The sequence below is a fragment of the Streptomyces sp. NPDC048606 genome (assembly GCF_040650855.1).
GTDB lineage: Bacteria > Actinomycetota > Actinomycetes > Streptomycetales > Streptomycetaceae > Streptomyces.
The window spans coordinates 56,400-113,307 of record NZ_JBEZIB010000029.1 but is presented as its reverse complement, the minus strand read 5'-3'; the positions used below and the strand labels follow the sequence as shown (position 1 = coordinate 113,307).

Below are 56,908 nucleotides of genomic sequence, written 5' to 3'. Positions count from 1 at the left end.
GCCAGTACGGCTACCACCTGGCGGTCAGCCCCCTCGCCGCGCTCGCCGGCGCCGTCCTCGTCCTCCTGTGGGCCGGGGGAGCCGTCTGCGCCGGCGTGTACGCCTGGTCCTGGGCGCTGCCCCAGGACGGGAGCGCCGGCGACCCCGAGGCCTGGGCGGCGCGTGCCGACCTGCTGACGCTGATCGGAGTGTCGGCCCTGCTCCTCGCCCCCTGGACGGCGGCGGCCGCGGCCCGCCTCGACGCGGGCGCGGCGGCCGCCCTCCTGGGCCCCAACCGGTCGCGCGAACTGCTGCGGCGCGTCGAGGACCTGGCCGAGAGCCGGGCCGGCGTACTGGACGCCGCCGACCTCGAACGGCGCCGCATCGAACGGGACCTGCACGACGGGGCGCAACAACGCCTGGTCTCCCTCGCGATGAACCTCGGCATCGCGCGCGCCACCCTGACCGGGCTGCCGCCCGAGGCCAGGGCCGTCATCGACGAGGCCCACCGCGAGGCGAAGGAGGCCATCGAGGAACTGAACGACCTGGTGCGCGGGCTGCACCCGGCCGTCCTGGAGGACCGCGGGCTCGACGCCGCGCTCTCCGGCATCGCGGCCCGCGCCCCGCTGCCGGTCGAGCTGGTCGTCGACCTGCCCGCGCGGCCGGGGGCCACCGTGGAGGCCGTCGCCTACTTCGTGGTCTCCGAGGCCCTGGCCAACGTCGCCAAGCACGCCCGGGCCCGCCGGTGTTCGGTGCGCGTCACCCGCGTCGCCGCCGCCCGGGGGGACGTGTTGCGCGTCGAGGTCACCGACGACGGGGTCGGCGGCGCGGATCCGGCGGGCGGCACCGGCCTGATGGGCCTGCGCAAGCGCGTGGGGTCCGTCGACGGCACGATAATGATCGACAGCCCCCTCGGGGGACCCACCCTCGTCACCGTGGAGTTGCCGTGCGGGCTGTGATCGCCGAGGACTCGGTCCTGCTGCGCATAGGTCTGGTCAAGGTCCTCGAAATGGCCGGCTTCGAGGTGGCCGCCGAGACCGGGGACGCCGAGGGGCTGCTCGCCGCCGTCGAGGAACACCGGCCCGACCTCGCGCTGGTGGACGTCCGCATGCCGCCCGGCTTCACCGACGAGGGCGTGCGCGCCGCGCTCGTGATCCGCGGCCAGTACCCCGACACGGCGGTCCTGTTGCTCTCCCAGTACGTGGAGGAACGTTACGCCGCGGACCTGCTGTCGACGCGTTCCGGCGCCGGCATCGGCTACCTGCTGAAACAACGCGTGGCCGACGTGGAGGAGTTCATCGACGCCCTGCGGCGCGTCGCCGGCGGCGGTACGGCCCTCGACCCCCAGGTCGTCGCCCAGTTGCTGCTGCGCCGGGGCGGCGGCCTCGACCCGTTGGAGCGGCTCACGCCGCGCGAGCGCGAGGTCCTGGCCCTGATGGCGGAGGGCCGCTCCAACGCGGCCGTCGCCGCCGGACTCGTGGTGAGCGAGAGCGCCGTGGCCAAGCACATCAACAACATCTTCGCCAAGCTGGACCTGCCGCCGGCCGCCGAGGCCCACCGTCGCGTCCTCGCGGTGCTCCGTTTCCTGGACGGCACACCGTGACCGCGAGCGGCGCCGCCGGCCGGCTCGCCTGGCACTGCGCCGCGTGGCTGGGCGCCGCGCTCGTGATCGGCGCCGCGACCTGGTGGCTGGGGCCGCCGGGCGCCGTACGCGAGACGAGCCTGTACGGGGAGGCGTACGGGGACGGCGGCGGGCGGGCCGTCACGGCCCTGGAGGTCGTCGCCGGCTCGGCGGACGTGAGCCTGACCCCGCGCGGCGACGGCCCGGTCGGCTACCGGGCCGACTTCGCGTGGTCGCGCGGGGAGCCCGCCGTGGAGCGCAGCCGGCTGGGCGACACCCTGCGCCTGACCCCGCGCTGCGCCGGCCCCGCCGGGGCCTCGGCCGACCTCGGCTGTTCGATCCGGCTGACGGTGACCGTGCCCCCGGGGATCCCGGTGAAGGTGTCGGGGGGTTCGGGCCGGGTGTCCGTCACGGGACTGGAGGGTCCGCTCGACGCCGACGTGGACTCCGGCACGCTGACGCTGAGCGCGCTGCGGGGCCCCGTGCGGGCCCACGTCGGCACCGGGCGGCTGGTGGCCACCGGGTTGGCCTCCCCGCAGGCCGAGATCCGTGCCGACTCCGGTCGGGCGGACGCCACGTTCGAGGTCGCGCCCGAGCGGGTGACGGCCCGCGTGGGGGAGGGGCGGCTGGTGCTCAACCTGCCCGGGGAGGCGCGCTACCGGGTCCGGGACCGGGTGGGCGCCGGCCGCTGCGAGGTGGCGGACTCCCTGCGCGACCCCGCCTCGGCGCGGGTCCTGGACGTCGCCGCCGACGCCGGCCACGCCACCGTCGCCCACCGGGGCGCCCGGTCCTGACCCGTGGGGCCCGACCGGGTGGCGGGGCGGGCCCTGCGGGGCGGGGCCGACGGCGGCCGGTCGGGCGGTGCGCGAGGGGCCGTCGAGCGGTACTCCAGCCGCGCTCCGGAGAACTGGAGGACTCCTGGTGTCCGGGCGGACCGTAAAGGCGTCGAAAATGCGCCGGATCACGGCCCGCCCGGGAATGGAAAACCAAAGGAAAACGCTGCGGCAATTCCCGCCGCATTCGCTCAGACGATGTGGCGACCGCCGTCCACGGTGAGGACGTCCCCGGTCGTATAGGCCGCGTTGACGAGATACAGCGTCGCCTCCGCGACGTCCTCGGGCGTGCCCACCCGGCGCAGCGGGGTGTTCTGGGTGATCCAGTCGCGCGAGCTTTCCCAGACCTCCTCCGCGTCCTCGTACCAGGGGGTGTCGATCAGGCCCGGCGCGACGGCGTTGACGCGGATCGAGGGGCCGAGTTGGGAGGCCAGCAGCCGGGTCATGTGGTTGACCGCGGCCTTGCTGACGGCGTAGGGGATCGAGCTGCCCAGGGCCCGGGTCGCGGAGACCGACGAGATGTTGACGATGGAGCCGGATCCGGATTCCCGCAGGTGGGGAACGGCTGCGGTGATCATCTGCCAGGCCCCGACCAGGTTCACGTCGAGGATCTCCCGCCAGGCGCCGGCGTCGATCGCGTCCAGGTCGTCGAGCGGCACGAAGCGCGTGACGCCCGCGTTGTTGACGAGGACGTCGAGCCGGCCGTAGGTCTCGACGGCCGTCTCCACGATCCGCCGCGCGTCGGCGGCCTCCGAGACGTCGCCCCGGACGTAGACGGCCTCCGGGAGCGCGGCGGCCAATTCCTCTCCCGCCTTCACGCTGTGGGTCGAATTCACGACCACGCGCATTCCCTCGGCGGCCAGTCGCTGCGCGATCGAAGCGCCGATTCCCGAAGAAGAACCGGTGATCAGGGCGACTCGAGTCTCGCTCATCTTTCCTCCTGCTGATAATCCGGCGTATTCCGAAGAACGCCCGTTGACGAATTGGGCGTCCGGATCCTAACGTATCGCATGACGGAAGCAGATTTCCACTATGCGGAATTCCGGAATAAAGGGGGAGTCATGGGATCGGACGAGATCCATACCGCCGGCGCGGACGGCCCGAAGCGCGGCGTCCACCGCCTCGTCGCCGCCCGCGTGCGCCTCGCGCCCGACGCGGTGGCGACGCGGGAGGCCGTCGGCGGAACGGAACTGACCTACCGGCAGCTCTGGCGGCGCTCCGGAGCCCTCGCCGCCCGGCTCACCGCCCTCGGCATCGGCCCCGGAGACCTCGTCGCCCTCGAACTGAACCGGGGCAACGACCTCCTCGTGGCGCTCCTCGGCGTCACGCGCTCCGGAGCCGCCTACCTCCCGCTCGACAGCCACGCCCCCGCCGACCGCGTCGCACTCGTCCTCGACGACGCCGCCGTCCGCGCCGTCATCACCGGCACCGGCCCGAGCCGCCGCGAACGGCCCCTGCGCGCACCCGAGTCCGCCCTGCTCCTGACGCTCCCCACCGGCGCCGACGCCGAGACGGACCACTATGCCGACCCGGACCTCGACGACGAGAGCCCCTGCCACGTCGGCTACACCTCCGGCTCCACCGGAACCCCCAAGGGCGTGGTCGTCCCGCACCGCGCCGTCCTGGACCTCGTCACCGCGCCCGTGCACGGCGACATCACCGCCTCCGACCGGGTCGGCCAGCTCGCCAACCCGGCCTTCGACGCCTTCACCTGGGAGGTGTGGGGAGCGTGGACGGCGGGCGCCACCCTCGTCGTCCTGCCCTCCGTGGTCGAACTCGACCTCGAACGCTGGACCGCGCTCCTCGCCGAGGAGGGCGTCACCACCGCCCTGCTCACCACCTCGCTCTTCCACATGGTGGCCCGCGAGGCGCCCGGAGCCCTCGCCCCGCTGCGCGGCCTGCTCGTCGGCGGCGAGGCCCTGGACCTCGCCGCGACCCGCGCCGTCCTCGCCGCCGGCGGACCGGGCCGACTGACCAACATCTACGGCCCCACCGAGACCACCGTGCTGGTCACCTGGTTCGACTGCACCGAGGAATCCCTGCGCGGCCGCACCCGCGTCCCCATCGGACACCCCGTGCGCGGGGCCGAACTGCACGTCGTCGACGCCGACCTGAACCCCGTGGCTCCCGGCGAGTCCGGCGAACTCCTCGTCGCCGGGGCCTCGGTGACCTCCGGCTACCTGGGCCGCCCCGAACGCACCGCCGCCGCCTTCCTCCCGCACCCCGACGGCCCCCGCTACCGCACCGGCGACCTCGTACGCCTGCTGCCCGACGGGACGTACGACATCCTCGGCCGCGTCGACCGGCAGGTGAAACTGCGCGGCTTCAGGATCGAGTTGGAGGAGGTGGAGCGCGCGGCCGCGGCCACCGGCCTCACTGGCGCCGCGTTCGTCGAGAAGAGCGGCGAAGGGCACACCGCCCTCCTCCTCGGAGCCTTCCTCGCCGACCCCGACCACCCCGGGGGCGCCGAGGCCCAGGGGTGGGAGCTGGCCGAGGCCCTCGCCCGCACCCTCCCCTCGTACATGCTCCCCGCCCGCTGGCTGCCCCTGCGCGAACTGCCCTACGGCACCACCGGCAAGGCCGACCGCGCCCACATCCGACGCCTGCTGGAGCAGCCGGCGACCCCGGACGGGGCCGGCGCCCGGTCGGCGGCCCCCGCACCGTCGGCGGCCCCCGCGCAGGAGGCCACGCCCGCACAGGAGGCCGCCCCCGCCCCGGACACCGGCGCGCGCCCCGCCGACCCGCTGGAGGCACGGATCGCGGAGGTCTGGGCCGAACTCCTCGGCGTGCGCGACATCGCCCCCGACGACGACTTCATCGGCCTCGGCGGCAACTCCATCCTCGCCACGCAGACCGCGTTCCGGCTCTCCGAACGCCTCGGCGTCCCCCTCACCCCCACCGACGTGCTGCTCGCCACGGACCTCGCCGACCTCGCCGGGCGCCTGCGCGAACGGTGATCCGCCCCGCCCGGGGCACGGGGCCGACACCCCGGTCCTCCTCGGGCCCCGCACCCCCAGGCCCCCTCCGCGCCGACGCGCGCCCGACGTGCCCGCCGCCGCGCGCACCGGACCCCGGCAGCCCTCGAAAGGCCACCCCCATGGCACCCTCACGCCCCGCCGCCCCCGAACGCAGGGGGGCCGCCACCGCCCCGCTCTCCCTCGCGCAGGAACGCCTCTGGTACATCCACCGGAGCGCTCCCGCCTCCGCCGTCTACAACGTGCCCCTGCTCACCCGTTGGCGCGAGCGCGTCGACCCGACCGCCCTGCGCGCCGCGCTGAGCGCCCTCGTCACCGCCCACGAGGTCCTGCGCACCACCTACGGCACCGTCGAGGGCCGGCCCGTCCAGTTCGTCGCCGCCCCCGGCCGGCCCGTCGCGCTGGAGGTGATCGACCGCCCCGCGCCCGAGGACGACGAACTCGCCGCCCGCGCCCGCGCCCCCTTCGACCTCACCGTCGACGCGCCCCTGCGCGCCACCCTGTGGCAGGACCCCGACCCGGCGGCCGGCCCCGGAACGCTCCTGATCACCGTCCACCACATCGCCGTGGACGGCTGGTCCCTGCCCGTCCTCTACGGAGCCCTCGCCGCGGCCTACGACCGGGCCCGCTCCGGACTGTCGCCCGCGCTGCCCGAACCCCCCGTCCAGTACGCCGACTTCGCCGTCTGGGACCGGGCCGGGGACCGGGATCCGGAGCCGGTGCGCAGGATCGGGGAACGCGCCGCCGCCCTGCTCGACGCGGCCGCCGCCGATCCCACGCTCGGCGTCGCGCCCCCGCGCGCCCGCGTCCCCGACGGGGACCGGCGCGGCGAGGAGGTCCGCCTCACCCTGCCCGCCCCGCTGGTCACGGCCGCCGAAACCCTGGCCCGCGAGCTGCGGGTCACCCCGTTCGTCGTGCTGTTCGCCGCCTTCCAGGCCCTCGTCCAACGCTGGAGCGGACAGGCGGAGTTCCTGCTCGGCACCGTCGCCGCCAACCGCCCGCACCCCGCCGTCGCCGACCTCGTCGGCTTCTTCGTCAACACCGTGCCGCTGCGCTGCGCCCCCGACCCCGACGGCACCTTCGAGGAGCTGTGCGCGGGCTCGCGGGCCGAGGCCTTCCGGGTCCTGGCCCACCAGGAACTGCCCTTCGACCGGCTGACGGCGGCCGTGGCGGAGGCCCGGCACACCGCGGCCGGCGGCACCGAGGCCGCCGGCTCCGCGACGGCCCGTCCGGCCGCCCTGGCCGAACTGGGCTTCGTCCTGCAGAACTCCCCGGCCCCCGACCCCGAGGGCCGCCACCCCTGGGAGCCGCCCACCCTGCTGCCCACCGGCACCGCCAAACAGGACCTCTCCCTGGTCCTGGAGCACACCCCCGACGGCGGCCTCCTCGCCACCGTCACCTACGACACCGGCCGCTACACCGAGAGCACCGCCCGCCACTTCACGACGGGATACCGGGCCCTGCTGGCTGCCGCCGTGGCCGCCCCCGCCACCCCCCTGCGGGAGCTGCCCGTCACCGAACGCCCTGCCCACGCGCACCCGTACGGGATCCTCACCGGCGACGCCCCGCACCCCGGACCCGCCACGGCCACCCAGGCCCTGGAGGAACGCCTCGCCGCGATCGGGACGACCGCCGACGCCGACCGCACGGCCGTCCGGAGCTCGCACGGCACCCTCACCCTGGGCGAACTCGACACCTGGACCCGCGCCATCGCCGAGCGGCTGCGCGCGGACGGCGTCGGACCGGGCCACCACGTCCCCGTCCTCGCCGCGCGCGGCCCCGCGCTCGTCGCGGGCTGGCTCGGCGTGCTGCGCGCCGGCGCCGCCCTCGTGCCCCTCGCCCTGGACACCCCCGCCGCCCGCGTCGAGTTCGTCCTCGCCGAGACCGGCGCCGACACGGCCCTGGTCTGCGCGGAGGGCGCCGCCCTGCTCGCCGGCCTCGACACCGCCGTCGAGCCCCTGTCCCTCGACGGACTCCGCGCCCGACCCGCGTCGCACGGCGGCGCCCCCGCCCCCTTCACCCCCGCCGCCGTCGGCCCCGAGGACGTCGCCGCGCTCCTCTACACCTCCGGCACCACCGGCCGCCCCAAGGGCGTGCGGATTCCCCAGCGCGGGCTGCTCAACACCGCCCTGTGGTGGGCCCGCGACTGCGCGCTCGGCCCCGAGGACCGGCTCCTGCTCACCGCCGGCACCGCCTTCGACCCGGCCCCGTACAACGTCCTGGAGGCCCTCCTGGCCGGCGCCGAACTCCTCGTCGCCGACGACCTCGAACGCCGCGACGCCCGCGCCCTGCTCGCTCTGGTCCGCGGCCCCCGGGGCGCCACCGTCGCCGGCTCGATCACCCCGAGCCTGCTGCACGCCATGCTGGAGGCCGACCGGGAACACCCCGGCGCCGACCACGACCGCGATCCCGACGCCGCGAGCAGCCTGCGCGCCGTCTACTCCGGCGGCGAAGCCCTCCCGCGCCGCCTCGCCGCGGACTGCGCCGCCCGCTGGGGCGCCCGGATCGTCAACGTCTACGGCCCCACCGAGGCCTCCTGCAACAGCACCCACGCGTCCGTCGACCCCGACGACGTCCGCCCGCCCGCCATCGGCGTCCCCCTGCCCGGCACGCGCGCGTACGTCCTCGGCCCCCGCCGCGAGGAACTGCCGCCCGGCGTCCCCGGCGAGCTGTACGTGGCGGGCGTCGGCGTCGCCCTCGGCTACCTCGACCGGCCCGAACAGACCGCGAGCGCCTTCCTGCCCGACCCGTGCGGGACACCGGGCTCCCTCATGTACCGCACCGGCGACCGGGTCCTGCTCCGCGAGGACGGCCGCCTCGTCCACCTCGGCCGGGCCGACGACCAGCTGAAGGTCCTCGGCATCCGCATCGAACCGGGCGAGGTCACCCGCCTGATCGAGGAACACCCCGCAGTCACCGCCGCCGCCGTCACCACCGCCGGGAACCCGCCCGCCCTCGTCGCCCACGTCGAACTGGGCGCGGAGCCCCCCACCCGCGAGGAGCTGCTGCGCCCGCTGCTGCGCTGGCTGCCCGCCGCGGTCCTGCCCGCCGAGGTGTACGTGGTGGACGCGCTGCCCCGCACCGCCAACGACAAGGTGGACCGCGCGGCCCTCGCCGGCGTACGGGGACGCCCCCTGCCCCACGAGAGCGCCCCCGACACCGCGCTCACCCCCGCCCAACGACCGGTGGCCGCGCTCATGGCCGCCCACCTGCGGGGCGTCGACCCCGAACGGCTCGCCCCCGGGGCCGACTTCTTCACCCTCGGCGGTCACTCCCTGCTCGCCGTCCGCATGCTCGCCGAGGCGGAGCGCCGCTGGGGGAGCGCGGTACCCCTGCGGGCCTTCCTCGCCGCACCCACCGTCGCGGGCTTCACCGAGGCCCTGGAGCACGCCGCCGCCTCGCGGGCCGACGGGTCCGCCACCGCCGTCCGGCCGATCGACCCCGCCGCCGCGCACCCGGGCAGCCCCGTACAGCAGCGGCTGTGGGTGATGGACCGGATCACGCACCTGCGCACGGCCTACCTCGCCCCCGGCGTGGTCGAGATCGACGGCCCCCTCGACCGCGAGGTGCTCCGCGAGGCCCTCGCCCGGGCCCTGGCCCGCCACCCCGGCCTGCGCTCCCGCTTCACCCTCGACCCCAGGGCCCGCAAGGTCTTCTACCGCACGGACGGCGAAGCGCCCGAGGCCGTCCTGATCGACGGCTCCGACTGGCCTCCCGCCCGGATCGAGGAGGAGGTCGCCGCCCTGTGCTGGACCCCCTTCGACCTCGCCCGCCAGGCGCCCGCCCGAGGGGCCGTGATCGCCCTCGGCGACGAGCGGACCCTCCTGGTGATCGGCGTCCACCACATCGTCTCGGACGGCTGGTCCCTGGACCTGCTGCTGCGCGACGTCGCCGCCCTGACCCGCCACCTCGCCGACGGGGCGCCGCTCGCCCTGCCCACCCCCGGCCACCCGGCCGCCGCGACGCCCGAACCGCAGGCCCCGGCCGGTGCCCCCGCCGCGTACCTCGACACCCTGCGCGGCGCCCCGACCGACATCGCCCTCCCGTACGACCGTCCCCGGGGCACCGCCCAGACCATCGAGGCCGACCGGTGCGAACTGACGCTGCCCGCCGACCTGTCACGCCGGCTCACCGAGCTGACCGCGCCGCTCGGCGTCACCCCGTTCATGCTGGCCGGCGCGCTGCTGGCGACCGTCCTCGCCCGCCGGGGCGGCGGCCGCGACTTCCTCTTCGCCTTCCCGTGGGCCGGCCGCGACGGCGCCGCCCACGCCGAGACCGTCGGCATGTTCGTCAACACCCTGCTCGTCCGCGCCGACCTCCGCGACGACCCCGGCCGGCGCCGGCTCCTGGAGCGGGTGCGGGAATCCGCCCTCACCGCCTACCGGTACGCCGACACCCCCTTCGACTCCCTCGCCGCCGCCCTGCACCCCGACCGCGACCTCGGCAGGCCCGCCGTCACCCCCGTCTACCTCGGCGCGGCGGACACCGCCCCGACCCCACCGGCGCCCACCGCCGCCACCCGCGCCCGGTACCTCGTACCGCCGCGCCTGAAGGCCAAGTACGAACTGGAGCTCACCGTCACCGGCGGCTCCCCGGGCACCCCGCTCGGCTTCTCGCTCACCCACCTCACCGCGCTCTTCGACGCGGCCACCGCCGAGGGCCTCCTCGCGGACCTGGCCCGCGCCGCCGAAGAGCTGCTCACCGACCCGGAGGCACCCGTGTTCACCGAGACCCCCCTCACCGAGACCACCACCACCGACCCGGCCCCGGCCGCCGCGGACGGTCCGCGGGACCTGACCGACACCGTCGCCGCCCTGTGGGCCGAGGTGCTCGACACCCCCGACGTCGAACACGACGTGAACTTCTTCGAGGCCGGCGGCGACTCCATGCTCCTCATGGTGCTGCTGGAGCGGATCGGCGAGCTGACGGGCCGCGAACCGGACGCCGCCGACCTCTTCGAGCACAGCACCGTCGAGGCGCAGGCCGCCTTCCTCGAAGGCCTCGCCCCCACCGGCGGCAGCCTCACCGGCTCCGGGGAGCACGCGGCATGAGCGGCCCCGAAGACCGCAGGATCGCCGTCGTCGGGGCGGGCTGCCGCCTCCCCGACGCCTGGAGCCCCGAGGAGTTCTGGCGCCGGCTCGCCGAGGGCCACGTCAGCGTCCGCGACCTCGACCGGGAGCGGTTGCTCGCCGCCGGACTGACCCCGGAGGTCCTCGACGCCCCGGACTACGTCGCACGGGCGGCCGGCATCCCGGCGGCCGGGGACTTCGCGGCCGCCTTCTTCGGCTACTCGCCGGCCGAGGCCGCCGCCACCGACCCGCAGCAGCGGATCTTCCTGGAGGCCTGCTGGCAGGCCCTGGAGTCCGCCGGGCACGCCCCGCGCGGCGGACGCCTCGTCACCGGGGTCTTCGCCGGGGGCAGCCCCAGCACCTACATGGCCGCCCTCCAGGCCTCCCGGGCGCTCGCCGACGGGGTCATGGGCGCCGTCGACGACGTGGCCCTCCACCTGGGCGGGCTCGGCGACTTCCTGCCGTCCCGCGTGGCCTACAAACTCGGCCTGCGCGGCCCCTCGATCGGCGTCCAGACCGCCTGCTCCTCCTCGCTGACGGCCGTCCACTACGCGGCGCTGTCCCTGCTGGCCGGGGAATGCGACCTGGCCCTCGCCGGCGGGGCCTCCGTCAACGAGCCCCTGCTCGGCTACCGCCACCGCCCCGGCGGACTCCAGTCCCACGACGGCTACTGCCGCCCCTTCGACGCCCGTTCCACCGGCACCTCCTTCAGCTCCGGCGTCGGCGTCGTCGCCCTGCGCCGGCTCGCCGACGCCCAGCGCGACGGGGACCCCGTCCTCGCCGTCCTGCACGGCACCGCCGTCGGCAACGACGGCTCCGCCCGCTCCGGCTTCACCGCGCCCAGCCCCGCCGGGCTCGCGGACGTGGTGGCCCGGGCCCTGGAGGTGGCGGGCGTACGCGGCGACCAACTGCGCTACGTCGAGGCGCACGGCTCCGGCACCCCGCTCGGCGACCGGATCGAACTGCGCGGGCTGACCGCCGGCCTGCGGGCCCGCGCCGCGTCCGACACCGACGCGCCGGACGCCGACGCGCCGGACACCATCGAGCCCCCGACCGGCTACTGCGGACTCGGCTCGGTCAAGGCCAACATCGGGCACGCCGGACCGGCCGCCGGCATCGCCGGACTGCTGGCCGCCGTGGCCGTCGCCCGGACCGGAGAACTGCCGCCGCACCCGATGTTCGAACGGCCCCGCGATCCGGGCGTCCTCGCCGAGAGCCCCTTCACGATCTCGGCCGCCCCCACGCGCACCGCCGACGCGCCCTACGTCCTGGTCAACTCCATGGGCCTGGGCGGCACCAACGCCACCGCCGTCCTCGGCCCGCCGCCCGCGCCCTCGCGCGTCCCCGCCCCGGAGCGGGAGACCGTACGCCTGGTCCTGTCCGCCCACGACCCCGCCACGCTCGCCGAGGCGGCGGACCGGCTCGCCGACGCCCTCACCGCACCGGACGCCCCCGCCCTCGGCGACGCCGCGCACACCCTGCGCGTCGGGCGGACCGCGCTGCCCCACCGCAGGGTCGTCACCGTCCCCGGCGCCGACCCGCGGGCCGCCGCCCGCGCCCTGCGCGCCCCCGCCGAGGCCCCGGCCCCGGGTGCCAGGCCCCTGCGCAAGGTGGTCCTCGTACCGCCCGCACCCGGCGGGGCGGCGGGGCTCGTGGCGCGGCTGACCGCAGCCCTGAAGGGGAAGGTGGAGGTCGACCCCGGGCCGGGCCGGCCCCGGCGCGCGGACCGCTTCACGCTCCACCTCGGACACGGCGTCAGCGGCCCGGGCCACCACGCGCTGGCCCTGGACGCCGCCGGCGACGCGGGGGACGAGGCCGTCGAGGAGGCCCTCACCGCCGCCTGGGCCCACGGGGCCGACGTGGACTGGGAGGCCCTCGCCGGGGACACCGGCCGGCGCGTCCGCCTGCCCACCCACCCCTTCCGCCGGGACACCCACTGGGCCCTCGACACCCTGCCGCCCCTCGCGGCCCCACCGGCGGCCCCGCCGGCCGCGACACCGGTGGGCGGGGACGCAGGCGCGGACGCCGGCGCGGACGGCGTCGCGGACGGTGTGGAGGGCGAACTCCTCGGCATCTGGCGCGGGGTGCTCGGTCACCCCGGGCTCGGCCCCGACGGCGCCTTCGGCCTGTACGACGGGGACTCCCTCGCCGCCCTGCGCATCGAGGCCGCCGTCCAGCGGGCCTTCGGCGTCGGCGTGGACGTCTACCGGGCGGGCGGGGCCCAGGCCACCGTCCGCCGGATGGCCGCCCTGGTCCGCACGGCCACCACTGCCCCGGCCGCCTCCGGTCCGGCCGCCCCGGGCCCGGCCGGTGTCGACGCCGGGGCGTCCGCGCCCACCGAGGCCGCCCTCGTCGACGCCGACCTCGACCTGGACCTCGGCGCGCCGGCGGCGGCCCGCACCGCCACCCCCCGCCCCCGCGCCGGCGACACCCTCGTCACCGGCACGGGAACCCTGCTCGACACCTTCGTCCTGCACGAACTGCTGCGCGCCGGCGACGGATTCGTCCACTGCGTGGTCCCGGCCGCCGACGAGGCCGCGGCCCGCGCCCTGCTGCGCGAACGCGCAGCCGCCTGCGCCCTGCCCGAGCCCGACCCGGCGCGGCTGCGCCCCCTGCCCCACCCCGCCGGCGGCCCGTACCCCTACGACGCCGACCTCGCCGCACGCGTCACCCGCGTCGTGCACAACGCCGTGCCGGACGCCACCGGCGACTACGCGGCGGTGCGCGAGCGGGCCGTACCCCCGTTCGCCGCCCTCCTCGCCTGGATGCGCGGTCACGGAGTCGAGGACCTCGTCCTGCTCTCCACCCTCGACGCCTGCGGCTCCGGCCTCGGCGCGGACACCCCGATCGAGGAGACCCGCGCACAACCGCTCACCCCCGGGGCACCGGGCCCGGCCGTCGCGGCCTGGGTCGGCGAACGCCTGGCGGAGCGCGCCGAGCGGGACGGACTGCGGGTACGGGTCTTCCGTACGGGCCTGCTGCTCGGCGCCGACGGAACGGGCGCCTGCGACCCCGACCAACCCCTGTGGCGGCTGCTCGCCGGCTCCCTCGCCACCGGCCTGCGGCCCGAGGGGGCGGACGACCGGCCCCTGCCGGTCGCCCCCGTGGACCTGGCCGCCCGCGCCGTCGTCGAGCTGGCCCCGCAACCGGCCTCCGAAGGCCGCGCCTACCACCTCGTGGGCGCGGAACCCGTCACCCGCCGGCGCCTGTTCGAGCTCCTCGACGCCGCCGGCCTGCCCACCGAACCCGTCTCCCGGCGGCGCTGGCAACGCGAGGTCGCGCTGCGCGCCCTCGCCCGGGAGAACACCGCCCTCGACCCGCTGGCCACCCGCGCCCTGGAACGCCACGCGCCGCCCGGCGGCGCCGTCGAGGCCCAGGCCTGGCGCCCCTGGCTGCGGCGCGGCGGCCACGACCCGGCCCCCACCGGCCTGGCCCTCCTCGCCGGCCTCGGCCACGCCGCCGCCCACCGCGCGACCTACGCCGAACTCCTCGCCCCGCACGCCCCCGCCCGCACCGCGTCGACCGGAACGGATCGCTGAGATGACCTTCACCGACACCACCCTGTACGGCTGGTTCGCCCGCTCCCTCGCCGACTACCCCGACGAGCCCGCCCTGGAGGTCCACGGCGACACGTGGACCTACCGCCGGCTCGACGAACGCGCCACCGCCGTGGCCGCCGCCGTGCTCCGCGCCAACGGCGGCGCCGCCCCCGCCCGCGTCGCCCTGCTCGCCTCCCGCACCCTGACCGCCTTCGCCGGCTACCTCGCCGCCCTGCGCCTGGGCGCCACCGTGACCCCGCTCAACCCCGGCTACCCCGTGGCCCGCAACCGCGCCGTGTGGGAACTGGCCGGCGCCGAGGTGCTGCTCGCCGACAGCGCGGGCGCCCCGCAACTCACCGCCCCGGAGCGGCGGATCGCCGTCCTGACCCTCACCGACGAGGAGACCGCCGCCCTGCCCGCGACCGACCCGCGCGCCCTCCCGCCGCGCACCACCGGTCCGGACGACGTCGCCTACGTCCTGTTCACCTCGGGCTCCACCGGCCGCCCCAAGGGGGTCCCGGTCCGCCACCGCAACCTCGCCCCGTACATCGAGCACAACATCGACCGCTTCGAGGTCGGCCCCGGCGCCCGCGTCTCGCACACCTTCGACCTCACCTTCGACCCCTCCGTCTTCGACCTGTTCGTCACCTGGGGCGGCGGCGCCACCCTCGTCGTCCCCCAGCGTGCCGAACTCCTGGAACCGGTGCGCTACGTCGTCGAACGCCGCATCACGCACTGGTTCTCGGTGCCGTCCGTGGTCTCGGTCTCCGCCCGCCTCGGCAAACTGCCCGCCGGACTCGCCCCCGACCTGCGCCACGCCGTCTTCATCGGCGAGCAGCTCACCACCCGCCAGGCCCGCCTGTGGCACGAGGCGGCCCCGAAGGCGCGGATCGACAACGTCTACGGCCCCACCGAACTCACCGTCGCCTGCACCGAGTTCCGCCTCCCCGAGAACCCGGAGGACTGGACCTCGACCTCCAACGGCACCATCCCGATCGGCCCCGTGTACCCCTTCCTGGAGCACGCCGTCCTCGGCCCGGACGGGCTGCCCGCCGAGGAGGGGGAACTGGTCGTACGCGGCTCCCAGCGCTTCGACGGCTATCTCGACCCCGCCGACAACGCGGGACGCTTCGTGTCCTGGGACCCGGGCACCGGCCGCCCCGCCGTCGAGCACCGCGGCGAGGGCCCGCTCACGGCCGGGCACTGGTACCGCACCGGCGACCGCGTCCGGTACGAGCACGGCACCCTCGTCCACCTCGGCCGCCTCGACACGCAGGTCAAGGTCCGCGGCTACCGCATCGAACTCGGCGAGATCGAGGCGGCGCTGCGCGACCACCCCCACGTCGCCGACGCCGTCGTCCTCGCCGTACCCGGCCCGGACGAGACCGAACTCGTCGGCGTCCACACCGGTACGCCCGCGAAGGCCACGGACGTCATGCTGTGGCTGCGCAAGCGGATCCCGGTCCACATGGTGCCCCGCCGCTACGAGCACCTCGACGCCCTGCCGCTCAACGCCAACGGGAAGATCGACCGGCCCGCCCTGACGGCCCGCTTCACCCACGGGCCGGCGGGAGCGGCCCGATGATCCGGCTCCTGCACGACCTGCGACCGCCGCCGGGCGTCGTGCGCGTCCTCGCCGTCAGCAACCTCGCCCGCACCGTCGCCAACGGCTTCCTGCTCTCCGTGAGCGTGCTCTTCTTCATCCGGGCCGTCGGCATCGACTCCGAGCGGGTGGGCCTCGGCCTGACCGTCGCCGCCGTGCTGGCGATGCTCGTCAGCATCCCGGCGGGCCGGCTCTCCGACCGGCTCGGCTCGCGCAACACCTCCGTCCTGTTCGGCGCGGCCCAGGGCGCGGCCGTCTGCTGCTACGCCCTGACCGGCGGCTTCACCGGCTTCCTCGTCGTCGTCGCGCTCTCCGCCATGGCCGACGCGGGCGGCGCCGCCGCGCGCGGCGCCCTCATCGCGGAGGCCGTGCCGGCCGCCGAGCGGGTGCGCGCCCGCGCCTACCTCCAGTCCGTCATCAACGTCGGCCTCGCGGTCGGCACCCTGCTGGGCGGCCTGGCGCTGGCCGGGGACTCCGGCGCCCTCTACCGGTGGCTGCTGGCCGGCGCGGGCCTGCTGTTCACCGCCGCCGCCCTCCTGTGCCTGCGGCTGCCCCGTACGAAGGCCCCCGCGGCGGGGGCCGCCGGCGGTCCGCGCCGCAACGTCCTGCGCGACGGCCCGTTCCTGGCGGTGTCCGTCCTCAACGCGGTCCTCGTCCTCGGCACCGACGCCCTGCTGACCGTGGCCCTGCCCATCTGGATCACCGAGCGCACGGACGCGCCCGTCTCGATCTTCGCCGCACTCGTCTTCGTCAACACCGCCCTGTGCGTCCTGTTCCAGGTGCGGATGAGCAGGGGCGCCGAGGACGTCACCGGAGGCGCCCGGGCGATGCGCCGCTCCGGGATCCTGCTCGCGGTGTGCTGCGCCGTCTTCGCCCTCTCCGCCGGGCAGCCCGCCTGGGTCGCCGCCGTCTGCCTGGTGGTCGGCGCGGTGGTGCACGTGTGCGGGGAGATGTTGCACTCGGCGGGTTCCTGGGCGCTGTCCTACGAACTGGCCCCGCAGGACGCGCACGGCCAGTACCAGGGCATGTTCAACCTGGCCCAGCGCGTCGGCGGCGCGGTGACCCCGATCCTCACCACCGCCGTGATCATCGGCTGGGGCGCGCCCGGCTGGCTGCTGTTCGGCGCGCTGCTGCTCGCGGGGGGCCTGGCGACCCCGGCCACGGCCCGCTGGGCGGCCCGCACCCGCGACCTCCCACAGCCCGAAACCCCCCGAGCCACACCTGCCCCGGCCACGCCCGAGCCCCCGACCGCGACTGCGCCCTCGGCTCCGGCGCCGGCCTCGGCCGCGCCCACGGCGTCGGCGCCGGCCTCGGCCACCGCCCCCGCCCCCGTCCCGGCGGTGTCGTCCGCACCCGGCGGGGCCACCGCGGCGGTCGGGCAGCGGCCGGACACCGTCACGGCCTGACCGGCCGAGGCCGCGGCCGGCGCCACCGCGTCCCGGAGCGCCCGCGTGCCCGGCCCCTTCTTCCACCCTCACGAACTCGGAGACCCTTCGGTGGACTTCAGCCTGTTCTACTTCGGCAACGACGACCCGGCCCCCGACGGCGCCGGCCGCTACGACCTCGTCCTCGACGGCGCCCGCTTCGCCGACACCCACGACTTCGCCGCCGTGTGGACCCCCGAACGCCACTTCCACCCCTTCGGCGGCCTCTACCCCAACCCCGCCGTGACGGGCGCCGCCCTGGCCGCCGCCACCAGCCGCGTCGCCATCCGGGCGGGGAGCGTCGTCGCGCCCCTGCACCACCCGCTGCGGATCGCCGAGGAGTGGGCGGTCGTCGACCACCTCTCCGCCGGCCGCGTCGGCCTCGCCTTCGCCTCCGGCTGGCACGCCACGGACTTCGCCCTGCGCCCCGAGGCGTACGAGAACCGCCGCGAGGTCCTCGTCGACACCGTCCGGCAGGTCCGCGGGCTGTGGCGGGGCGAGGAGGCCGAGGTCCTCGACGGAACCGGCGCCGCGCGCCGCGTGCGCTCCTACCCGCGCCCCGTCCAGGCCGAACTGCCCGTGTGGATCACCAGCGCCGGCGGCGCCGAGACGTTCCGTGCCGCGGGCGCGCTCGGCGCCGGCGTCCTGACCCACCTCCTGGGCCAGGATCCGGCCGACCTCGCCGAGAAGACCGCCGCCTACCGCGAGGCCTACGCCGCGCGCCCCGACGCGGTCCCCGGCGACCGGGGGCACGTCGTGTGCATGGTCCACACGCTGCTGGGGGAGGACGAGGACGCCACCCGCGAGCTGGTGCGCGAACCCCTCACCCGCTACCTGCGCACCTCCGTCAACCTGCTGCTCGCCTCCCAGGCCCACGGCGGCGCCCGCCGCCTCGACCCCGCGAAACTGCGCGACAAGGACCTCGACTTCCTCGCCGCCCGCGCCTTCGACCGGCTCTACGAGGACGGCGGCCTCCTCGGCACGCTCCCCAAGGCCGCCCGCCTCGTCGGGAGCCTCGCCGCCGCCGGGGTCGACGAGGTGGCCTGCCTCATCGACTTCGGCGCTCCCGCCAAGACCGTCCTCGACGCCCTGCCGCTCCTCGACGAACTGCGGAGGAACAGCGCATGACCACCACCGACACCACCACCACGCACGCGACCTCGAACGCGGTCACGGCCGCAGGCCCCGCTCCCGCCGACGGCCGGGACTTCCGCCGCACCGCCGGCCGCTTCCCCACCGGGGTCACCGTCGTCACCACCGTCGGCGCCGACGGCCGGCCGCACGGCACCACCGTCAACTCCTTCACCACCGTCTCCATGGACCCGTTCATGGTCCTGGTCTCCCTCGCCCGCGGCTCCCGGCTGCACGACCAGGCCCTCGACGCCTGGAGCTTCGCCGTCACCGTCCTGGCCGAGGAACAGCAGGCGGACGCCCTGTGGTTCGCCGACCGCTCCCGCCCCACGGGGGACGCCGCCTTCACCGGCCGGGCCCACCGCCCCGCCCCGCACTCCGGCGCGCCCCTGCTCCTCGGCGGCGTCGCCTGGTTCGACTGCGCGGTCGCCGAGGCCCACCCGGCGGGCGACCACACCCTCCTCCTCGGCCGCGTCCACTCCTTCGGGGTGCTCTCCGACCGGCCCGCCCTCACCTTCGCCGACAGCCGCTTCACCCCGTCGGGAGCCCTCTCATGACCCGCGTCTTCATGTTCCCCGGCCAGGGCTCCCAACGCCCCGGCATGGGAGCCGCGTTGTTCGACCGGTTCCCCGAGCGGGTCGCCGAGGCCGACGAGGTGCTCGGCCATCCCGTCCGCGCCCTGTGCGAGGACCCGGCCCGACTGGAGCGCACCGAGTTCACCCAACCCGCCGTCTACGTCGTCAACGCGCTGGCCTACGAGGCCGCGCGCGAGGACGCCCCCGCACCGGACGTGGCCATCGGCCACAGCCTCGGCGAGTACAATGCCCTCCACGCGGCCGGGGTCTTCGGCTTCGCCGACGGCCTGCGCCTGGTCCTGGGCCGGGCCCGGGCCATGGCGGGCGTCACCGGCGGCGGCATGGCCGCGGTCATCGGCCTCGACGAGGCGGTGATCCGCCTGCTGCTGCGCCGGGCGGGCCTGGTCGACGTGGAGGTCGCCAACTGGAACACCGCCGACCAGACGATCGTCGCGGGCCCCCTCGCCGCCCTGGAGGAGGCCGCCGCCCTCCTGCGGGAGGCCGGCGCCCGCACCGTGCGCCGGCTCAAGGTCAGCGGCCCCTTCCACACCCGGCACATGACCCCGGCGGCCGAGGCCTTCGCCCCGCTGCTGGAGGCCGCCGCCCTGGAGGCGCCCCGCTTCCCCGTCGTGGCGAACCACACCGCCCGCCCCTACGGGGACACCGGGCCGCCGGCCGCCGTGCTGACCCGCCAGATCGACCACCCCGTCCGCTGGCGCGAGACCGTCGAAGGCCTGCTGGAGGCCGATCCCGACACCGAGTTCAAGGAGATCGGGGACAGCCAGGTGCTGACCCGGATGCTGCGCGCGCTGCGCGCGGAAGGAGCGGAAGCGTGAGCCCGACGCACCGGCGGACCGGCACCGCCGTCATCAGGCCGCGCCCGGTGGACGATCCGGAGCTGCGCCTGTTCGTCCTGCACCACGCGGGCGGCTCGCACCTGGCCTACGTCGACTGGGTCGAGCGTTTCCCCGAGGAGTGGGACGTGGTCCTGTTGGAGGCCCCCGGCCGCGGCCCGCTCAGCGGCCTCGCGCCGCACACGACGGTGGAGGGGCTCGCGGCCCGGCTGCGCGAGGACGTGGGTCCCTGGATCCGGGACGCCCCCTTCGCCCTCTTCGGGCACAGCATGGGCGCCCTCGTCGGCTACGAACTGTCCCGGCAGCTCGCCGAACGGGGCCTGCCCGCCCCCGTCTGGCTGGGCGTCTCCGCCTGCGAGTCGCCGTTCGAGGGGGAGCAGCCGGTGCCGGGGGAGCCGCTGCACCTGATGGAGGCGGCGCGGCTGCGCCGGGAGTTGGCCGCGATGGGCGGGCTGCCCACGGCGATCCTGGAGGACGACGACCTGTGGCGGCTCTACGAGCCGCGGCTGCGGGCCGATTTCCGGGCCGTGGAGACCTGGACCCCGCGCCCGCCCGCCACCGCCCGACTGACGGTTCCGGTGTCGCTGTTCGGCGGCGAGGAGGACCACGTCGTCACCCGCGAGCAGCTGACCGCCTGGACCGCCGGCGTCGACACGACGGTGGGGGCGCACTGGTTCCCCGGGGGTCACTTCTACTGGAGCGGGCGGGCCGCCGAGGTGGTCGGGCGGATCGTGGAGGAGGTGGACACGGCGGCCCCGGGCCTGCTGTCCGTCTGGTGAGGCGCCCGGGGGCCCCGGGGGCTCAGGAGCCGTGCGCGGCGCCGCGCTCGACGAGGCCGCGGACGTAGGCCGCCTGTCCGGCGTGCTGGAGGTCGTCGGCGAGGACGCTGACGAGGCGTACGCCGAGGGTGACGGGCGGGTCCCAACGCGCGTCGACGACCCGGCCGAGGTCGGCGGCGGACAGGGAGCGCACGAAGCGCAGGCTCTGTTCGTGGACCGCGTCGAAGTAGCCCAGCAGGGGCTCCGGGGAGTCGACGCGGACGGCCGCCGCCTGCCGCGCGGTCTGCCCGTACCCGGTGGCCGCGACGGGCAGCGACAGGCCTAGGCGGTCCGCCCAGCCGCCCTCGCGCCACACCTGGGGGAGGCCGGCGGCGTCGGCGACGTGGTCGTCCTGGACCCGGGCCAGGTGCCACACCAGCCAGGCGATGGAGTTGGCGGCCGGGTCGGGGCGGGCGTTCAGGGCCTCGGCGCCGATCCCGTCCAGTACCTCGTGGACGACCTCCCGGACGCGTCCGAACCCGTCCGCGATCACTTCCGTGGCCTTCACGCGCGTCACCGGACCCGTTCCCGCCCGACCGTCGGGCACCGCTGCCACCTTGCGCGGCCCGCGCCCCCGGGCGCGGGCCGACACTCCGTCAGCGGCGCTTTCGGCGCAGGAACACCCCGGCCGCCGCACCCACCAGGGCTATCGCGGCCACCCCGGCGGTGGTCCACCATCCGGTGTCGTCCCCGGAGCCGCCGGCCGGCCGCGTTGCGGGGGCCGTGTCGGAGGGGGCGGGCGGGGTGGCGGTCGCGGCGGGGGACGCGGGCGCGGGGGAGGCGTCCGTAGTGCCGCTCGCGGGCGGGGTCGGGGTCGGGGTCGGGGTGGCGGTCGGCGCCGGGTCGACCACCGGGACGGACACCTCGCCGGCCGCGTGCCCCAGCGCGGGGAAGCCCACGTCCACCGTCACCGTCCAGGCACCGGGCGGCAGCGGCTCCGCGGCGGTCCAGCCGCCGGGCCGGTCGCCGTCGCGGACCAGCCGACCGGGGCCGACCGTACGGCTCTTGTCGGCGCTGACCGCGTTGACGGTGGCGGCCACGGCCTCCTCGACGGGGTCCCCGTCGTTCTCCCAGGTGATGTCGGCGGTGACGCGGCCCTCGCGCTGGCCGGTGATGACCACCTTCAGGGTGTCGCCGTGCGCGCGCGCCGGACCCGCCGCGGCCAGGGCCAGGGCCAACGCCTGCACGGTCAGCACCAACAGGAAGCCGAGGAGGGCCAGGGGCGGGGGAAGGGTGAGTCGCGGACGTGTCGTCATGGTGCTCCAGGCGTGTGGGAGGGAGGGGTACGGCGGGCGGCCGCGCGGTGCGACCGCCCGCCGGGGTGGGTCAGGCGGCCTTGCGGGCCGTCCAGACCTGCGCCGGACGACCGTCCGCGCGCTGGAACTCCAGCAGCCAGTTCCCGTAGTACGGGCGGTTGCCGACGGTCAGGGCGAAGCCGCCGCTCGGGTCGGTGATGCTCACCCCGCCGTCGCGGGAGGTCATCCGCCACGTCTGCGCGGCTCCGTTGCCGCAGGGCTGCTGGGCGACCCACATGCCCGCCGCCGGGGCGCCGCCGGGCTGGAGGCACTTGCCGGAGACGGCGGAGCGGATCCGCACCAGTCCGTTGCCGGCGCCGTCGAAGAACCACTGCTGCTGCGCGTAGCCGTTGGTCCGGCCGGTGACCAGCACGGTGCCGTCTGCGGTGCGCCCGCCCCAGATCTCGGCTGCCATGCCGCTGCTGCCGTTGCCGAGGACGTAGCGGGTCCCCGGGGCGGTGCCGCCACCGCCGGCGTCGGTCGTGCGGAACGAGGCGGCCGTTCCGGGGCCGCTGTCGCGTCCGGAGGCGTCACGGACCGAGACGGCGGCCGTGTAGGCGGTGCCGGGACGCAGGTTGTAGACGCGCAGGCTGGTGGACTGGACCCACGTCAGGTGCTTGCCGTTCAGCATCACCTGGTACCAGGCGGCGCCCTCGACCTTGGGCCAGCTCAGCACGGCGGAGTCGGCCTGGACCTGGCCGGCCGTCACCTTCGGTCCGCCGGTGGGCGTCTTGGTGGGGCTGGGCGTCGGCTTCGGGCTGGGCCGGGGGTCGGGACCGGGGTCGGTGCCGCCGCCTCCGGCGGAGCGCATCAGGAACTGGTTGTCCGCGATGTTCCAGTGGGTGGCGAGGTAGCTGCCCGGTTTCGGACTGGTGTGGAAGTAGTCGTCGTGGTTGCAGTCCAGGATGTTCTCGGCGGCCTGGTTGGTGCAGACGTTGCGCATCTTCGGGTAGTACGGGGTGTCCGAGTAGCACATCACGTCCCACTCGTCCGTGCAGTGGGCGCCCCGGCTGGTGTTGGGCGCGCTGTTGTTGACCGCGCCCAGGTTGTGGCCGAGTTCGTGCGCGGCGGTGTGGCCGCCCCAGCAGCCCGAGTCGGTACGCCCGTAGGAGGGGCCGAAGTTGCTCAGGTTGTTCTGGCCGGGGCGCTCGTCGCCGTTGAAGGTGCCGATGCCGCAGTACACCTTGGAGTCCGCGAAGATCATGTACTTGCGGTCGCGGCGGTCGAGACCCTTGGCGGCGAGCGCGCTGTTGGTGGCGCTGAACTCGGCGAGCGCGGAGGCCGGGAGCTCGATGTTGAGCACCACCGGGGTGCAGTCGGCGGCCGTCACGTAGCGGATGTGACGGACACCGCCGGTCTCCTTGGCGCTGGCCGCGTAGATGACGTCGGCGTCGGCGGCCCACTTGCGGAACGAGGCCTGGTACTCGGCGAAGCGGTCGCCGCCGGGCGGGTGGACGTAGACCACCTGGACGCGGTTGCCGGTGGTGCCGTCGCCGTCGCACTGGACGGTCTGGCCGGCGGGGCCGGCGGCCGGGGTGCGTTCACCGGTGGTCGGCGGGGCGGGGGCGGCGGCGGACTTGGCGCTCTGCGCGTCGGCGGCGGGCGCGTCCTGAGGACGCCCGGCGCCTTCCGCGGCGGGGCCGTCGCCGCCGGCCGCGGCCGGGTCGACGGCCGGGGCCTTGACCCGGACGACGGGCTCGACGTCCTTCTTGATGTCGACGCCCCCGGGCGGGGCGTCGGGGCCGTGGGTGCAGTGGCCGGCGCCGGTGCGGTAGACGCCGGCGCAACGGTCGCCCTTGGGCGCCGCCTGGAGTCCGTCGTAGACCAGGCCGCGCGCGCCCTCGTTCGCGGGGGTGGCGGTGACGGGGGCGGGCTCCTCGTCCCGGGCCGGCGCGGCGGCCGGTTCGGGGGCGGGGGAGTCGGGCGCGCCGGCCGCGACGGCCGTGGTCGCCCCGGCGTCGTCGCCGAGGTCGGACCAGGCGATGCCGCCGGCTATGAGGCCGGCCGTGGCCATCGCCGCGGCGACGAGCAGCAGCCTGCGGGGTTTGCGCCGGTGTTCGCGGCGTCTGCGGCCGCCGGAGCGTCGCGCGGTGGAACGGGATGTCATGCGCACCTCAAGTCCTGGTCAGGAGAGTGGGTGCGCGGAAGCTTGCCAGAAGGGAGCCGCGGAGAATTCGGACAAACGGGAGCCAGGCTCGGGATATCTATCCGTTACCTGGCGGTCGAATTTGATGATCTGTCAACTTGATTAAAAACAAAGGGAGTTACGCGCGTCGCGTCGGAAAGGTCCAGGCCTTTGCGGCCATCTCGTTATCAAATCGAGATAGTAGGCGGAACCTTGTTGACGGGAATTCAGTCAGGTATTCACGCAAAAACTACCTGCCGAATATCCCCCGTCACGAGCGGTGAGGCACACGACCGCGGGTGCCCAGGCGGACCGGCGCTCCGGTCACGGCAAGGGCACCCCCGACGGGCTCACGACCACCCGACGACCGCGGCTACCGGCCCACTTCGCGCTCCCAGCGGTAGAAGCGGTGGGCCATGGCGTCCTTGGGGCTCCGCCAGGTCTCGGGGTCATGGGGGCTGACGAAGGCCGCGAGGCGGTCGCTCAGCCCCTGGAACTCCGGGTGCCCCGCGACCCGGGCGATGGCCGGGCCGGGGTCGGTGTCGGACTCGATCAGATGCATGTACACGTCGCCGAACTGGAACAGGCTCCGGCGGTTGACCCCGACCAGACGCGGCAGTTCGCCCGCGTCCGATTCGGCGAACAGGCCGGCGATGTCGTGGGCCGAACCGGGCGCCATGCGCGCCACGATGAGGGCTTGGTGCATCGGAGTTCGTGCCTTTCGTCTCGTGGGGGGCTCAGCGTCGACCGGTCACGGTCTTGCGCTTGTCCCGCTCCAGCTTCTCGATCTTGTCCCGGATCAGTTCCATCTGGATCCGCGAGTTGTGGTTGATGCGGTCGGTCATCCCCGCGTCGTCGATGGGCGCGTCCGGCTTCATCGCGAAGTCCTGGACCCAGCGCATCCGGGTACCGCCGCCGGGGGCCTCCCCGTACTCCCAGTGGATGTCCATGTGCGCGAACGGGCCGGTCTCCACCCGGCGCGCCCTGACCGTGAGGCCCGCGCGGTCCACCGTCCGCTCCGAGACCCAGCTCCACACCACCCCGTTCTCGTCGGGGTGCATGGCGAGGCGGAAGCGCGTCGTGTTCCCGGCCTTCTCCAGGATCTCGATCGACGCGTACTCGCTGAACAGCTCCGGCCAGTTCGGCAGGTCGTTCGTCACGTCCCACACCAGCTCGACGGGCGCGTTGACGGTGATCTCGTTGTCGGTGTGTCCAGGCATCTCAGGCTCCGGTCATGAGGCTGTTGTTGACGAGGTCGAGGAACTCGCGCGGGCTCTTGCAGCGGTCCGCGTCGGTGGGCAGCGCGCGGCCCCGCCGGTTCTCCAGCTCGCCGACGATGCCGAGCAGACCGAGCGAGTCGAGGCCGTACTCGTCGAACTGCGAGTCGGGCCGGCTCGCCATCTCGCCGGGGTCGACAGTGATGCCGGCGGTCTTCATGAGGGTCGCCAGCTCTTCCATGGTCAGTCGGTCGGACATGGTGCCTTCTCTCTCTCGTGCTTCCCGAGGGCCGCGCCGAACCCGCGCGCGGCCCTGACCAACCGGGTCCGATCCCTAGGCCGGGTGTTCGGGCCCCTTGCGCAGGACGAGTGCCGCGTTCGACCCCATCCGGCCGCGGCTCAGGACGAGCGCGGTCCGCAGCGGGGCCACGCGCGCGCCGCCCGTGACCAGATCCAGGTCGTGGCAGACGTCGAAGACGTTCGGCGTGGGCGGCACGACGCCGTGCTCCAGGGCCAGCACGGCCGTGGCGACGTCGAGGGTGCCGGCCGCGCAGTACGCCCGACCGAAACCCGTCTTGGGCGCCGTCACGGCCACCTCGGCCGCGTGCCCGCCGAGGGCGGCGTGGATCGCCCGCACCTCGGCCGCGTCCGCCTCGGGCGTGCCCAGGGCGTCCGCGAACACCACGTCGACCTCCTCGGGAGCGCATCCCGCCTCCCGCAACGCCCCGCGGATCGCGTGCGCCAGCCCCTCCCCGGACTCCTCCCGGAGCCCGGTTCCGGTGAACGTCGCCGCGTGCCCGGCCACCAGGGCGCGCACCGTCGCTCCGCGCCGCCGGGCGGCGGTCGCGTCCTCGACGGTGAACATCGCCCCGCCCTCCGCGGGGACGAACCCGCAGGCCTTCGAGGTGAAGGGCCGGTAGGCCCGCTCCGGGTCGTCCCAGGTGCTCAGCCCCTCGTACCCCAGCTGGCAGACCACCGAGTACGGCGCGAGCGGGGCCTCCGTCGCACCGACCAGCATGGCCCGGCTGCCCTGCCGGATCGCCCGGCCGGCGTGGGCGAAGGCGTCCAGCCCGCCCGCCTCGTCGCTCGCCACCACCCCGCACGGGCCCTTGAACCCGCGCCGGATGGACACCTGGCCGGTGCTGGCCGCGTAGAACCAGGCGATGGACTGGTACGGGCCGACGAAGCGGGGGCCCTGCCCCCACAGCCGCTGGAGCTCGCGCTGCCCGAACTCGCCACCGCCCGAACCCGCGGCCGTCACCACGCCCACCGCGTACGGGTCGTCCTCGTAGTCCGCCCGACCGAGCCGGGCGTGCTCCAGCGCGAGATCGGCCGCGGCCAGCGCGTAGTGGCTGAAGCGGTCCGTCTGCACCAGGAACCGGTCCTCGACCAGCGAGTTGGGTTCAAACCCCCGTACCTCGCCCGCCACCCGCACCGGAAGGTGCTCGCACCCCTGCCGGGTCACCCGGTCCAGGACGCTGTCACCCGCCTGGGTGGCCTTCCAGAAGGCATCGGCGCCGATCCCGTTGGGCGCGACGACCCCGATGCCCGTGACGGCCGGCGACGTGTCGGCTCTGCGGCTGCTCACGCGCGCACCTCCTTGGGCTGGGTCATGACCACGGCGGACTGGAAGCCGCCGAAGCCGCTGCCGACGGACAACACGCTGCGCAGGGTGTGGCTGCGGGCCGTGCGCGGCACGTAGTCGAGGTCGCATTCCGGGTCGGGGGTCTCGTAGTTCGCGGTCGGCGGCACCACCTGGTGGGTCATCGCCAGCACGCAGGCCGCGAGTTCGATCGCGCCGATCGCCCCGAGCGAGTGCCCGACCATCGACTTGATGGAGGTCATCGGCGTCCGGTACGCGTGGTCCTTCAGCACCCGCTTGACGGCCGCCGTCTCGTGGCGGTCGTTCTGCTTCGTGCCGGAACCGTGCGCGTTGACGTAGTCGACGTCCTCGGCGCCGATCCGGGCCTGCGCCAGGGCCGTCTCGATGGCACGGGCCATCTCCAGGCCCTCGGCGGTCAGCCCCGTCATGTGGTGGGCGTTGCCGAAGGTGGCGTACCCGCCCATCTCGCAGTAGATCGTCGCCCCGCGGGCCCGGGCACGCTCCCACTCCTCCAGTACGAGGACGGCGCCGCCCTCGCCCAGGACGAAACCGTCCCGGTCGGCGTCGAACGGCCGCGACGCGTGCGCCGGGTCGTCGTTGTTCGGCGAGGTCGCCTTGATCGCGTCGAAGCAGGCCACCGTGATGGGGGAGACGGGCGAGTCCGAGGCGCCGGCTATGCAGACGTCCATCCGACCCTCCTGGATCGCGTGCACCGCGTACCCGACGGCGTCGAGGCCCGAGGTGCAGCCCGTCGAGACGGTCTGCACCGGCCCGCGCGCCCCCGTCTGCTCCGCCACCGCCGAGGCGAGGGTCGCGGGCGTGAACGCCCGGTGCAGGAAGGGGGAGGACAGCCGGTGGTCCACGTCCCACCAGTCGCCCTTCTGGCTCACGGCCACGTAGTCGTGCTCCAGCCGCGTGGTGCCGCCGACGGCCGTGCCGAGGGAGACCCCCGTGCGCCAGGCGTCCTCGTCGTCGAGTTCCAGCCCGGCGTCGGCCACCGCCTCGCGGGCGGCGACCAGAGCGAACTGGATGTACCGGTCCGCCCGGGCCGTGTCGTCGGCCCCCAGACCGTGCGAGGCGGGATCGAAGTCCACCTCGGCGGCTATCCGGGAGCGGAACCCGGCCGGGTCGAAGAGGGTGATGCCCCTCGTCGCCGTACGGCCGTTGGACAACAGGTCCCAGAAGGCGGTGGTGCCTATGCCACCGGGGGCGACGACGCCCACCCCCGTGACGGCCACCCGCCGGCGGGTCACGAGACCGCTCCCGAGCGCTCCGGAGGCCGCTCCGCCCAGGCCGTGGCCTCCGGGTGCGGCGCCTCCTCGGTGTCGACGTGCCCGAGCTCGGGACGCGGGGCGAGCGGACCGAGGTGGAAGACCATCCGGGCCTCGGTGTCGCCGACGTTGCGGAAGCGGTGGCGCACGTTGAGCGGGACGAGCAGACCCTGGTCGGCGCGCAGCGGGTGCGCGTCGCCGTCGAGGTCCACCTCCAGCGTGCCGCTGACCACGTACACGAACTCCTCGGAGTAGGGATGGTAGTGCTCGGCGATCGACTCGCCGGGGGCCATCACGGCCAGGCCCATGAACCCGCTCGTCGAACCCACCGAGGTCGGGGTGAGCACGGCGCGCAGGTCACCTCCGCGCCTGCGGTTGGGCTGGGTCTCGCCGAGATCGACGATCCGCGGGTGATGTTTGGTCATCGCTGACTTCCTCCTGGCGTACGCGGAGCCCGGCCGTGGGCTGCCGGTGGTGGACGAGGGGGACGGAGCGGGGTGCCCGCCCCCTTCGGGTTCAGGCCCTTCCGGTGCGGTTCGACCGGTTCGGGGCCCTTCCGGTCCGAGGCCTCGGCGGTCCCGGACCAAGCGGATCAGACCTCCGCCGGGGCCCGGCGGTCGGTGATCGGGTCCATGAGGTGCGGGCCCGGCCGGGCCGCGCCGGGCGCCCCGGCCAGCAGACGGTCCAGGACCGCCGCCTGACGGGGACCCTCGATGCCGAAGCCGGCGGCGAAGCGCTCGTCGGCCGGCCCGAACACGTCCAGGAGACGGACCACGACGTCGTCCCGCTGGAAGACGGTGCTGCTCAGCACCGGGCTCGTCGGCAGCTTCGCCGCCGCCTCGTCCTGGCGGGCCAGGAAGCGGGCGAGGAGCGAGCCGCAGCCGGGCTTCGCCGGGTAGAAGAACGCGTGCCGGCGCACCTCCTGCGGCGGCCTGCCCTGCTCCGCCAGGTGGTGCACGGCCGGCAGGGCGGCCCGCATGAAGAACATCCGGGCGGACTCCGGGTCCGCCAGGTCCCGGTCCTGCTCCAGGTACGGGTTGATGGCGTGCTCGACGGCCCGCACCTCCGGCTGCTCCGACACGTGGCGCAGCGCCGCCATCAGGTCGCCCTGCACCTCCACCGCCCGCACCACCCGGTTGCCGTGCATGAACAGAGAGGTCCGGCACAGCCGCGTGTGGTCGTCGACCCGGGCCTCGGGGGAGGCGTAGGACGACAGGATCTGCGCCACCTTCCCCTCGCTGCCCGGCTTGACGGTGAAGGTCAGCGCGTGGCGCACGACGCCGGCGCCCAGCCGCGGGGAGTCCTGGAGCCGGATCCCGACGGCCGCCGCGGGGGCCTCGTAGCGCTTGCCGGTCTCGCGCAGGACGGTGAACTTCAGCGGGCGCATGGAGCGCGCGCAGGCGCCGAGCGGGCGGACCTGCTCCGCGTGCTCCTCGCTGTTGACCCAGGCGAGGTACTGCGGGGCGCTCGCCCACTCGCTGGTGATCAGCCACTGCGAGGGGTTCTCGAAGGACTGGCACAGCTGGTCGCCGAGGTGGCCGGGGACCGAGGCGATGTCGTGCCGGAGCTGCTCGTACGCCTCGAAGAACCGCTGCTGGGCCCCCTCGTGCAGGTCCATCAGCAGGACGACCCGGAGCATGGAGCCGTCGAAAGCGGACTGCGACACCCGTTCGGACAGGGTGGTTGTCATCTGCTCACTCCTTCGTGAGGGCAAGAAGGCCGGCGCGTACGCGCTCACGTGCGCCGATCGGCGGCGACTCCCCGGGTGCGCGGGGCCCTCGGGGCCCGCGCGGTCGGGAACCACGGGCGGCAGGGCCGAAGGGGCCGCCGCTGTCGCTCATCGTCATCCGCCCGGGTACGTCTCGCTACATCTCCGGATCAAGCGGGTGACAAGAGGCGACTCGCCAGGGCTTGAACCCCGATCGTGGGCATAAGGCGTCCACTGCCCCCCACACGAAACAGGAGCCCGCAGCTGATGGAAGAGCATGCCGATGTTCGCGTACCGGTCCTCGTCGTGGGCGGCTCCCTCGTGGGCCTGTCCACCTCGCTGTTCCTGAGCCGTCACGGCATCAGACACATGCTGGTCGAGAAGCACTCCGGTACCTCCGTCCACCCCCGCGGCCGCGGCATCAACGCCCGGACGATGGAACTTTTCCGCACGGCGGGCGCCGAACCCGCCATCCGCAAGGAGGCCTCCGCCCTGGAGGCCAATCAGGGCATCCTCCAGACCCAGGCCCTGATCGGCGGCGAACACAAGTGGCTCATCAAGGCCGTCGACCCGGGCAACGCCCTGCGCCGCTTCAGCCCGACCGGCTGGTGCCTGTGCAGCCAGAACAACATCGAGCCGCTGCTGGCCTCGCAGAGCCGCGCGCAGGGCGCCGACGTGCGCTTCTCCACCGAACTGATGAGCTTCGACCAGGACGCCGACGGAGTGAGCGCGCTGGTGAAGAACCGGGAGACCGGTGAGCACATCAGCGTCCGCGCGGACTTCCTGATCGCCGCCGACGGCCCGCGCAGCCCCGTACGGGAAGGCCTGGGCGTCCGCCAGACGGGCAGCGGCGAGCTCTTCCACAACGTCAGCATCGTCTTCCGCTCGGAGCGGCTCGCCGAGGAACTGGGCGACCTGCGGTTCATCGTCTGCTACCTGATGAAGCCCGGCGCCGACGGGGCGCTGCTGCCGGTGGACAACGAGACCCAGTGGGTCTTCCACGCCCCCTGGCACCCGGAGACGGGCGAGACCCTGGAGGACTTCACCGAGGAACGCTGCGTGGCGCAGATCCGCAACGCCATCGGCGTGCCGGACCTCGACGTCGAGGTGGGCGGGAAGGCTCCCTGGCACGCGGCCGAACGGGTGGCCGAACAGTACCGGGTCGGCCGGGTCTTCCTGGTGGGCGACGCGGCCCACGAGATGTCGCCCACCGGGGCGTTCGGCTCCAACACCGGCATCCAGGACGCGCACAACCTGGCCTGGAAGGTCGCCGCGGTGCTGAACGGCTCCGCCGGTCAGGAGCTCCTGGCCACCTACGAGACCGAGCGGCTGCCCGTGGCCCGCGCCACCAGCGAGCGCGCCTCGGCCCGTTCCGCCGAACACAGCCACCCCGGCTACGTTCCCCCGCCCACCATGGGCGGTGGCCCCGGCAGCGGGGTCCTCACCACGGCCATGGGCTACTGCTACCCGCAGGGCGCCGTCGTGGGCGGCGACCCCGACCGGCCGATCATCCCCGAGGAGCTGCGGCTCAAGGGCGACGTCGGCACCCGCGCCCCGCACCTGTGGGTGCTCCGGGCGGGGGAGCGGATCTCCACGCTCGACCTCTACGAGCGCTCGTTCACGCTGCTCAGCGGCGCGGGCACGCCCTGGTCGGAGGCGGCGGTGCGGGTGGCGCGGGACCTGGGCGCGCACCTGGACACCTGGACGGTGGGCAGGGGGGCGGACGCCGACCTGAAGCCGGTGGACGACGTCGACTGGGCGGGGGCCCACGAGTTGCCCGCCGACGGCGCGGTCCTGGTCCGGCCGGACGGATTCGTGGCGTGGCGTGCGGAGGGCGCCGCCGCCGACCCGTACCGGGCGCTGCGCGAGGCGATGGCGCAGCTGCTGCACAAGTCCTGAGAAAAGCCCCTGCCGGCCGGGATCCGCACCGGCCGGCAGGGGTGTTCACGGGGTGCCTCAGCGGCAGGCCCAGCACCCCGCCCAACAGCCGTGGGCGCCGGCGCGGGAGCGCGGACGGGGGCGGTGCGGCGCGATGTCGGTGTGCCGGGCGCCCGCGCCGGTGGTCCGGGCGACGAGGCAGGCGAGAACGACCGCGACGGCGGCCAGCTCCTCGGGGCCGGGGTGTCCCCGGTGGATCCGGAACAGTCCGGTCGCGGGGGCGGGTTCGTCCCGCGCGGCGGCGCCCGCGTCGACCGGGGCCTCGACGGGGGCCCCGGTCAGGGCCTCGACCGGGGGCTCGGCGGCCGGTTCGGCGGTGGGTTCGGCGGTGGGTTCGGCGGCCGGGCGGGCCGGGGGCCGCGCGGCCGGGCGGTGCGCCGGCTCGGTCACCGGGGCGGCGACGGCGCCGTCGGCGCCGAGGGTGGTGGTGGCGCCGACGGATATGCGGGTGCCGAGGGAGGCGGACGTGGGGGCGGACATCGGGTCGGCTATGCGCATCGGCTCGGCCTCTCGTCGGGCGACCCCCCTGGCCCTGCCGGGTCCTCGTCGCAGTGCCGCCGCGGCGGCACCAGGTCGACGACGGCTCGCCGGGCCCCGTCGGACCGTCGGGTCCGAGTGCTGACGACGCTACGAGCCGGACCGGGGCCTGTCGTGCCGGGGGGCTTCGTCCACACCCATCCGTGCGACACGCCCGGGTCGCGCGGGCGCCGGTACCGGGGCGGCGCCATCGGCCGGCGCGGCGGCCGGAGCCGGCGCGAGGACGCTCCCCAGCAGGATCCCGCCCACGGTCAGCAGCAGGCCGCACAGCTGCCGCGCCGTCAGGCTCTCGCCGGCGACCACCGTGCCCAGCAGCACCCCCGTCACCGGGTTGAGCAGCCCCAGCAGCCCGACGGCGGCCGCCGGCAACCGGCGCAATCCGGCGAACCAGGCGCTGAAGGCCAGGGCGGTCGCCACCAGGACCACGTAGGCGAACCCGAGCAGGGCCCGGCCGTCGAGGGCCGGCGGCGCGCCCTCCACCAGGGCCGCGAGCGGCAACAGTACGAGGGCGCCGCCGAGCAGTTGCCAGGCGGCCGAGGCGAGGACCCCGGCGCCGGCGCTCCACCGCTTGGCCAGGACCAGCCCCAGGCAGGACATGGCCATGGCGGCGACGGAGGCCGCCACCCCCAGGGGATCGGCCGGGGCGCCGCCGGTGAACAGCATCAGCGCCACCCCGCCCACGCCCAGCCCCGCGCCCGCCAGGTGCCGTGCCCGCGGCCGTTCCCCCACCAGGGGCCAGGCCAGCAGCATCAGGACCAGCGGGGCCGTCGCCATCACGGTGGCGGCCACGCTCGTCGGCAGCCGCTGCGCGGCCACGTACACCAGGGCGAAGAAGCCGCCCATGTTGAGCACCCCCAGCAGCAGCGACTTCCACCACCAGGACCCGGTCGGCAGCCTGCGGCACACGGCCAGCAGCAGCAGCCCGGCGGGCAGCGCCCGGATCGCCGCCCCGTAGAGCGGGTGCCCCTCCGGGAGGAAGGCCCGGGTCACGTAGTAGTTGGCGCCCCAGGCGACGGGGGCGATCGCGGTCACCAGCGACCACCGCATATTGGCTTCCATGGAAGACATAGTAGCTTCCGTGGAAGCTATGCTGGAGGGGTGAACCGAAACAGCCACCCGACCCCCGCCGGATCCGCCCCGGAGGAGCCGCGTCCCCCGCTGGACCACGTGGCCCGCATCCAGGCCGAATGGGCCCGTGAACGCCCGGATCTCGACGTCGCCCCACAGGGGGTGATCGGCCGCCTGCACCGCCTCGGCCTGCTCCTCACCGACCGCCTCACCCCCGTCTACCAGCGCCACGGGCTGGGCGAGGGGGAGTTCGACGTCCTCGCCGCCCTGCGCCGCGCGGGCGAACCCTACGAGCGGGCCCCGGGTGAACTGGCCGCCCACACCATGGTCACCACCGGCGCGATGACCAAGCGGATCGACCGGCTGGAGCGGGCCGGACTCGTCGCCCGCCGCCGCGCCGCCGACGACGGCCGCGGCCGCGTCGTCGCCCTCACCCCGGCCGGCCGCGAGGTGATCGACCGGGCCTTCACCGAGCACATGCGCAACGAGCGGGCCCTCCTCGACGACCTGACGGCGGACGAGGCCGCCGCCCTGGAAGCGCTGCTCACCACCTGGCTGACCCGGCTCGAACCGCCGAAACGATGACGCGGCCCGGTCCCGACGGGGCCGCGCTCCCCCAGCGCACGCCCAGCTTCACCCACTCGGCCGTACTGGGCACGCCGCGCCCGTCCAGCAGGAACAGCATGTAGTAGCCGGGCGGCGCGTCCGCCGGCGACGGCGGGGTGCGCAGCGCGATCCGGTCGCCGCGCACGTCCGTCACGCGCAGCTCCAGGTGGCGCTGGCTCGTGTTCACGGAGTGCGTGACCGTCGTCGGCGCGAGCAGCACGGCCCGACGGACGGCGGCGGCGGTCGTGCTGCGGACCTCGAAGGCGCTGTCGTGGGCGAGTTCGCCCCGGGGCGCCGCGTCGAGCGCCGGGCGGGAGCCGCCCCGGTGCAGGTACGCCGGCTCGTACAGCTCGATGCTGCCGTCCATCGGGTCCGTGATGTCGGGGTCGTTGGCGATCTGCTGGAGTTCGTCGCCGGTCACCATCACCCGGCCGTCGGGCAGCACGAGCGCGTTCGAGTGGTAGCCGCGCGGAAGGCGTTGGACGGGGCCGAGCCTCCAGTGCCCGTTCGCGTCGCGCAGCTCGGTGTGCCGGTACTTGAGGTCGGCCTTCGGGTTGAACGGCCCGTGTCCGTAGTCGCGGGTGCTCAGTGCCCCGTTGACGGTGAGCAGCGTGGCGTCCGGCAGGATCAGCGTGTCGTCCTGGGTGCGGCCGAAGGCGCGGGGTTCCTCGGTGGTCCAGCCCGTGGGGGAGAGCCGGTAGGTGTTCGGGTCGAGCGGATCGCCGCCGAGGACCAGGACGGAGTCCGGTCCGCGCAGCCCGGCCGGCAGCGGCACGGCCGAACCGTAGCCGCGGAAGTCGGCGGGGCGTCGGGGCAGGTCCCGACGGGTCTCGCGGACGGGGTCGAACAGCCACTGCTGGTCGGCGTCCCGGCCCAGTCCGTAGATCATGCCGTCGCGCAGCGAGAACAGGTGCGGGTAGTCGCCCCGGAACGGCGCGTCGGCCCCGAACCGCTCCGGGGCGACGTCCTGCGGGATGTCGTACGGGCGCCACGGCACGGGCAGTCGCTTCGCGGGGAAGCGCTCCACCACGGGGGTGGGCGTGCCCGTGCCGCGCTCGGACTGGCCCGACACGATGATCTGGCGGCCGTCGGCGCCGGTGACGACCGAGGGGTACCACCGACCGACGGCCATGTCCCGGTTGCGGTACCAGAGCTCGGTCCACGGGTCGAACACGAAGGAGAGCCGCGCCCCGCTGCCGCCCTTGCCGCCGGTGTTCCCGCCGAACACGGCGAGCATCCCGTTGGGCAGGAAGGCGTGGCCGGCGCAGAAGAAGGGTGCGGGGCGCGGGGCGTGCGTACCGTCGGGCATCAGCACGGTCGGTGGCCTGACCTCCTTGAAGGCGGAGGCGCCGGTACCCCGGGCGGGGTCCCACAGGAAGGCGCGGCCCGCGTTGGTGGGCCCGATCCGGTCGGTGGGGCCGGTCTCCTTGGTGGGATCGACCTCCACCCGCTCGAAGGAGAAGAGGAGCACCTTGCCGGTGGGGAGCTGGGCGAGGTGGACGCCGAAGTCGGGGGAGGGGAAGAACTGCGCGAACCGGCCCGACAGCGCGGGAGGGTGGGCCTCGTTGGTCAGCGCCTGGGAGCGGGTCAGCGCGGCGAGGCTCGCGGTGCGGGTGGACTGCGCGTAGCCGCCCGTGCCCCGCGCGGCGCGGCGCCGTTCGGCGTGGGCGCGGGCGTGCTCCTCGCCCAGCGCCGCGCGCTCGCCTGCCGTCGCCGCGTCGGCATCGGCATCGGCGTGGGTGTGGGTGCCGGCGGTGTGGGCGGGACCCGAGTCGGCCGGGGCGCAGAAGGCGGGGAGGGCCGCCGTCGTGGCGAGGGCCAGGGCGCAGAGGAGGACCGTGGCGGAGCGTGCGGCGGGCCGGCGTGCTCGGGACATGCGACTCCTCGGTGTGCGGCGGCGCGGACCGGAGGGAGGTCATGCTAGAAGATCCGTCACATATCGCCCGATACGGCGCGACGGCTTCACCGGAGCGCCGCCGGCCGGGCGGCCGCCCGTACCACGAGAAAAGCCCCGGACGAATTGACGTCCAGGGCTCGCATGCGCGTATATTTGATGGTTCACGACTTCATTTCAAAGAAGGCGTGGGGCAGTCTTACGGGTGCATCGTATCGCGCAGGGAGCGGCTTTGTCAAACATCGAATTCCAGGACGAGCAACAATTCGTCACGGGGCTGTACGAGCGCCTCGAAAATCTGCGCGATGATGCCGAACACGCTGTTCAGAGCGCCCTGCGTCAGGGCGCGGGCGGATTCCAGGCGCGTCTGGAAAGGGACGTCCTCGTCGCGGAGCAGTCCGGTCTCCTTTCCGTCCTGAACGCGGCCGAACACGGTCTCTGTTTCGGCCGCCTCGATTTCTCCGACGGGCGCCACCACCACATCGGCCGCATCGGAATCCGTCAGGACGACGCCGAGCGCACCCCCCTCGTTCTCGACTGGCGTGCCGAGCGCGCCCGCCCCTTCTACCTCGCGACGGGCCACGTCCCGATGGGCCTGCGCCGCCGCCGGCACATCACCCTCCAGGGCCGCCGCGTCACCGCCCTGCACGACGAGATCCTCGACCTCACCGACACCGAGCGGACCGGCTACGAGGGCGCCGACGCGGACGCCGTCCTGCTCGCCGCCCTCGACGCCGCCCGGACCGGACGCATGCACGACATCGTGCGGACCATCCAGGCCGAACAGGACCGCGTCATCCGCTCGCCCCACCAGGGCGTCCTGGTCGTGGAGGGCGGCCCGGGCACCGGCAAGACCGCCGTCGCGCTGCACCGCGCCGCCTACCTGCTCTACGCCCACCGCGAGCTCCTCGCCAAACGCGGCGTGCTGATCGTCGGACCCAACCCCTCCTTCCTCGACTACATCGGCGAGGTGCTGCCCGCCCTCGGCGAGACCGGCGTCCTGCTCGCCGCCCCCGGAGACCTCTTCCCCGGCGTCCGCGCCACCGGCGCCGACCGCCCGGGAGCCGCGGCCGTCAAGGGACGTGCCTCCATGGCCGAGGTCCTGGCCAGGGTCGTCGCCGACCGGCAGACCCTCCCCGAGGAGGTGCCCGCCGGCAGCGGCGAGGACAGCGCCGTCGTCCCCGAACCGGCCCTGGAGATCGAGCACGACGGCTACGGCACCCTCCTGCTGGACCGCGCCATCGCCCACGAGGCCCGCGACCGGGCCCGCGCCAGCGGCCTGCCGCACAACCCCGCCCGCCCCTACTTCGCGTTCTCGGTCATCGACGCGCTGACCGCGCAGCTCGCCGACCGGCTCGGCGCCGACCCCTACGGCGGGCCCAACCTGCTCGGCCCGGACGACATCGCGCAGCTCGGCAAGGAGATCGCCACCAGCCGCGAGGTACACGCCGCCATCGACGTCCTGTGGCCCCACCTCACCCCCCAGCGGCTCGTCGCCGACTTCCTGGCCGACCCCACCCACCTCGGCGAGGAGGACGCCGCGCTGATCCGGCGCACCTCGGGGCAGTGGACCCCCGCCGACGTCCCCCTCCTCGACGAGGCCGCCGAACTGCTCGGCGTGGACGACAGCGCGCAGCGGGCCGCCGCCGAACGCGCCCGGCTGGAGCGCGTCGCGTACGCGCAGGGAGTCCTCGACCTCAACCGAGGTTCCGACTCCTACGAGTTCGAGGACCAGGAGAACGAGTACCTGGCCGCCCACGACATCATCGACGCCGAACGCATGGCGGAGCGGCACGAGGAGGCCGACCACCGCACGACGGCCGAACGCGCGGCCGCCGACCGCACCTGGGCCTTCGGACACGTCATCGTCGACGAGGCGCAGGAACTCTCCGAGATGGCCTGGCGGCTGCTCATGCGCCGCTGTCCCACCCGCTCCATGACCCTGGTCGGCGACCCCGCCCAGACCGGTGACGAGGCGGGCTGCGGCTCCTGGGAACGGATCCTGGAGCCGTACGCCGCCGACCGCTGGGACCGGGTCCGACTCGAGGTCAACTACCGAACGCCCGCAGAGATCATGGAGCTCGCCGCCGGCGTGCTCCGGGCCCACCACCCCGACTTCGAACCCCCGCGCTCGGTCCGCACCACCGGCACGGCCCCCGTCGTCAGGGCCGCCGAGGACCTTCCCGCGGCCGTCGCCGGGGCCGTCCGCGAGGTCGCCCCGGAGCGGGGCCGGCTCGCGGTCATCGCCCCGCGCCCCCTGCACCCCGCGATCGCCGCCGAACTGCCCGGCGTCCGGGCGGGAGACGACCCCGACCTCACCCGGCCGGTCGTCCTGCTGGACCCGAGCCGGGCCAAGGGGCTGGAGTTCGACACGGTCGTCGTGGTCGAGCCCGCCCACCTGCGGCCGAGCGACCTCTACGTGGCCCTCACCCGCGCCACCCAACACCTGGTGGTGCTGCACGCGGAGCCCCTGCCCGCGGGGCTGACCGGCTGACGCACCGGCGAACTCCGGCCACGGGTGGGCCATGTGGCCGGTTCGGGCGGCCGCCGCGCGCGTTCACGGTCGTACTGTGACCGAATGCCTGTAGTCGACATCAGTTCCCATGCCGAGGAATTCAACGCGGACCCGTACCCCTTCTACGCGGCGCTGCGCGCGGCCGGCCCGGTCCACCGGGTCGGCCCCGACACCTCCGTCACCCCCGACGGCGGCCCCTACTGGCTCGTCGTCGGCCACGAGGAGGCCCGCCAGGCCCTGACGCACCCCGCGATCCTGAAGGACTGGCGCACCTCCGGGCTGTACCCGGACATCGAGCCGACCGCCGCCAACTCCAACATGCTCGAATCCGACCCGCCCCACCACACCCGCCTGCGCCGCCTGGTGGCCCGCGAGTTCACCGCGCGCCGGGTGGAGGCCCTGCGCCCGCGCGTGCGGCAGGTCACCGAGGAACTCGTCGACGCGATGGCCGCCCGCCCGGGCCGCTCCGCCGACCTGATCGAGGCCCTCGCCTTCCCGCTGCCGATGACGGTGATCTGCGAACTGCTCGGCGTGCCCGACCTGGACCGCGAACGCTTCCGCCAGTGGTCCAACGAGGTCGTGGCGCCGCGCTCCGTGGACGCCAACGGCGAGGCGCACGTCCAACTGAGCGCGTACCTGGCCGACCTCGTCGAGGCCAAGGCCCACACCCCCGGCGAGGACCTGCTCAGCGCACTGATCCGCACCCGCGACGAGGACGGCGACTCGCTCTCCGCCGACGAACTGATCGGCATGGCCTTCCTGCTGCTGATCGCCGGCCACGAGACCACCGTCAACCTCATCGGCAACGGCGTGCGCGCCCTGCTCGAACACCCCGGGCAACTCGCCGCGCTGCGCGCCGACTACGACGGGCTCATCGGCGGGGCGGTGGAGGAGATGCTCCGCTACGACGGGCCCGTGCAGAACGCCACCTACCGCTACGCCGCCGAGGACGCGGAGATCGGCGGCGTCGTCATCCCGGCCGGAGCCGTCGTCCTCGTCTCTCTGGCGGGCGCCGACCGGGACTCCGCCCGCTTCGCCGAGGCCGACGTGTTCGACATCCGGCGCGCCCCGCAGGGCCACCTGGCCTTCGGGCACGGCCTGCACTTCTGCATCGGCGCCCCTCTGGCCCGCATGGAGGGACGGATCGCTATCCGCACCCTGTTGGAACGCTTCCCGGACCTCGCGGCGGACCCGGCCGGCGGTCCCCTCGACTGGCTCCCGGGCAGTCTGATGCGCGGGGTGAGCCGGCTCCCGGTGCGCTGGTAACGACGGGCGGGGCGGCGCGCGATCCGGCGGCCGAGGCGGCGCGCGAGGGGCGCGCGCCGCACCCGTCCCAGCCGCCGCGAAGGGCGAACGAGAGCCCTCACGAGCCGTTTTGGATTGTCGGACGAACCTCCATACGATCCAGCGATGATCACAAGAAAACGGCTGGCGGCCGGGGCCTGCGGGCTGTTCGTCGCCTTGACCGCAGGGCTCCTCCCGACGGGCGCCGCAGCTGCCGACGGACCGGCGAAGGAGCCGCCGAAGGTCGAGCTCGTCCTCGACGTCAGCGGCTCGATGCGGGCGAACGACATCGACGGCCAGTCCCGGATGGCCGCCGCGAAACAGGCCTTCAACGAGGTGCTCGACGCGGTGCCCGACGAAGTCCGCCTCGGCATAAGGACGCTGGGCGCCACCTACCCCGGTGACGACCGCAACCTCGGCTGCAAGGACACCCAGCAGCTGTACCCGGTGGGCGCCGTCAACCGCACCGAGGCCAAGACGGCCGTCGCCACCCTCGCCCCCACCGGCTGGACCCCGATCGGCCCCGCGCTGCTCGGCGCGGCCCAGGACCTGGAGGGCGGCAACGCCACCCGCCGGATCGTCCTCATCACGGACGGCGAGGACACCTGCGCCCCGCTGGACCCGTGCGAGATCGCCCGCGAGATCGCGGCCAAGGGCACCCACCTCGTCGTCGACACCCTCGGCCTGGTCCCCGACGCCAAGACCCGAGCCCAGCTGAACTGCATCGCGGAGGCCACGGGCGGCACCTACACCTCCGTGCAGCACACCGCCGAACTGTCCGGCAGGGTCAGACAACTCGTCGACCGCGCGGCCGACCCCGTCGTCACCCCCGTCGCCACCGAGGGCGCCAAGAGCTGCGAGAACGCCCCGAAGCTGGGCGCCGGCCTCTACAGCGACCGCGAGACCTTCGGCGAGCACCGCTGGTACCGGGTCGACGTCCGCCCGGGCCAGGAACTGCGTGCCTCGGTCAGCATCGGCGCCGACCGGGCCGTCAACAACGACTACGGCGTCATGCTGCGCGCCACCACCGACCGCGGCCGGGAGATCGTCCGCGGCTCCGAGGCCGGCGACGGCCGGACCGACGTCCTGTCCACCGGCCTGCGTTACCCGAAGGCCCCGCTCGACGGGGTCGACGGGGACGCGGCCGAGGCGCCCGAGACGGTCTGCCTCCAGGTCAGCAACTCCTTCTCGGCCGGTCCGGCCGTCAAGACCGCGCCCGGCATGCCCGTCGAGCTGACCGTGGACCTGGTCGACGGTCCCGACTCCGGCTCGGACGTGGCCTCGTTCGGACTCGGCCGCGGCTGGTGGCTCCTGGCCGCCCTCACCCTCGCGGGCCTGCTCGCGGGCCTCGTCTGGGGCTGGATCTCGCGCTGGCGCGTCTCCGTCTGGAGGACCAACTGATGCGTACCGTACGCACCCTGACCGCCGCGCTCCTCGCGGCGGGCGCCCTGCTCGGCCCCGCGGCCCCCGCCGCCCCTGCGGCGCCGAGCCCGAAGCCGAGCGACGGCCGGGACGGCTCCGGCCCGACGGAGGCCGGCACCGGCTTCCGCACCGCGACACCCTTCCGGCCGGGCCAGAAGGCCACCGCCTCCGCCTCCACCGGTGACTACCTGTACTGGGTGCTGCCCGCCGACGCCGGCGACCGCGTCACCGTACGGGCGACGGTGACCCTGCCCGAGTCGGCCGTCCGGCACGGTGCGCAGACCTGGCGGGTGGACGTGTACGACGGCCTGCGCCGCCGGCAGGCCTGCACCTACGGGAACCAGAGCGTGACGGTCTCCAAGGAGGCGCGGGAGGCGGAGTTGGCCTGCGTGCTGCGCACGGTCCGCTCCGGTGCCGAGCCCTGGGCCGCCGACCCGCTGCCCGGGAGCTACTACGTGCGCGTGACGGTCTCCGGGGCGCACGAGGAGGACCTCGGCCTGCCGGTCCGCGCGCGCGTCGAGGCCGAGGTGAAGGAGACGGGCGGGGCCGGCGCGGTGGACGCCGCCCTGGCCGAGCCGCTGGTACCCGGCATCGCGACCGCCTCCGAGGCGCAGCGGGAGGCCCGCGCGCCCGAGGACGGCTGGTCCGGCGGCTGGTGGTCGGACCGCTGGATCTGGACGGCGGCCGGCGGTGTCCTCGCGGCCCTCGCGGGCATCTGGGGGTACTCCCTGACCCGGGGTCGGGGCCGTCCGGAGGGGTCCGCGCCGAGGGCCTGAGCCCTCGGGGCCGCCGCGTCCGTGGGGGCGCGGCGGCCCCGGCGGCTCCGGTGAGACAAATGATCACCGACCACGGAGCGTGGGCTATGTTGGAGTACGAGTGACATGAGAAGGAGGCCCTCCGGTGTCATCGGGGCAGCAGGCACGCGCGCAGGCGGCCGCGATCACGCCGAGCGGCGCGGCGCCGGAGCAGGTCAGGGCGCCCGCCGAGCGGCTCCTCGCGCTGTTCGACGGCCGTCGGCTCTCGCCCGGCCAGCGGCGCATCGCCCAGTACCTGATCGACCACCTCACCGAGGCCGCCTTCCTGTCGATCACCGAGCTCGCCGAGCGGGCGGGGGTGAGCCAGCCCTCCGTGACCCGGTTCGCGGCCTCCCTGGGGTTCAGCGGCTACCCGGCGTTGCGCGACGTCCTCCAGCCCATCGCGCTGAGCGCCGTCGCCGGCACCCCCGACAGCAGGGAGCAGATCCGTCACAACGAGCTCCAGGCGGCCGTCGACGCCGAGATCGAGAACCTGGAGAACGTCCGCCGGCTGCTCGCCGACACCAACCAGGTGCTGGAGATCGGCCGCAACCTCGCCCGCTCGGTGCCCCTGACCGTGCTGGGCCTGCGGATCTCGGTCTCCCTCGCGGAGTACTTCGCGTACGCGGCCCGGCGCATCCATCCCGACGTCCGCCTGGTGACGCGGGGCGGCAGCGTGGCCTACGACGCCCTGTTGCAGTCCAGGGCGGCCGGCGGGACCTGGGTGCTGGCCTTCGCCATGCCCCGGCACGCCAACGAGACCCTGGCCGCGCTGCGGGCGGCCCGCAGCACGGGCATGCGCGTCGTGCTCATCAGCGACCCGACGGTGGGTCCCCTGGTGGACGAGGCCGACGTGTCCTTCACCGCCGGTACCGGTTCGCGTCTGGTCTTCGACTCCTACGCGGCCCCCGGAATGCTCTCCGCCGCCCTGCTCCAGGCCATGGCCGACGCCGATCCGGAACGGACGCAGGCCCGCCTCGAACAGTACGAGCAGGCCGCTGACCAGCACGGATTCTTTCTCTGACGCATACCTTCCGCCGGAAGCGGGGCAGGGATATTCACAGCCTCGTCGAGTATGAAATTTTTCATACGCTTGCGTACTCGACGGTATATATGTTTACTGACGGCGGCGCTCGGATCCGACGGATGCCAAGGAGGACGCTCCCCACGTCCTCCTCGAACAGACACACCGGTACGCCGCTCCTCCTCACGGCGAGACCGGGGTGCCAGGTCAAGGCTTTCGGGTCCCCGTAGCGGCGCCCCTGGCGGCCTCGGTCAACCCCTGGGCCGAGGCCGCCCCCCTCACGCAGTGTCTCGATCAGAGTTCGACACCCCTCGGAAGTGACGAGAATGCCCCAGACGGCCACCCTCACGCGCAGCCCGGACTGGCCCCTCCAGGTCAAGGCCCCCGGCACGCACGACTGGGAACGCACCGCGACCCGTTGGCTGCGGGACCTGCTCCCGGCCCGCTACGGCGGCTACCTGACGCTCACCCGTCACCCGGCACTCCTCGCCCGGCACGTGCAGCTGCAACTCCAGCACGAGATGCGGGCCGTGCGCGTGGCCCTGCACACCAGCCGCGCCGACCTGCCGACCATGGGCGTGGCCGAGTCCGTCATCGAGAACGCGATCCGCATGTACGCCATCGAACTCGACCAGCTCGGCCGGCTGTCCCGGGGCGTCCGCCTGGTCTCCGAGGCCCTCCTGACGTCGGCGACCCCGCCGGGCCAGCGCAGGCGCTGACCCGACGGGGCCCATCCGGCCCGTACGTCCGTCGGGGTCGGGCGTCGGTCAGGGCCGACGGTCCCTTCGCGTCAGGCCTGGCACAGGCCGCGCGTCCAGTCGTACGTCGCGGTGGCCTGGGAGTACTTCCACTGCGGGGCCAGCAGGTTCTCCGCCAACTGACCGGCGGCCTCGGGGCTCTCGACCACGTAGCCGAAGTCCTGGAGCCAGGACGGGTAGAGGTTCTTCGAACCGATGTAGAAGGCCGAGCCGTCCACCGAGACCAGCTTGTGGTGCTGGGCGTACGGCTTGCCGTCGGCCCACGTCGCCTTCTCGGACGCGCGGAAGGTGGCCAGCTGGAGGTTCTGGCACATCGCGGCCTTCGAGCGGCCCTCGTCGCCGGTCAGCGCCGTGAGCCGGCCGCGCAGCGCGTCGCTCACCTCGGACAGCGACTTGATCTGGGAGTAGCCGTCACTGCCGATCGCGCCGCGGTTGGCCGGGTCGCTGACGACGATGCGGACCTTCACGCCGGCCACGAGCTTCGCGGCGAGCGCGTCGTAGAGCCGCACGTCGTAGCGGGGCAGCGGCGGGCAGGTCGCGTTCACGTCCTGCTGGGAGATCTCGATGTGCGAGGTGGCGCCGGCGACCAGGGCGCGCAGGGCGCTCTCCTCCGGGTTGACGGTGTCGTAGTCCCGGTCGGTGTTGGTGAGGTCGCGCACGCCGACGATCCCGCACTTGGTGTCGGGCGCCGTCGGCAGGGTGGGACGGAACGTCGAGGTCGGGTCGTTCTGGCGGATGCCGACGCCGAGGCCGCCGACCGCGAGGGCCGGGACGTTCCCGCCGCCCGCGGGGGCCGGGTCGCGGGGCAGGGTCGCAAGGCAGCCGGCGCCGTTCGTGGAGGCGAACCAGACGCTCGACCAGCTGCTCTTGTTGCGGCAGGTCCAGTCCCAGAGGGTGTCGAGGTAGCGGCCGGCCGAACCGGCCGCCGGACCCGACAGCGCGAGGTCGACGTCGTTCACCGGGTGCGCGGTGTCGAGGTAGTCGTCCTTCCAGCTGTTGATGCCGCCGGTGATGACCGAAGCGCCGTCCACGACCACCAGCTTGGAGTGGTTCCAGGAGAAGCTCGTCTTCGAGGTCGTCATCGACGCCACGTTGAGGGTGATGTTCGCGGCGGCCGGGCCCAGCTTGGCGACCAGCTCGTCGCGGTAGGAGGACGGGACCACGTTGGCGTGGTAGATCGGCGCGGCGCCGACCATGACGCGCACCTGGAGCCGGTTGCCCCGCTGGACGGACTCCTTCAGGCCGGCCACGATCGCGTCCTGGAATCCACCGTTGGGGAAGGGGGCCAGCGTGGATATGTCCACGCTCTGCCGGGCCCGGGCGATGTCCTCACGGGTCTTGTCGAGGAGCCGGCGCGCACCGGAACGGTCGGCGCAGGTCGGGTCCCCCCAGCAGCCCGGGGTCTGGAGCAGCCAGTCCGAGCCGCCCGGGGTGGAGGCGCCGAGCCGATTGCCCGACGTGCGCTCCCAGACCGAACCCTCCAGGCCGGGCGAGACCTGACGCAGGGTCCGCTCGATGGCGTCGAGGTGCGGGGTGGGGGAGTCGTCGGCGGCGAAGGCCGGGGTGGTGGGCAGTGCGGCGAGGGAGAGCGCGAAGGCGAGGGCCGCCGAGCGCACGATGCGTGCCAATGTGGTTCCTTGCATGGGGGTGGCTCGGGTCGAAGACCCCGGAGTACGGGGCCCGACCTTGATCAACTCGCGCAAGTTACCAGTACGTAGCCCGGCGTTCACCTGGAGCGAGCGGTTCCGGCCACGCCCCGGTCGACCCTCGGGCGGCCCCGCCGCCCGGGGCCGGCCGGATGCGTCCGATCGGATGCGTCTCGGCGCGGCGCGGAACGCCGCCGGGGACACGGAGCCCACCCCGCCCTACCTTCGGGGACTGTTCGCTTCCCCCTGTGAAAGGTGCAGCCATGCGCTCCGTACGCTCCGTCCTCACCGCCCTGGCCGCCGGCGCCATCGTCCTCGGCGGTGCCGGCGCCGCGAGCGCCGACGTGAACGTGGACTTCCGGCCGCAGCCCTCCTACACGATCGTCTTCGGCGACTGGCTCCAGTTCGCCGCCGACGACGTGTTCAACGCGGGCCACGACAACACGGTCGGCTCGAACAACTGACGCCGCCCGCGGCCGATCAGATCCACGGGATCAGGTCGGCCGCGTACCGGTGGGCGCGGAAGACGGAGTTCTGGGCGCCGCGCGAGGACTCCAACCCGGTACCCCGGTCGAACGAACCGAACTCCGGCACGACGAACTCCCAGACCACGTCCCCCTCGGGAGTCACCTCGAAGAGCCGCCCGAAGGAGCCCTCCGCTATGAACGTGTTGCCGTTCGGCAGCCGCTGCGCGCTCGACATGTACGGGCTGAAGAAGTTCTGCGGCGGGTTGTCCTCGTACGACCACACCTCCTCGCCCGTCTTCGGGTCGAGCTCCAGCACCCGCGAGTACGGCACCGAGGTCGTGTCCCGGTAGGTGCCGTTGTCAAACACCAGGATCGTGCCGCCCGGCAGTTCGTGCGGATGGTGCTGCTGCGCCAGCACGTCGGGCCCGATCCGCCAGCGCACGCTGCCGTCGGCCCGGTCGACGGCCACCGTCGTGGACGCGCTGCGGAAGCCCACGATCACGCCCCCGTCGGCGAGTTCGTTCACCGTGTTCGCCATCGGCCAGTGCTCCCGCGCGAAGTGCGGGTTCAGCGGCACCTCCTCGGGATCCAGGTGCTCGATCGCCGCCCAGCGCCACACGATCTCGCCGTCCCAGGTCAGCTCGTACACCACGTCCCCGTAGATCACCCCGCCCGGGGCCTCGGAGCCGGGGATGCCGCCGCGGATGCGGGCGGCGTCGGCGGGCGCCAGCGGCTCCACCGCGCCGATCAGCAGGTTCCCGTTGCGCAGGATCGTCGCGTCGTGGTGGTGGAACGGGTGGCGGACCTCGCGCAGCACCGTCGAGTCGGGTGCGAGGAGTTGGAGGATGCCGCCGTGGTAGACGTCCCAGATGGGGAAGAGGCTCGGTCCCGAGGTGTCCTTGGCGGCGTAGAAGAGCGTGCCGTCGGGCAGGAGCTGCGCCTGCCGGCCCGGCGGGTGCGGGGAGGTCCAGGTGTGCGCGGACCGGCCCTCGATGTCCACGAGGTGGATCACGCCCTCGCTGGTGATCGGCGTGTAGAGGGTGTACCCGCCGAAGCTCCGGGCGGGATCGTGCGCGCGCAGGCCGGTGCCCCGGCGGCGCAGGGTGTTCTGGTCGACGGTCATGGGGAACTCCTCGAATCGGGTGGTCGGGGGAGGGGGATGGGGTGCGGGGACGGGGGCGGAGGTCAGGACACGGTGACGGCGGAGGGGTCGGCGCTCTTGAGCGGGCCGGGCCGCAGTCGTTCCCGCAGGGCCGAGGGGTCGGCGGAACCGGGCAGGGACTGTGCGGCCTTGGCCCAGGCGGCCTCGTCCGCCAACTGGGTCACCAGCTCCGGCGACAGGCTCGCGCCGTAGGTGTAGCGGGGCTGGAAGGCCTCGACGTACGGGGCCTGGAGGGCGCCCTTCGACTGGGCGACGACGGCCGCGCGGGCGGCGGCCGGGTCGGCCGCGGCGGCCTGCTGGGCCCGGAGCACGGCGCGCAGCACCGCGGTGGTCGTCGCGTCGTCCGCCGAGGGCCCGGCGATGAGCAGGGTGCGGGCGGTGTACCCGGAGAAGGGCAGCTCGGCGTAGCGGTCGGCGAGGGCGGTACGGGCGGCCTCGTAGAAGCTGGGGAAGGTGACGCCGGCGTCGACGTCCCCGCGGGCGAGGGCGGCGGGGACCTGGTTCGGGGACAGGTTCACGAGGGTCACGTCCGCCGCCGTCAGCCGGCCCGAGGCCAGCATCCGCGAGAGCGCGTACTCGACGTTCGTGCCCTGCGGGACGCCGATCCGGCGGCCCTTCAGCGCCTCGAAGCCGCCGATGCCCCGGTCGGTCCGGGTCAGCAGGCGCCAGTCCGAGAAGCGCGACAGGTCCGCGACGATCCGTACGTCGCGCCCGGTCAGCGCGGCCGTGACGGCCGGCAGATCGCCGACGACCCCGAACCGCGCCTGACCGCCGAGCACGGCGTTGAGGGCGTCCCGGCCGGTGGGCAGGGTGGTCACGGTGGCGTCGAGGCCCTCCGCCGACCACAACCCGCGCTCCTGCGCCAGGTGGACCGGAGCGCCGCCGAGGTGGTCGCTGCCGGCCAGGGTCACGGCGGCGCGGCCCGCGCCCGAGGGGGATCCGGAGCCGCCGGCGGAACCGTCGCCGCAGGCGCCGACGAGCAGGGAGAACAGGGCGGCCAACGCCACGGCTGCCACCGCGCGGGGTCTGGACGTGGAGCGGGTTGTGGACATGGGAAGGTCCTTCCGGGGACGCGAGGGCCTCGCGGGACGGGAGAGCGGGGTGAGGTGGGGCAGGGAGAAGCGGGGGAAGGGTGGGGCAGGAGGTGAGGCGCGGGTCAGGGGTCAGGGGTCAGGGGGAACCGAGGTGGCGGGCGATCTCCGCCCGCAGCGCGGGGTCGGGCGTCCCGGCGGGCACCGGATGATCGGCCAGCACCCGCCCGGGGGAGCCGCCGAGGACCACGACCCGCTCGGCCAGGGCCAGCGCCTCGTCGATGTCGTGCGTGACGAACAGCACCGTGGTGCCGCTGCGCCGCCACAGCTCCCGCAACAGGTCCTGCATCCGGGTCCGGGTCAGGGCGTCCAGCGCCCCGAACGGCTCGTCCATCAACAGCACTTCGGGCCGCGCCGCCAACGCCCGCGCCAGGGCGACGCGCTGCTGCATGCCACCGGACAACTGCGCGGGGTACTTCTCCGCGCCCTCGGCCAGGCCCACCTCCGCGAGCAGCTCCAGGGCCCGTTCGCGGCGTTCGCCGCGCGTCAGCCCGAGCCGCTTCAGGGCGAACTCGACGTTGCCCCGCGCGGTGCGCCACGGGAACAGCGCGTAGTGCTGGAAGACCACGCCCCGGTCGGGACCCGGCCCGCGCACGGGCTCGCCGCCGGCGCTCACCCGCCCGGCCGCCGGGTGCACGAACCCGGCCACGGTGTTGAGCACCGTGGACTTCCCGCACCCGCTGGGACCCAGCAGCGCCGTGAACGAGCCCGCGGGGAAGACCAGGTCGGTGCGCTCCAGCACCGGGGCCGCGCCGTAGCCGACGGTCAGCCCCTCCAGACGTACCTCGCGGCTCATGACGCGCTCCAGTGCGTGAGGCGACGACCGATGCCGGCCAGCAGCGCGTCCACGGCCACGCCCAGCAGCCCGAGGACGAGCAGCCCCGCGAACATCCGGTCCACGCGCAGGAACTGCCCGTCCACCTGGAGCCGGTAGGCCAACCCGCTGTCGGCCCCGCCCAACTCGGCGGCGACCAGGGCCAGCAGGGCCACGGACGCCCCGTAGCGCAGGGCCGCCAGAAGCGCGGGCGTAGCCGCCGGCAGCAGGACCTCGGTGAAACGCCGGTGGAGCGGCGCCCCCAGCGAGCGGGCGGCCCGCAGGTGCGATACCGGCACGCGCGAGACCCCGTCGTGCACGTACAACCAGACCGCGAGGAGGACGGCGTAGGCGATCAGCAGCCGCTTGGCGTTCTCGCCGATGCCGAACCAGGCGGTCGCCAGCGGCACGAGCGCGATGGCGGGGATGGGCCGCAGGAACGACACCACCGGAGTGACGGCGGCCGACAGCCTCGGCAGGTAGCCGGTGGCGAAGCCGAGGGCGGAGCCGGCCACCGCGCCGATCGCGAACCCCTGACCGGCGCGGGTCAGGCTGGCGCCGAGGTCCGAGGCCAACACCCCGCTGCGGGCGCCGTCCACCAGCGCCGCCGCCGTGGCGGCGGGCGTGGGCAGCAGCCCCGGGGCCACCGCGCCGGACCAGGCGACCAGGGACCAGAGCGCGAGCACCGCGCCGGCCGCGCCGACGGCGGGGCCGAGCCGGCCCGGGGCCCGGCCCGTGGGGGTGGGGGTGGAGTGCACGCGAGGCTCCTCGTTCGTCTCGTACGCGTACGGCGCGACCGACTGGCGCGATGCCGTACATAAGCAGGGTCAATAATTGACCACGCTTATGAAGCTGGTGTTTCAGCAGTACGAAACGTTTCGGGCCCACCCGGGCCCCGAGGGCCGATGAGGTACGTTCACCTGCGTGTCCCGACCCGAACCCACCCCCGAGGCGATCGAGGTAGGCCGGGCGATCCGCGCCTGTCGCACGGCGCGCCGCGTCTCCATGGCCGTGCTCGCCGACCGCTCGGGCCTCTCGCAGCCCTTCCTCAGCCAACTCGAACGGGGGCTGGCCACCCCCAGCCTCAGTTCGATCTACCGCATAGCCGAGGCGCTCGACGTCACCCCCGGCACCTTCCTGCGCCCGCCGGACCGGCCCGGCGTCGTCAGCCACGAGAGCGACCCCCAGGTGATCCGTGTGACGGAGACCGGCGGCCAGGTCGCCCAGGTCCTCATCCCCGGCGGACGCAGCGGCCTGATGGAGGCCTACGAGCACCACTTCGAACCGGGCCGGGGCGAGCGGGGCTGGTTCCACCACCCCGGCGAGGACTTCCTCTACGTCCTGGAGGGCGAGGTCCTCCTGGAGGTCGAGGGGGAGGAACCACTGCTGCTGCGCGCCGGCCAGAGCGCCCACCACCGCGGCGACCTCCCCCACCGCTGCACCCTGCCCACCCCGGACCGGGCCGCCCGTACCCTCCTGGTCATCGCGAACGCCTGAGTGTTGCGGGCGGTCAGGACAGGCGCGTGACCCGCGCGCCGAACGACGGCCCGACGAGGTCCGAGGCCACCGCGACCGGCACGGTCTTGGCCCCGGCCCCGTCGCCGACGGTCAACACGCCCACCTCGGTGCCCGCCCTGGCCTCGCGCGGCACGGGGCCGGCGCCCGTGCCGAGGGCCAGCCGCAGTCGCTGGCCCGGGACCCCGATCGCGGCGACGTCCTTGGTCGCGACCAGCGCGGTCGTACCGCCGAGCCCGTCGGAGACGTGCCCCACGACCTCCCCCTTGCGGATCACCGGGGTCGAGGCGAGGGCCGCCCGTACGGCCTCGATGACCTTGCGGCTGTTCTCCTTCACCAGGGTCAGGCTGTTGGCGCCGTCCGGGTCGGGGCCGTCGACGTGCTGGTCCATCATCGTGCCGAGGATCAGCGGGGTCTCGTCCCCGACCGTCTTGTACGCCGCCCACATCAGGGTGCCGCCGGCCGGGGTGCTCGATCCGGTCTTGATGCCCTTGATGCTCAGACCGGGGGCGAGGAGCAGGTTGCCGTTGTTGTTGATGAGGGGTTCCGGCAGCCCCTCGATGGGGGCGCTCGGCATCGCCACGACCGCGCGGAAGGCCTCCTCCTTCATCACCGCCTCCGCCAGCTTGAGTTGGTCGACGGCGGTGCTGACGGTGCCGGCGTCCAGGCCGCTGGGGTCCGTGTACGTGGTGTTCGTCATCCCGAGTTCCTTGGCGGCGGCGTTCATCTTCGCGACGAACGCGGCCTCGGAGTCGGTTCCGGTGTCCCAACGGGCCAGCAGGCGGGCGATGTTGTTGCCCGACGGGATCATCAACATCTTGATCATGTCCAGCTGGCTGTACTTCGCCCCCGCGGTGAGGCCCTCGATGCGGGACTCGTGCTCGGAGGTGCCGTCCGCCACGGCCTTGGCGTCCACCTCGATCCTCGGGCCGGGATCGTTCTTGCGCAGCGGGTGCCCCTTGAGGACCACGTACGCGGTCATCACCTTGGCCACGCTGGCCGTCGGCACCGGCTTCTGCTCCCCGAAGGCGCCGATGTCGCCGGAACCGGGGACGCGGACGGCGGCCTGGCCCTTGGCGGGCCACGGTATCGGGGTCGTGCCGTCGACGGTGCGCCCGTCCTGCTTGACGACGAGGCGCGGTTCGGGGACCGGGCGCAGCATCTGACCCCCGACGACCCCGGCGGCGAGCAGCAGCACGAGGGGCGTCCACACCTTGACGCGGCGGGTGAGGGTGCGGCGCGTGGTCTCCGGCGGGGGAGCGGTGTTGGTCAGCTCGGCGAGCAGCTCCAACGGGGGGAGCGGGGCCTCGCGCGTCGTCTCCGGGCGGAAGGCGGGTGCCGGTGCCGGTGCCGGTGCCGGTGCGGGTGCGGGCGTGGCCGGGCGTACGGGCGCCGGCTTCGGGGTGGGCCGCTGCCCGAGTTCGCGCAGGGGGAGGAACTCGCTCGTGCGCTCGGCGTCACGCTCCGGGCCGTGCCCCGCGTCACCGGTCCGCCCCCGCGTGCCGGCGCCCGCCGCCGGGGCGCCGTCCGCGCCCCCGTCCCCCTCCGGCTCGCGCTCGGACGCCCACTTCGGCCCCCGCGCCGCCTCCGGCTCGGGCGCCGGCGCCGAAGCCGAAGCGGACGCGGCCTTTGCGTCCGGCTCCGAGTCCGACGCAGGCTCCGCGTTCACCTCCGCGTCCGGCTCCGCGCCCGACGCGGGCCCCGCCTTCGCTTCCGCGTTCGCGTCCGGCTCCGATACCAGGTTCGGCTCCGGGTTCGCTTCCGAGTCCGCGCCCGCTTCCGCGCCCGGCTCCGGGCCCGACTCCGACTCCGGCTGGGAGTCCGTGCCCGCTTCCGGTTCCCGCTGCGACTCCGGGCCCGACTCCGACTCCGGGCCCGACTCCGACTCCGACTCCGGGCCCGACTCCGACTTCGCGCCCGACTCCGACTTCGCGCCCGACTCCGGGCCCGGCTCCGGGCTCGACTTCGCGTCCGCGTCCGGGTTCGGCTCCGCGCCCGACTCCGGGTCCGGGGCCGGCTCCGTCAGGGGCTTCGGCGTCGCTGCCGACACCGCCTCCGGTCCGGCCTTCGACTTCGGCTCCGCCTCGGTGGCCGCCGTCGCCGCGGACTCCGCTTCCGGCTTCGGCGAGGACGCCGGCGCGCGCTCCGCCCCAGCCTCCGGCGTGGAGGCCGGATCGGATTCCGTTTCCGCATCCCCGTCAGGGCCCTCGCCGGCCGCCGGCTCCGCGTCGGTGTCGGAAGCCGCCGCGCCGGGCGCCGCCTCCGCGGAACCCGCCTCGGGGGCGGGCTCGCGCGCGGGCCCGCCCGGTTCGGTCCCCGCCTCGGTCCCCGCCTCGGAAGCGGATTCCGCTTCCGTGTCGGAGACGGGGTTCTCGTCGGGCTCCGGGTCCTCGCCCGAGCGCGCCGCGGCGTCCGTGTCCGCCGCCGGCAGGGTCGGCTCCCGCTCGGCTCCCGCCCCTTCCGCTTCCGCCCCCGCGCCCGCCGCGACGGCGTCCGGCCGATCGGCGTCGGGACGTCGATCCTCGTGCTTCCCCTCCACGGTGGAGGGTCCTTCAGGCTCCCGCCCCGACACGCCCGCCCCCGTCACCGTCTCCGCCTTCATCCCGCGCCCACCTTGCTCTTCACACCCGGACCGGCCGGTTCCTCGTCCACGTCGACGACCGTCGACCGGCCGTCGATCACCTAGATGCCCCGGCCGGCCCGCGCGTTCCGTCCGCCGACGGCTGTGACGGTTCGGTCATACTCCGCCCGGTTTGACGAGTCGCCAGAGACTCTGCACTATTCCACTAACGTGATAGTGGAATGAGGTGGAGATGATGGAGTTCCGGGTCGACCGGCGCAGCGGCGTCGCCACCTATCTGCAGCTCGTCACGCAGGTCAAACAGGCCCTGCGGCTCGGTGTACTCGAACCGGGCGACCGGCTGCCGACGGCCCGCGAGGTGGTCGCGGCCACCGCGATCAACCCCAACACCGTCCTCAAGGCGTACCGGGAGCTGGAACGCGAGGGCCTCGTCGAACCGCGCCCCGGCGCGGGCACCTTCGTACGGCGCTCGCTCTCCCGCCCCGAGGCGGCGGCGGATTCGCCGCTGCGCCTCGCCCTCGCCGCCTGGATGAGCCAGGCCCGCGAGGCGGGACTCGGCCGAGAGGACATCACGGCGCTCATCGCGGCGGCCGTGGAAGAAAGCTTCAGCACGAACTCCGGGCCAGGGCCCGGACCGTCCAGAGAGGAAACGGCGTGAGCGATCCGACCCACGCTCCGGCCCTGAGGGCGACGCGGCTCGGAAGGGAGTTCGGTGGTCGGTCCGCCCTGCGCGGGTGCGACCTCGAACTGCCCGCCGGGCGCGTCACCGCCCTCGTCGGCCCCAACGGCGCGGGCAAGAGCACCCTGCTCCAACTGGCCGCCGGACTGATGCGGCCGACCAGCGGAGAGATACGGGTCTTCGGCGAGGCCCCCGGCACCGCGCGGGCCCGCCGGAGCACCGCCTTCCTCGCGCAGGAGAAGCCGCTCCACGCCCGCTTCACCGTCGCGGACACCCTGCGCATGGGGCGCGCGCTCAACCCGGGCCGCTGGGACCAGGGCGTCGCGGAGGAGCTCGTACGCGCCGGGAACATCCCCTCCGGCGCACGGATCGGCTCCCTCTCGGGCGGCAGCCGGACCCGGGTCGCCCTGGCCCTCGTCCTCGGCAAGCGGGCCGATCTGCTGCTCCTCGACGAACCCCTGGCCGACCTCGACCCGCTCGCCCGGCACGAGGTGATGGCCCACCTGATGACGGAGGCCGCCGACCGGGGCACCACCATCGTCATGTCCTCGCACGTGCTGGCCGAGCTGGAGGACGTCTGCGACCACGTGCTGTTGCTGGGGGACGGAGTCCCGCGACTGAGCGGCGACGTCCAGGAACTGTGCGACGCGCACGTACGGATCACCGGCCGCGCCGATCCGATGGAGCGCGACGGGCTGCCCCGCGACTTCGACCGGAGCACCCTCGTGCACGCCGCCGTCGGCGGCCGTCAGGTCACGGCCCTCGTACGCCGTGCGGCGCCCGGCGCAGCCCTGCCCACGGACGACGACGACCGCTGGATCACCGAAACCCCCTCATTGGAAACCCTCTTGCTGGCACATCTGCGCGTCCCCGGCCCCGCCGCGTCCGAGGGGGTCGCCGCGTGAAGGGCGCCCTGTGGCTGGCCTGGCGCCAGCAGCGCGCGATGATCCTGACCGGCGCGATCCTGCTGCTGGTCTGCGCGGGGGTGGTGGCGTACCGCCGCTCCGAGATGACGGCGCTGATCGACGCCTACGGATGGGTGCCCTGCAAGGGGTGGAACGGCGGCTGCGAGAGCCTCGCCACCTTCGAGATCATGACCGGCAACGGCACCGGGATCCGGCTGCTCGGCACCGTCGGTCTGGCCCTCCCGGCCTTCATCGGCGTGTTCTGGGGAGCCCCGCTCCTGGGGCGCGAGATGGAGAGCGGCACCTTCAAGGTGGCCCTGACCCAGGGCATCGGCCCGCGCGCCTGGTTCGCCGCGCGGTTCGGCCTCGCGGCGCTGTGCACGGTGTTCGCCACCACCGTCGTCGGAGCCCTCGTCGCCTGGTGGTGGGCGCCGATCTCCAACACCCTCGACGGTCCCTACTGGCACGAGGCGCCGATCTACAACGCCACCGGCCCGGCCTCCGTGGCCTGCGCCCTGTTCGCCCTCGCCGCCGGCACCCTCGCCGGCCTGACGACGCGCCGGGTGCTGCCCGCCATGGGCGTGACCCTCGCGTCCGTCGCCTCGGTGATGGTCCTGGCCCGCTACTTCCGAGGCGACTGGATCGACCCGGAGACCCGGATCACCCCCGGCATGACGCCCAAACGGCCGGTGGGCAGCGCCTGGTCGACCGGCGAGTTCGGCTACCTGACGCCCGACGGGCGCGAGCACTCCATCTGGAACGTCTGCCAGACGTCCGGCGAGGAGCTGCGGCAGTGCATGGCGGAACACGATTTCGTCGCCCGGTACCACAAGGTGTATCCCAGTGCCGATTTCTGGACATTCCAGTGGATCGAGACGGCCCTCTACCTCGGGCTCGGGGCCGTCCTCGTGACCCTGACCCTGCTCGTCCTGCGCAAGCGCACCGCCTGACCGCACACCGACCGCACCGCACCGCCACCGCAACCCGCACCGCAACCGCCACCGCACCGTTCCCGTTTCCACAGGGGAGATCCCTCATGGCCACGAAGAAGAACCTGACCGCCGACCGCACCGGCGTCGCCCACAAGGTCCGCTACGCGATCGGCAACCCCACCCGCATCGCCCCGTACGTCCGTCGGGCCGCCCGCGACCGCTGGCTGCGCCTCAAGCACCCCGACCACGTGGCCTACTACCGGGCCGTCATGGCGTCCGACACCGCCCGCAACCCGGAGGCGGCGGTCGGCAGCCAGACCCACGACCGCTGGCTGGCGCTCGGCAAGATGCAGTTCGACTACCTGACGGAGCACGGGCTGGCCCCCGCCCACCGGATGCTCGACATCGGCTGCGGCAACCTGCGCGCGGGCTGGCGCTTCATCGAGCACCTCCACACGGGCCACTACTACGGCATCGACATCTCGCCCGACATCCTCATCGACGCGAAGCGGACCCTCGTCGGACGCGGCCTCCAGGACAAGCTGCCGCACCTGACCATCACCCAGGACCTGACCCTGGACTTCCTGCCCGACCGCCACTTCGACGTGGTCCACGCGCACAGCGTGTTCTCCCACTCGCCGATCGGGATCATCGACGAGTGCCTGGCCCACGTGGAGCGCATCCTGACCCCGGGCGGCTGGTTCGACTTCACCTTCGACCGCACCGAGGGGACCGAGCACCACGTGCTGCGCGAGGACTTCTACTACCGGACGGAGACCCTCGTCGCCCTGGCCGCCAAGCACGGGTTGACCGCACGGTTCATGGACGACTGGGAGCGGTTGGGGCACGGCCAGTCCAAGATCCGCGTCACCGTCCGCTGATCGGGGCGGGCGGACGGGTACGCCGGCACGGCCCGGTCGGGAAGCCCGCGCGGCGGCTCCCCGACCGGGCCGTGTCCGTTCCGGGCCACGCCCGGCCGTGTCCGTACCGGACGCAGACCCCCGCCCGGGTGCTCAAAACTGCTTGGTGCCGGACGACTTCGAGCAGGTTCCTTCAAATCGGGTACGCCGGTCCGCTATCTTGCCGGGTGCATGCCAACGGCGGTGTGTTCGCCGCGGTGTGCCCGCGATCCGGACCGGCACGAGGAGCTGCCCGATGAAATGGACCACGCGGCACGACCCCCCACCCTTCCTCCCGCATCCGCGCCCCGCCCGCTTACGCCGCCGGGCCCGCCTCGCGGCCCTGGTCGCCGCCGCGCTCGCGGCCGCCGGCCTCGCCGCCGCCGGGCCCGCCACGGCGCGGGCCGCCGCCGCGCCCGAGACCACGGCCGGCTCGGCGACCGGCCTCACCCGCTCGGGCGCCACCTTCACCATCGCCACCACCAGCGGGGCCAAGGCGCGCGTGGTCGTCGCCCGCGCGGACATCTTCCGGCTCTGGCTGTCGCCCGACGGCTCCTTCACCGACGATCCGGCCCGCAAGGACCTCGCCCCCACCACCGACTTCGGCCCCGTCGGGGCCTCCTGGACGGACGCGGGAGCGTACTACCGGATCACCACCGGGGCCCTGTCCATCCGGGTGAACAAATCGCCCCTCACCTTCTCCGTCTACCGCGCCGACGACTCCACGCCCGTCTGGC

General features: G+C 74.6%; 48 protein-coding genes (2 of these 48 only partly in view). 27 read left to right on the top strand and 21 right to left on the bottom strand.

Annotated features, from left to right (window positions below):
• The 3 genes in view from AB0D01_RS28050 to AB0D01_RS28040 are tightly spaced (each overlapping or abutting the next) and all read left to right on the top strand, a layout consistent with a single transcriptional unit that may run on beyond the window.
• On the top strand, positions 1-938 hold the 3' portion of the coding sequence (locus AB0D01_RS28050) for a sensor histidine kinase (protein ID WP_363060013.1). Its footprint begins 331 nt before the window's first position; the window shows 938 of its 1,269 coding nt (coding positions 332-1,269); its start codon lies off the left edge, out of view; it ends in the stop codon at positions 936-938.
• Entirely contained in the window at positions 926-1,582 is a 657-nt protein-coding gene (locus AB0D01_RS28045; RefSeq protein ID WP_363060011.1) for a response regulator transcription factor, read from the top strand. Before AB0D01_RS28050 ends, AB0D01_RS28045 begins: the two co-directional genes overlap by 13 nt.
• Positions 1,579-2,394 (top strand): hypothetical protein, encoded by an 816-nt coding sequence (locus AB0D01_RS28040; RefSeq protein ID WP_363060009.1) that lies wholly within the window; start codon positions 1,579-1,581, stop codon positions 2,392-2,394. The genes AB0D01_RS28045 and AB0D01_RS28040 overlap by 4 nt, the downstream gene beginning before the upstream one ends.
• 230 nt (positions 2,395-2,624) lie before the next feature.
• Here AB0D01_RS28040 and AB0D01_RS28035 read toward each other — a convergent pair whose 3' ends face one another.
• A complete protein-coding gene (locus AB0D01_RS28035) occupies positions 2,625-3,365 on the bottom strand; it encodes an SDR family oxidoreductase (protein ID WP_363060007.1) in 741 nt (246 codons plus the stop codon).
• Positions 3,366-3,494: 129 nt separating this feature from the next.
• Here AB0D01_RS28035 and AB0D01_RS28030 point away from each other — a divergent pair, with 129 nt between their 5' ends.
• From AB0D01_RS28030 to AB0D01_RS27990, 9 genes are all read left to right on the top strand, one after another.
• The gene (locus AB0D01_RS28030; protein WP_363060005.1) at positions 3,495-5,390 is read left to right on the top strand and encodes a non-ribosomal peptide synthetase; all 1,896 of its coding nucleotides are present in this window, start codon (positions 3,495-3,497) and stop codon (positions 5,388-5,390) included.
• A 140-nt stretch (positions 5,391-5,530) separates the two neighbouring features.
• A complete protein-coding gene (locus tag AB0D01_RS28025; protein WP_363060003.1) occupies positions 5,531-10,459 on the top strand; it encodes an amino acid adenylation domain-containing protein in 4,929 nt (1,642 codons plus the stop codon).
• The gene (locus AB0D01_RS28020; protein WP_363060001.1) at positions 10,456-14,016 is read left to right on the top strand and encodes a beta-ketoacyl synthase N-terminal-like domain-containing protein; all 3,561 of its coding nucleotides are present in this window, start codon (positions 10,456-10,458) and stop codon (positions 14,014-14,016) included. The genes AB0D01_RS28025 and AB0D01_RS28020 overlap by 4 nt, the downstream gene beginning before the upstream one ends.
• A gap of 1 nt (position 14,017) precedes the next feature.
• On the top strand, positions 14,018-15,601 hold the full coding sequence (locus tag AB0D01_RS28015; RefSeq protein ID WP_363059999.1) for an amino acid adenylation domain-containing protein: 1,584 nt from the start codon (positions 14,018-14,020) through the stop codon (positions 15,599-15,601).
• On the top strand, positions 15,598-17,025 hold the full coding sequence (locus AB0D01_RS28010) for an MFS transporter (protein WP_363059997.1): 1,428 nt from the start codon (positions 15,598-15,600) through the stop codon (positions 17,023-17,025). Before AB0D01_RS28015 ends, AB0D01_RS28010 begins: the two co-directional genes overlap by 4 nt.
• Before the next feature lie 90 nt (positions 17,026-17,115).
• Positions 17,116-18,171, top strand: coding sequence for a MupA/Atu3671 family FMN-dependent luciferase-like monooxygenase (locus AB0D01_RS28005; protein ID WP_363059995.1), 1,056 nt, complete (start codon positions 17,116-17,118; stop codon positions 18,169-18,171).
• Positions 18,168-18,731 (top strand): flavin reductase family protein, encoded by a 564-nt coding sequence (locus tag AB0D01_RS28000; RefSeq protein WP_363059993.1) that lies wholly within the window; start codon positions 18,168-18,170, stop codon positions 18,729-18,731. The genes AB0D01_RS28005 and AB0D01_RS28000 overlap by 4 nt, the downstream gene beginning before the upstream one ends.
• A complete protein-coding gene (locus tag AB0D01_RS27995; RefSeq protein ID WP_363059991.1) occupies positions 18,728-19,585 on the top strand; it encodes an acyltransferase domain-containing protein in 858 nt (285 codons plus the stop codon). The genes AB0D01_RS28000 and AB0D01_RS27995 overlap by 4 nt, the downstream gene beginning before the upstream one ends.
• Positions 19,582-20,382, top strand: a complete 801-nt coding sequence (locus AB0D01_RS27990; protein ID WP_363059989.1) for an alpha/beta fold hydrolase — start codon at positions 19,582-19,584, stop codon at positions 20,380-20,382. Before AB0D01_RS27995 ends, AB0D01_RS27990 begins: the two co-directional genes overlap by 4 nt.
• Before the next feature lie 22 nt (positions 20,383-20,404).
• Here the strand turns inward: AB0D01_RS27990 and AB0D01_RS27985 are convergent, their stop codons facing one another.
• From AB0D01_RS27985 to AB0D01_RS27940, 10 genes are all read right to left on the bottom strand, one after another.
• A complete protein-coding gene (locus AB0D01_RS27985) occupies positions 20,405-20,929 on the bottom strand; it encodes a DinB family protein (protein ID WP_363059988.1) in 525 nt (174 codons plus the stop codon).
• Positions 20,930-21,017: 88 nt separating this feature from the next.
• A complete protein-coding gene (locus AB0D01_RS27980; protein ID WP_363059987.1) occupies positions 21,018-21,677 on the bottom strand; it encodes an LPXTG cell wall anchor domain-containing protein in 660 nt (219 codons plus the stop codon).
• 70 nt (positions 21,678-21,747) lie between these two features.
• Positions 21,748-23,823 (bottom strand): RICIN domain-containing protein, encoded by a 2,076-nt coding sequence (locus AB0D01_RS27975; RefSeq protein ID WP_363059985.1) that lies wholly within the window; start codon positions 23,821-23,823, stop codon positions 21,748-21,750.
• Positions 23,824-24,214: 391 nt separating this feature from the next.
• Positions 24,215-24,547 carry a TcmI family type II polyketide cyclase gene (locus AB0D01_RS27970; RefSeq protein WP_363059983.1) on the bottom strand — a complete coding sequence of 111 codons (333 nt, stop codon included), beginning with the start codon at positions 24,545-24,547 and terminating at the stop codon, positions 24,215-24,217.
• Positions 24,548-24,578: 31 nt separating this feature from the next.
• On the bottom strand, positions 24,579-25,061 hold the full coding sequence (locus AB0D01_RS27965; protein WP_363059981.1) for an SRPBCC family protein: 483 nt from the start codon (positions 25,059-25,061) through the stop codon (positions 24,579-24,581).
• 1 nt (position 25,062) lies between these two features.
• On the bottom strand, positions 25,063-25,317 hold the full coding sequence (locus AB0D01_RS27960; RefSeq protein ID WP_363059979.1) for an acyl carrier protein: 255 nt from the start codon (positions 25,315-25,317) through the stop codon (positions 25,063-25,065).
• 75 nt (positions 25,318-25,392) lie between these two features.
• Complete coding sequence (locus AB0D01_RS27955) at positions 25,393-26,646, bottom strand: beta-ketoacyl synthase N-terminal-like domain-containing protein (RefSeq protein WP_363059977.1); 1,254 nt, start codon at positions 26,644-26,646, stop codon at positions 25,393-25,395.
• Positions 26,643-27,914 (bottom strand): beta-ketoacyl-[acyl-carrier-protein] synthase family protein, encoded by a 1,272-nt coding sequence (locus tag AB0D01_RS27950; protein ID WP_363059975.1) that lies wholly within the window; start codon positions 27,912-27,914, stop codon positions 26,643-26,645. Before AB0D01_RS27950 ends, AB0D01_RS27955 begins: the two co-directional genes overlap by 4 nt.
• Positions 27,911-28,357, bottom strand: coding sequence for a cupin domain-containing protein (locus tag AB0D01_RS27945; protein ID WP_363059973.1), 447 nt, complete (start codon positions 28,355-28,357; stop codon positions 27,911-27,913). Before AB0D01_RS27945 ends, AB0D01_RS27950 begins: the two co-directional genes overlap by 4 nt.
• Positions 28,358-28,524: 167 nt before the next feature.
• Positions 28,525-29,622 carry a SchA/CurD-like domain-containing protein gene (locus tag AB0D01_RS27940; protein ID WP_363059971.1) on the bottom strand — a complete coding sequence of 366 codons (1,098 nt, stop codon included), beginning with the start codon at positions 29,620-29,622 and terminating at the stop codon, positions 28,525-28,527.
• 285 nt (positions 29,623-29,907) lie between these two features.
• Here AB0D01_RS27940 and AB0D01_RS27935 point away from each other — a divergent pair, with 285 nt between their 5' ends.
• Positions 29,908-31,539, top strand: a complete 1,632-nt coding sequence (locus AB0D01_RS27935; protein WP_363059969.1) for an FAD-dependent monooxygenase — start codon at positions 29,908-29,910, stop codon at positions 31,537-31,539.
• Between the two features lie 57 nt (positions 31,540-31,596).
• Here AB0D01_RS27935 and AB0D01_RS27930 read toward each other — a convergent pair whose 3' ends face one another.
• Positions 31,597-32,058, bottom strand: a complete 462-nt coding sequence (locus tag AB0D01_RS27930) for an acyl-CoA carboxylase epsilon subunit (protein ID WP_363059967.1) — start codon at positions 32,056-32,058, stop codon at positions 31,597-31,599.
• Positions 32,059-32,205: 147 nt separating this feature from the next.
• The gene (locus AB0D01_RS27925) at positions 32,206-33,174 is read right to left on the bottom strand and encodes an EamA family transporter (RefSeq protein WP_363059965.1); all 969 of its coding nucleotides are present in this window, start codon (positions 33,172-33,174) and stop codon (positions 32,206-32,208) included.
• A 108-nt stretch (positions 33,175-33,282) separates the two neighbouring features.
• Between AB0D01_RS27925 and AB0D01_RS27920 the strand changes: the two genes are divergently transcribed.
• A complete protein-coding gene (locus AB0D01_RS27920; RefSeq protein WP_363060029.1) occupies positions 33,283-33,768 on the top strand; it encodes a MarR family transcriptional regulator in 486 nt (161 codons plus the stop codon).
• Here AB0D01_RS27920 and AB0D01_RS27915 read toward each other — a convergent pair.
• Together AB0D01_RS27915 and AB0D01_RS27910 are read right to left on the bottom strand one after the other, a co-directional pair.
• Positions 33,728-35,665, bottom strand: a complete 1,938-nt coding sequence (locus AB0D01_RS27915; protein ID WP_363059963.1) for a galactose oxidase-like domain-containing protein — start codon at positions 35,663-35,665, stop codon at positions 33,728-33,730. The genes AB0D01_RS27920 and AB0D01_RS27915 overlap by 41 nt on opposite strands.
• Before the next feature lie 253 nt (positions 35,666-35,918).
• Positions 35,919-36,266 (bottom strand): hypothetical protein, encoded by a 348-nt coding sequence (locus AB0D01_RS27910; protein WP_363059961.1) that lies wholly within the window; start codon positions 36,264-36,266, stop codon positions 35,919-35,921.
• Between the two features lie 6 nt (positions 36,267-36,272).
• Here AB0D01_RS27910 and AB0D01_RS27905 point away from each other — a divergent pair, with 6 nt between their 5' ends.
• The 6 genes from AB0D01_RS27905 (at position 36,273) to AB0D01_RS27880 (ending at position 43,441) form a co-directional block, all read left to right on the top strand.
• Complete coding sequence (locus tag AB0D01_RS27905; protein WP_363059959.1) at positions 36,273-38,177, top strand: UvrD-helicase domain-containing protein; 1,905 nt, start codon at positions 36,273-36,275, stop codon at positions 38,175-38,177.
• 84 nt (positions 38,178-38,261) lie between these two features.
• Complete coding sequence (locus AB0D01_RS27900) at positions 38,262-39,464, top strand: cytochrome P450 (protein WP_363059957.1); 1,203 nt, start codon at positions 38,262-38,264, stop codon at positions 39,462-39,464.
• A 144-nt stretch (positions 39,465-39,608) separates the two neighbouring features.
• Entirely contained in the window at positions 39,609-40,883 is a 1,275-nt protein-coding gene (locus AB0D01_RS27895; protein WP_363059955.1) for a VWA domain-containing protein, read from the top strand.
• Positions 40,883-41,680: a hypothetical protein gene (locus tag AB0D01_RS27890; protein WP_363059953.1), complete on the top strand. Its 798-nt coding sequence runs from the start codon at positions 40,883-40,885 to the stop codon at positions 41,678-41,680. Before AB0D01_RS27895 ends, AB0D01_RS27890 begins: the two co-directional genes overlap by 1 nt.
• A 124-nt stretch (positions 41,681-41,804) precedes the next feature.
• Entirely contained in the window at positions 41,805-42,722 is a 918-nt protein-coding gene (locus AB0D01_RS27885) for a MurR/RpiR family transcriptional regulator (protein ID WP_363059951.1), read from the top strand.
• A 326-nt stretch (positions 42,723-43,048) separates the two neighbouring features.
• Positions 43,049-43,441, top strand: coding sequence for a hypothetical protein (locus AB0D01_RS27880; protein ID WP_363059949.1), 393 nt, complete (start codon positions 43,049-43,051; stop codon positions 43,439-43,441).
• Between the two features lie 71 nt (positions 43,442-43,512).
• Here AB0D01_RS27880 and AB0D01_RS27875 read toward each other — a convergent pair whose 3' ends face one another.
• Positions 43,513-45,108 carry a phospholipase D-like domain-containing protein gene (locus AB0D01_RS27875; protein WP_363059947.1) on the bottom strand — a complete coding sequence of 532 codons (1,596 nt, stop codon included), beginning with the start codon at positions 45,106-45,108 and terminating at the stop codon, positions 43,513-43,515.
• 281 nt (positions 45,109-45,389) lie between these two features.
• Here AB0D01_RS27875 and AB0D01_RS27870 point away from each other — a divergent pair, with 281 nt between their 5' ends.
• Positions 45,390-45,590 carry a chaplin gene (locus AB0D01_RS27870; RefSeq protein WP_363059945.1) on the top strand — a complete coding sequence of 67 codons (201 nt, stop codon included), beginning with the start codon at positions 45,390-45,392 and terminating at the stop codon, positions 45,588-45,590.
• Positions 45,591-45,606: 16 nt separating this feature from the next.
• Here the strand turns inward: AB0D01_RS27870 and AB0D01_RS27865 are convergent, their stop codons facing one another.
• The 4 genes from AB0D01_RS27865 to AB0D01_RS27850 all read right to left on the bottom strand — a co-directional run bounded on the left by AB0D01_RS27865 (position 45,607) and on the right by AB0D01_RS27850 (position 49,418).
• Complete coding sequence (locus AB0D01_RS27865; RefSeq protein WP_363059943.1) at positions 45,607-46,716, bottom strand: aryl-sulfate sulfotransferase; 1,110 nt, start codon at positions 46,714-46,716, stop codon at positions 45,607-45,609.
• A gap of 62 nt (positions 46,717-46,778) precedes the next feature.
• Positions 46,779-47,807 (bottom strand): NrtA/SsuA/CpmA family ABC transporter substrate-binding protein, encoded by a 1,029-nt coding sequence (locus AB0D01_RS27860; RefSeq protein ID WP_363059941.1) that lies wholly within the window; start codon positions 47,805-47,807, stop codon positions 46,779-46,781.
• Between the two features lie 118 nt (positions 47,808-47,925).
• A complete protein-coding gene (locus AB0D01_RS27855; RefSeq protein ID WP_363059939.1) occupies positions 47,926-48,642 on the bottom strand; it encodes an ABC transporter ATP-binding protein in 717 nt (238 codons plus the stop codon).
• A complete protein-coding gene (locus tag AB0D01_RS27850; RefSeq protein ID WP_363059937.1) occupies positions 48,639-49,418 on the bottom strand; it encodes an ABC transporter permease subunit in 780 nt (259 codons plus the stop codon). Before AB0D01_RS27850 ends, AB0D01_RS27855 begins: the two co-directional genes overlap by 4 nt.
• Positions 49,419-49,584: 166 nt before the next feature.
• On the opposite strand from AB0D01_RS27850, the gene AB0D01_RS27845 reads away from it, so the two are divergent.
• The gene (locus tag AB0D01_RS27845; protein ID WP_363059935.1) at positions 49,585-50,157 is read left to right on the top strand and encodes a helix-turn-helix domain-containing protein; all 573 of its coding nucleotides are present in this window, start codon (positions 49,585-49,587) and stop codon (positions 50,155-50,157) included.
• Positions 50,158-50,170: 13 nt separating this feature from the next.
• Here the strand turns inward: AB0D01_RS27845 and AB0D01_RS27840 are convergent, their stop codons facing one another.
• Positions 50,171-52,714, bottom strand: coding sequence for a serine hydrolase (locus tag AB0D01_RS27840; RefSeq protein ID WP_363059934.1), 2,544 nt, complete (start codon positions 52,712-52,714; stop codon positions 50,171-50,173).
• A 274-nt stretch (positions 52,715-52,988) separates the two neighbouring features.
• Between AB0D01_RS27840 and AB0D01_RS27835 the strand changes: the two genes are divergently transcribed.
• The 5 genes from AB0D01_RS27835 to AB0D01_RS27815 form a co-directional block, all read left to right on the top strand.
• Positions 52,989-53,414: a GntR family transcriptional regulator gene (locus tag AB0D01_RS27835; protein ID WP_363059932.1), complete on the top strand. Its 426-nt coding sequence runs from the start codon at positions 52,989-52,991 to the stop codon at positions 53,412-53,414.
• Positions 53,411-54,340, top strand: coding sequence for an ABC transporter ATP-binding protein (locus AB0D01_RS27830; protein WP_363059930.1), 930 nt, complete (start codon positions 53,411-53,413; stop codon positions 54,338-54,340). Before AB0D01_RS27835 ends, AB0D01_RS27830 begins: the two co-directional genes overlap by 4 nt.
• Positions 54,337-55,290: a transporter gene (locus AB0D01_RS27825; RefSeq protein ID WP_363059928.1), complete on the top strand. Its 954-nt coding sequence runs from the start codon at positions 54,337-54,339 to the stop codon at positions 55,288-55,290. The genes AB0D01_RS27830 and AB0D01_RS27825 overlap by 4 nt, the downstream gene beginning before the upstream one ends.
• A gap of 86 nt (positions 55,291-55,376) precedes the next feature.
• Positions 55,377-56,153: a class I SAM-dependent methyltransferase gene (locus AB0D01_RS27820; RefSeq protein WP_363059926.1), complete on the top strand. Its 777-nt coding sequence runs from the start codon at positions 55,377-55,379 to the stop codon at positions 56,151-56,153.
• A 274-nt stretch (positions 56,154-56,427) separates the two neighbouring features.
• Positions 56,428-56,908 carry the start of a TIM-barrel domain-containing protein gene (locus tag AB0D01_RS27815; RefSeq protein WP_363059924.1) on the top strand. Its footprint extends 2,738 nt past the window's final position, so the window shows 481 of its 3,219 coding nt (coding positions 1-481); the start codon lies at positions 56,428-56,430; its stop codon lies off the right edge, out of view.

What these genes read in the sequence shown, in the direction of transcription:
- AB0D01_RS27925 (WP_363059965.1), bottom strand. Translation starts at nt 33,174, where the DNA reads ATGGAAGCCAATATGCGGTGGTCGCTGGTGACCGCGATCGCCCCCGTC.
- AB0D01_RS27820 (WP_363059926.1), top strand. Translation starts at nt 55,377, where the DNA reads ATGGCCACGAAGAAGAACCTGACCGCCGACCGCACCGGCGTCGCCCAC.
- AB0D01_RS27945 (WP_363059973.1), bottom strand. Translation starts at nt 28,357, where the DNA reads ATGACCAAACATCACCCGCGGATCGTCGATCTCGGCGAGACCCAGCCC.
- AB0D01_RS27995 (WP_363059991.1), top strand. Translation starts at nt 18,728, where the DNA reads ATGACCCGCGTCTTCATGTTCCCCGGCCAGGGCTCCCAACGCCCCGGC.
- AB0D01_RS27870 (WP_363059945.1), top strand. Translation starts at nt 45,390, where the DNA reads ATGCGCTCCGTACGCTCCGTCCTCACCGCCCTGGCCGCCGGCGCCATC.
- AB0D01_RS27835 (WP_363059932.1), top strand. Translation starts at nt 52,989, where the DNA reads ATGATGGAGTTCCGGGTCGACCGGCGCAGCGGCGTCGCCACCTATCTG.
- AB0D01_RS28025 (WP_363060003.1), top strand. Translation starts at nt 5,531, where the DNA reads ATGGCACCCTCACGCCCCGCCGCCCCCGAACGCAGGGGGGCCGCCACC.
- AB0D01_RS28030 (WP_363060005.1), top strand. Translation starts at nt 3,495, where the DNA reads ATGGGATCGGACGAGATCCATACCGCCGGCGCGGACGGCCCGAAGCGC.
- AB0D01_RS27905 (WP_363059959.1), top strand. Translation starts at nt 36,273, where the DNA reads ATGGGCCTGCGCCGCCGCCGGCACATCACCCTCCAGGGCCGCCGCGTC.
- AB0D01_RS27855 (WP_363059939.1), bottom strand. Translation starts at nt 48,642, where the DNA reads ATGAGCCGCGAGGTACGTCTGGAGGGGCTGACCGTCGGCTACGGCGCG.
- AB0D01_RS27975 (WP_363059985.1), bottom strand. Translation starts at nt 23,823, where the DNA reads ATGACATCCCGTTCCACCGCGCGACGCTCCGGCGGCCGCAGACGCCGC.
- AB0D01_RS28020 (WP_363060001.1), top strand. Translation starts at nt 10,456, where the DNA reads ATGAGCGGCCCCGAAGACCGCAGGATCGCCGTCGTCGGGGCGGGCTGC.
- AB0D01_RS27860 (WP_363059941.1), bottom strand. Translation starts at nt 47,807, where the DNA reads ATGTCCACAACCCGCTCCACGTCCAGACCCCGCGCGGTGGCAGCCGTG.
- AB0D01_RS28035 (WP_363060007.1), bottom strand. Translation starts at nt 3,365, where the DNA reads ATGAGCGAGACTCGAGTCGCCCTGATCACCGGTTCTTCTTCGGGAATC.
- AB0D01_RS27890 (WP_363059953.1), top strand. Translation starts at nt 40,883, where the DNA reads ATGCGTACCGTACGCACCCTGACCGCCGCGCTCCTCGCGGCGGGCGCC.
- AB0D01_RS28015 (WP_363059999.1), top strand. Translation starts at nt 14,018, where the DNA reads ATGACCTTCACCGACACCACCCTGTACGGCTGGTTCGCCCGCTCCCTC.
- AB0D01_RS27965 (WP_363059981.1), bottom strand. Translation starts at nt 25,061, where the DNA reads ATGCCTGGACACACCGACAACGAGATCACCGTCAACGCGCCCGTCGAG.
- AB0D01_RS27895 (WP_363059955.1), top strand. Translation starts at nt 39,609, where the DNA reads ATGATCACAAGAAAACGGCTGGCGGCCGGGGCCTGCGGGCTGTTCGTC.
- AB0D01_RS27970 (WP_363059983.1), bottom strand. Translation starts at nt 24,547, where the DNA reads ATGCACCAAGCCCTCATCGTGGCGCGCATGGCGCCCGGTTCGGCCCAC.
- AB0D01_RS28010 (WP_363059997.1), top strand. Translation starts at nt 15,598, where the DNA reads ATGATCCGGCTCCTGCACGACCTGCGACCGCCGCCGGGCGTCGTGCGC.
- AB0D01_RS27980 (WP_363059987.1), bottom strand. Translation starts at nt 21,677, where the DNA reads ATGACGACACGTCCGCGACTCACCCTTCCCCCGCCCCTGGCCCTCCTC.
- AB0D01_RS27960 (WP_363059979.1), bottom strand. Translation starts at nt 25,317, where the DNA reads ATGTCCGACCGACTGACCATGGAAGAGCTGGCGACCCTCATGAAGACC.
- AB0D01_RS27880 (WP_363059949.1), top strand. Translation starts at nt 43,049, where the DNA reads ATGCCCCAGACGGCCACCCTCACGCGCAGCCCGGACTGGCCCCTCCAG.
- AB0D01_RS27915 (WP_363059963.1), bottom strand. Translation starts at nt 35,665, where the DNA reads ATGTCCCGAGCACGCCGGCCCGCCGCACGCTCCGCCACGGTCCTCCTC.
- AB0D01_RS27865 (WP_363059943.1), bottom strand. Translation starts at nt 46,716, where the DNA reads ATGACCGTCGACCAGAACACCCTGCGCCGCCGGGGCACCGGCCTGCGC.
- AB0D01_RS27935 (WP_363059969.1), top strand. Translation starts at nt 29,908, where the DNA reads ATGGAAGAGCATGCCGATGTTCGCGTACCGGTCCTCGTCGTGGGCGGC.
- AB0D01_RS27900 (WP_363059957.1), top strand. Translation starts at nt 38,262, where the DNA reads ATGCCTGTAGTCGACATCAGTTCCCATGCCGAGGAATTCAACGCGGAC.
- AB0D01_RS28000 (WP_363059993.1), top strand. Translation starts at nt 18,168, where the DNA reads ATGACCACCACCGACACCACCACCACGCACGCGACCTCGAACGCGGTC.
- AB0D01_RS27940 (WP_363059971.1), bottom strand. Translation starts at nt 29,622, where the DNA reads ATGACAACCACCCTGTCCGAACGGGTGTCGCAGTCCGCTTTCGACGGC.
- AB0D01_RS27930 (WP_363059967.1), bottom strand. Translation starts at nt 32,058, where the DNA reads ATGTCCGCCCCCACGTCCGCCTCCCTCGGCACCCGCATATCCGTCGGC.